At 72.7% G+C, this 57,671-nt stretch carries 48 protein-coding genes (2 of these 48 running past the window's edge); 18 read left to right on the top strand and 30 right to left on the bottom strand.

What is annotated here, in order from left to right; translation table 11 throughout:
* From FB455_RS08820 to icmA, 3 genes are all read right to left on the bottom strand, one after another.
* Positions 1-116: the 5' portion of an arginase family protein gene (locus FB455_RS08820; RefSeq protein ID WP_013288193.1), read on the bottom strand. The gene continues 1,054 nt to the left of window position 1, outside the view; 116 of the gene's 1,170 nt are visible here — the first part of the coding sequence; it begins with the start codon at positions 114-116; its stop codon lies beyond the left edge, outside the window.
* Between the two features lie 58 nt (positions 117-174).
* Positions 175-1,092 (bottom strand): tetratricopeptide repeat protein, encoded by a 918-nt coding sequence (locus FB455_RS08825; protein WP_145752849.1) that lies wholly within the window; start codon positions 1,090-1,092, stop codon positions 175-177.
* Between the two features lie 180 nt (positions 1,093-1,272).
* Positions 1,273-2,961, bottom strand: coding sequence for a coenzyme B12-dependent isobutyryl-CoA mutase large subunit (gene icmA / locus FB455_RS08830; RefSeq protein ID WP_013288195.1), 1,689 nt, complete (start codon positions 2,959-2,961; stop codon positions 1,273-1,275).
* A gap of 318 nt (positions 2,962-3,279) precedes the next feature.
* Between icmA and FB455_RS08835 the strand changes: the two genes are divergently transcribed.
* Positions 3,280-3,660, top strand: a complete 381-nt coding sequence (locus tag FB455_RS08835) for a hypothetical protein (protein ID WP_013288196.1) — start codon at positions 3,280-3,282, stop codon at positions 3,658-3,660.
* A 3-nt stretch (positions 3,661-3,663) separates the two neighbouring features.
* Here FB455_RS08835 and FB455_RS08840 read toward each other — a convergent pair whose 3' ends face one another.
* Positions 3,664-5,307, bottom strand: a complete 1,644-nt coding sequence (locus FB455_RS08840) for a PucR family transcriptional regulator (RefSeq protein WP_030271368.1) — start codon at positions 5,305-5,307, stop codon at positions 3,664-3,666.
* A 107-nt stretch (positions 5,308-5,414) separates the two neighbouring features.
* On the opposite strand from FB455_RS08840, the gene FB455_RS08845 reads away from it, so the two are divergent.
* From FB455_RS08845 to FB455_RS08865, 5 genes are all read left to right on the top strand, one after another.
* Positions 5,415-6,947: a CoA-acylating methylmalonate-semialdehyde dehydrogenase gene (locus FB455_RS08845; protein ID WP_123110077.1), complete on the top strand. Its 1,533-nt coding sequence runs from the start codon at positions 5,415-5,417 to the stop codon at positions 6,945-6,947.
* A 20-nt stretch (positions 6,948-6,967) separates the two neighbouring features.
* Positions 6,968-8,299: an aspartate aminotransferase family protein gene (locus FB455_RS08850; RefSeq protein WP_013288199.1), complete on the top strand. Its 1,332-nt coding sequence runs from the start codon at positions 6,968-6,970 to the stop codon at positions 8,297-8,299.
* 118 nt (positions 8,300-8,417) lie between these two features.
* Entirely contained in the window at positions 8,418-9,548 is a 1,131-nt protein-coding gene (locus FB455_RS08855) for a thiamine pyrophosphate-dependent enzyme (RefSeq protein WP_145752852.1), read from the top strand.
* 27 nt (positions 9,549-9,575) lie between these two features.
* Complete coding sequence (locus tag FB455_RS08860; protein ID WP_145752854.1) at positions 9,576-10,544, top strand: alpha-ketoacid dehydrogenase subunit beta; 969 nt, start codon at positions 9,576-9,578, stop codon at positions 10,542-10,544.
* A 14-nt stretch (positions 10,545-10,558) separates the two neighbouring features.
* Positions 10,559-11,836 carry a dihydrolipoamide acetyltransferase family protein gene (locus FB455_RS08865; protein WP_145752856.1) on the top strand — a complete coding sequence of 426 codons (1,278 nt, stop codon included), beginning with the start codon at positions 10,559-10,561 and terminating at the stop codon, positions 11,834-11,836.
* A 76-nt stretch (positions 11,837-11,912) separates the two neighbouring features.
* Here FB455_RS08865 and FB455_RS08870 read toward each other — a convergent pair whose 3' ends face one another.
* The 9 genes from FB455_RS08870 to pdxR are packed head-to-tail and all read right to left on the bottom strand — an operon-like array spanning position 11,913 to position 22,856.
* Entirely contained in the window at positions 11,913-14,213 is a 2,301-nt protein-coding gene (locus tag FB455_RS08870; RefSeq protein WP_145752858.1) for an arylsulfatase, read from the bottom strand.
* Positions 14,214-14,221: 8 nt separating this feature from the next.
* Positions 14,222-14,977, bottom strand: coding sequence for an SDR family NAD(P)-dependent oxidoreductase (locus tag FB455_RS08875; RefSeq protein ID WP_114918641.1), 756 nt, complete (start codon positions 14,975-14,977; stop codon positions 14,222-14,224).
* Positions 14,974-15,798, bottom strand: a complete 825-nt coding sequence (locus FB455_RS08880) for an ATP-binding cassette domain-containing protein (protein WP_013288205.1) — start codon at positions 15,796-15,798, stop codon at positions 14,974-14,976. The genes FB455_RS08875 and FB455_RS08880 overlap by 4 nt, the downstream gene beginning before the upstream one ends.
* A complete protein-coding gene (locus FB455_RS08885) occupies positions 15,795-16,781 on the bottom strand; it encodes an ABC transporter ATP-binding protein (RefSeq protein ID WP_235437303.1) in 987 nt (328 codons plus the stop codon). The genes FB455_RS08880 and FB455_RS08885 overlap by 4 nt, the downstream gene beginning before the upstream one ends.
* 5 nt (positions 16,782-16,786) lie before the next feature.
* Positions 16,787-17,671, bottom strand: coding sequence for an ABC transporter permease (locus FB455_RS08890; protein WP_013288207.1), 885 nt, complete (start codon positions 17,669-17,671; stop codon positions 16,787-16,789).
* The gene (locus FB455_RS08895) at positions 17,668-18,612 is read right to left on the bottom strand and encodes an ABC transporter permease (protein ID WP_013288208.1); all 945 of its coding nucleotides are present in this window, start codon (positions 18,610-18,612) and stop codon (positions 17,668-17,670) included. Before FB455_RS08895 ends, FB455_RS08890 begins: the two co-directional genes overlap by 4 nt.
* A gap of 22 nt (positions 18,613-18,634) precedes the next feature.
* On the bottom strand, positions 18,635-20,077 hold the full coding sequence (locus tag FB455_RS08900) for an aldehyde dehydrogenase family protein (protein ID WP_091330901.1): 1,443 nt from the start codon (positions 20,075-20,077) through the stop codon (positions 18,635-18,637).
* A complete protein-coding gene (locus tag FB455_RS08905) occupies positions 20,074-21,318 on the bottom strand; it encodes a M20 family metallopeptidase (RefSeq protein WP_145752860.1) in 1,245 nt (414 codons plus the stop codon). Before FB455_RS08905 ends, FB455_RS08900 begins: the two co-directional genes overlap by 4 nt.
* An 11-nt stretch (positions 21,319-21,329) precedes the next feature.
* On the bottom strand, positions 21,330-22,856 hold the full coding sequence (pdxR, locus tag FB455_RS08910) for a MocR-like pyridoxine biosynthesis transcription factor PdxR (RefSeq protein WP_013288211.1): 1,527 nt from the start codon (positions 22,854-22,856) through the stop codon (positions 21,330-21,332).
* Positions 22,857-23,041: 185 nt separating this feature from the next.
* Between pdxR and FB455_RS08915 the strand changes: the two genes are divergently transcribed.
* The 3 genes from FB455_RS08915 to FB455_RS08925 all read left to right on the top strand — a co-directional run bounded on the left by FB455_RS08915 (position 23,042) and on the right by FB455_RS08925 (position 26,742).
* Positions 23,042-24,130 carry a 3-isopropylmalate dehydrogenase gene (locus FB455_RS08915; RefSeq protein WP_071097937.1) on the top strand — a complete coding sequence of 363 codons (1,089 nt, stop codon included), beginning with the start codon at positions 23,042-23,044 and terminating at the stop codon, positions 24,128-24,130.
* Positions 24,131-24,137: 7 nt separating this feature from the next.
* Positions 24,138-25,100: a formylglycine-generating enzyme family protein gene (locus tag FB455_RS08920; RefSeq protein ID WP_145752864.1), complete on the top strand. Its 963-nt coding sequence runs from the start codon at positions 24,138-24,140 to the stop codon at positions 25,098-25,100.
* A 124-nt stretch (positions 25,101-25,224) separates the two neighbouring features.
* Positions 25,225-26,742, top strand: a complete 1,518-nt coding sequence (locus tag FB455_RS08925) for an ABC transporter substrate-binding protein (protein ID WP_145752866.1) — start codon at positions 25,225-25,227, stop codon at positions 26,740-26,742.
* 681 nt (positions 26,743-27,423) lie between these two features.
* On the opposite strand, the gene FB455_RS08930 is transcribed toward FB455_RS08925, so the two are convergent.
* From FB455_RS08930 to FB455_RS08945, 4 genes are all read right to left on the bottom strand, one after another.
* On the bottom strand, positions 27,424-28,902 hold the full coding sequence (locus FB455_RS08930; protein WP_145752868.1) for a P1 family peptidase: 1,479 nt from the start codon (positions 28,900-28,902) through the stop codon (positions 27,424-27,426).
* Between the two features lie 191 nt (positions 28,903-29,093).
* Positions 29,094-29,810, bottom strand: a complete 717-nt coding sequence (locus FB455_RS08935) for a FadR/GntR family transcriptional regulator (protein WP_316250342.1) — start codon at positions 29,808-29,810, stop codon at positions 29,094-29,096.
* A gap of 114 nt (positions 29,811-29,924) precedes the next feature.
* Positions 29,925-30,335, bottom strand: coding sequence for an Asp23/Gls24 family envelope stress response protein (locus tag FB455_RS08940; RefSeq protein ID WP_013288217.1), 411 nt, complete (start codon positions 30,333-30,335; stop codon positions 29,925-29,927).
* A 91-nt stretch (positions 30,336-30,426) separates the two neighbouring features.
* Positions 30,427-32,583: an ABC transporter permease gene (locus FB455_RS08945; protein ID WP_486481515.1), complete on the bottom strand. Its 2,157-nt coding sequence runs from the start codon at positions 32,581-32,583 to the stop codon at positions 30,427-30,429.
* Between the two features lie 145 nt (positions 32,584-32,728).
* On the opposite strand from FB455_RS08945, the gene FB455_RS08950 reads away from it, so the two are divergent.
* On the top strand, positions 32,729-33,376 hold the full coding sequence (locus tag FB455_RS08950; RefSeq protein ID WP_145752872.1) for a TetR/AcrR family transcriptional regulator: 648 nt from the start codon (positions 32,729-32,731) through the stop codon (positions 33,374-33,376).
* Positions 33,377-33,409: 33 nt separating this feature from the next.
* On the opposite strand, the gene meaB is transcribed toward FB455_RS08950, so the two are convergent.
* Together meaB and FB455_RS08960 are read right to left on the bottom strand one after the other, a co-directional pair.
* Positions 33,410-34,411, bottom strand: coding sequence for a methylmalonyl Co-A mutase-associated GTPase MeaB (gene meaB, locus FB455_RS08955; protein ID WP_145752874.1), 1,002 nt, complete (start codon positions 34,409-34,411; stop codon positions 33,410-33,412).
* A gap of 5 nt (positions 34,412-34,416) precedes the next feature.
* Positions 34,417-35,610: an acetyl-CoA C-acetyltransferase gene (locus FB455_RS08960; RefSeq protein ID WP_030271409.1), complete on the bottom strand. Its 1,194-nt coding sequence runs from the start codon at positions 35,608-35,610 to the stop codon at positions 34,417-34,419.
* Between the two features lie 62 nt (positions 35,611-35,672).
* Here FB455_RS08960 and mce point away from each other — a divergent pair, with 62 nt between their 5' ends.
* The 5 genes from mce to FB455_RS08985 all read left to right on the top strand — a co-directional run bounded on the left by mce (position 35,673) and on the right by FB455_RS08985 (position 43,091).
* Complete coding sequence (gene mce / locus FB455_RS08965) at positions 35,673-36,137, top strand: methylmalonyl-CoA epimerase (RefSeq protein ID WP_030271412.1); 465 nt, start codon at positions 35,673-35,675, stop codon at positions 36,135-36,137.
* 298 nt (positions 36,138-36,435) lie between these two features.
* A complete protein-coding gene (gene ccrA / locus FB455_RS08970) occupies positions 36,436-37,791 on the top strand; it encodes a crotonyl-CoA carboxylase/reductase (protein ID WP_013475377.1) in 1,356 nt (451 codons plus the stop codon).
* Between the two features lie 263 nt (positions 37,792-38,054).
* Positions 38,055-39,305, top strand: coding sequence for a DivIVA domain-containing protein (locus tag FB455_RS08975; protein ID WP_013288224.1), 1,251 nt, complete (start codon positions 38,055-38,057; stop codon positions 39,303-39,305).
* A gap of 172 nt (positions 39,306-39,477) precedes the next feature.
* Positions 39,478-41,574: a hypothetical protein gene (locus tag FB455_RS08980; RefSeq protein ID WP_013288225.1), complete on the top strand. Its 2,097-nt coding sequence runs from the start codon at positions 39,478-39,480 to the stop codon at positions 41,572-41,574.
* Between the two features lie 419 nt (positions 41,575-41,993).
* Entirely contained in the window at positions 41,994-43,091 is a 1,098-nt protein-coding gene (locus FB455_RS08985) for an AI-2E family transporter (protein WP_174361816.1), read from the top strand.
* A 4-nt stretch (positions 43,092-43,095) separates the two neighbouring features.
* On the opposite strand, the gene FB455_RS08990 is transcribed toward FB455_RS08985, so the two are convergent.
* From FB455_RS08990 to FB455_RS09020, 7 genes are all read right to left on the bottom strand, one after another.
* Positions 43,096-43,905 (bottom strand): alpha/beta hydrolase, encoded by an 810-nt coding sequence (locus FB455_RS08990; RefSeq protein ID WP_013288227.1) that lies wholly within the window; start codon positions 43,903-43,905, stop codon positions 43,096-43,098.
* A 67-nt stretch (positions 43,906-43,972) separates the two neighbouring features.
* Positions 43,973-44,305 carry a hypothetical protein gene (locus FB455_RS08995; RefSeq protein WP_013288228.1) on the bottom strand — a complete coding sequence of 111 codons (333 nt, stop codon included), beginning with the start codon at positions 44,303-44,305 and terminating at the stop codon, positions 43,973-43,975.
* 62 nt (positions 44,306-44,367) lie between these two features.
* Positions 44,368-45,420: a hypothetical protein gene (locus tag FB455_RS09000; RefSeq protein ID WP_013288229.1), complete on the bottom strand. Its 1,053-nt coding sequence runs from the start codon at positions 45,418-45,420 to the stop codon at positions 44,368-44,370.
* Positions 45,417-45,911, bottom strand: a complete 495-nt coding sequence (locus FB455_RS09005) for a SigE family RNA polymerase sigma factor (protein ID WP_013288230.1) — start codon at positions 45,909-45,911, stop codon at positions 45,417-45,419. Before FB455_RS09005 ends, FB455_RS09000 begins: the two co-directional genes overlap by 4 nt.
* A gap of 40 nt (positions 45,912-45,951) precedes the next feature.
* Positions 45,952-47,742: a 3-hydroxyacyl-CoA dehydrogenase family protein gene (locus FB455_RS09010; RefSeq protein WP_013288231.1), complete on the bottom strand. Its 1,791-nt coding sequence runs from the start codon at positions 47,740-47,742 to the stop codon at positions 45,952-45,954.
* 123 nt (positions 47,743-47,865) lie between these two features.
* The gene (locus FB455_RS09015; protein ID WP_013288232.1) at positions 47,866-48,930 is read right to left on the bottom strand and encodes an alpha/beta fold hydrolase; all 1,065 of its coding nucleotides are present in this window, start codon (positions 48,928-48,930) and stop codon (positions 47,866-47,868) included.
* A gap of 218 nt (positions 48,931-49,148) precedes the next feature.
* A complete protein-coding gene (locus FB455_RS09020) occupies positions 49,149-49,595 on the bottom strand; it encodes an FHA domain-containing protein (protein WP_013288233.1) in 447 nt (148 codons plus the stop codon).
* A 218-nt stretch (positions 49,596-49,813) separates the two neighbouring features.
* On the opposite strand from FB455_RS09020, the gene FB455_RS09025 reads away from it, so the two are divergent.
* Positions 49,814-51,316, top strand: coding sequence for an aldehyde dehydrogenase family protein (locus FB455_RS09025; RefSeq protein ID WP_013288234.1), 1,503 nt, complete (start codon positions 49,814-49,816; stop codon positions 51,314-51,316).
* Between the two features lie 9 nt (positions 51,317-51,325).
* Here FB455_RS09025 and nucS read toward each other — a convergent pair whose 3' ends face one another.
* Positions 51,326-51,985: an endonuclease NucS gene (gene nucS / locus FB455_RS09030; RefSeq protein WP_030271426.1), complete on the bottom strand. Its 660-nt coding sequence runs from the start codon at positions 51,983-51,985 to the stop codon at positions 51,326-51,328.
* A gap of 71 nt (positions 51,986-52,056) precedes the next feature.
* Between nucS and FB455_RS09035 the strand changes: the two genes are divergently transcribed.
* On the top strand, positions 52,057-52,674 hold the full coding sequence (locus tag FB455_RS09035) for a DUF4126 domain-containing protein (RefSeq protein ID WP_013288236.1): 618 nt from the start codon (positions 52,057-52,059) through the stop codon (positions 52,672-52,674).
* A 59-nt stretch (positions 52,675-52,733) separates the two neighbouring features.
* The gene (locus FB455_RS09040) at positions 52,734-53,030 is read left to right on the top strand and encodes a DUF1540 domain-containing protein (RefSeq protein WP_013288237.1); all 297 of its coding nucleotides are present in this window, start codon (positions 52,734-52,736) and stop codon (positions 53,028-53,030) included.
* A 105-nt stretch (positions 53,031-53,135) separates the two neighbouring features.
* On the opposite strand, the gene FB455_RS09045 is transcribed toward FB455_RS09040, so the two are convergent.
* The 3 genes from FB455_RS09045 to FB455_RS09055 form a co-directional block, all read right to left on the bottom strand.
* On the bottom strand, positions 53,136-55,139 hold the full coding sequence (locus FB455_RS09045) for a protein meaA (protein WP_041799108.1): 2,004 nt from the start codon (positions 55,137-55,139) through the stop codon (positions 53,136-53,138).
* 101 nt (positions 55,140-55,240) lie between these two features.
* A complete protein-coding gene (locus FB455_RS09050; protein WP_013288239.1) occupies positions 55,241-57,394 on the bottom strand; it encodes an FtsX-like permease family protein in 2,154 nt (717 codons plus the stop codon).
* Positions 57,391-57,671, bottom strand: the 3' portion of a protein-coding gene (locus FB455_RS09055) for an ABC transporter ATP-binding protein (protein WP_013288240.1). Its footprint extends 400 nt past the window's final position; 281 of the gene's 681 nt are visible here — the last part of the coding sequence; its start codon lies beyond the right edge, outside the window; its stop codon occupies positions 57,391-57,393. Before FB455_RS09055 ends, FB455_RS09050 begins: the two co-directional genes overlap by 4 nt.

Genomic DNA, 57,671 nt, shown 5'->3' on the forward strand with positions numbered 1-57,671 from the left:
AGGCCGTGGTCGCGCAGCGCACCAGGCGCCTTGCCGCAACCGGGGACGGAGCTCGCAGTGGGCGGGCGCAGTCCGAGGTTCGTCGGCGCGTCGAGGACGGCGATCCGGCGCATCATGGGCTCCCGTCCTCGGCGGTCGGGCGGGCCGGCGGTGCGCCGGCCCGCGCGGGTTGACTCAGAACAGCGCGCTGGCCAGGGCGCGTCGGGCGGAGGCCACGGCGGGGTCGTCCGGGCCGGCGATGGTGAACAGGCCGAGCAGGTGCTGGCGTACCCGGTCCCGGTCGTCCCCGGCGGTGCGCCGGACCAGGCCGACCAGCCGCTTGTACGCCTCGTCGGCGAGGCCGCTGAGCACCTCGATGTCGGCGGCCAGCAGCTGGGCGTCCACGTCGTCGGGGGCGGCCGCAGCGGCGTCCAGCGCGCCCTGCGGGTCGGCGCCCGCCACCCGGCGGGCCAGCCCGACCTGCGCCAGGCCCGCCTCCGCAGCCGCGTCCGCCGGCGACTCGGCCAGGATCTTCCGGTACGCCGCCTCGGCCGCGTCGAGGTCACCGCTCATCAGCGCGTCGTCGGCGGCGTCGAGGCGCGGGTCCTCCGGCTCGGCGACTGTGACGCCACCGGCCTTGAGGACCGCCTGGAGCCACTGTCGCAACTGCGACTCCGGCACCGGGCCGGGGAAGGCGTCGATCGGACGGCCGCCGACGATGGCGTACGTGGTGGGCAGCGTCTGGAGCTGGAACATCTGCGCGAGCCGCGGCTGCTGCTGCACGTCGACCCGGGCCAGCAGCCACGCTCCGCCGCCCTCGGCGGCCAGCCGCTCCAGCACCGGGGCGAACTGGTCGCTCTCCGGGTAGCCGGCGGCGCCGAAGAAGACCACCACCGGTGTGGTGAGCGAGCGTTCGAGCACCTCGGACTGGATGTTCGCCTCGGTCACGTCGATCACGGCGGCGGAGCCGGCGGGGCTGCCCGGCAGCCCGGCCGGCCCAGCGCCCTGGGACGGTGTGGCGGAGGAGGTGTCGGCCGGTGCGGGGGTGCGCAGCGCGCTGAGGTCGACCGCGCCGCGGGTGAAGATCGACGAGGTGATCCGTGGGTCGCTCATGGTTGTCTAGTCTCGCACGTACGCGACGGATCTCCGACCAGCCGCGACGGCGACAGTCACCACTCTCCCCCAGCTCAGCCCGCCCGCAAGGAAGGGCCCCCTGTTAACGCCTCCGGTAGAGGAAGGGCCCCTTCTTAACAGCAGCTGTTAACAAGGGGCCCTTCCTTGCAGAGCAGCGGGTCAGAAGCGGGCGGGCTCTCGGTAGACGCCCCACTCGGCGCGCAGCGCGTCGCAGATCTCGCCGAGGGTGGCCTCGGCGCGGACCGCGTCGAGCATGGCGGGGATCATGTTCTCGCCGGTCCTCGCCACCTCGACCATTCGCGCGACGGCGGCGGTGACCGCGGCGTCGTCGCGGGCCGACTTGCGCTCGGTCAGCACCCGGCGCTGCTCCAGCTCCACCTCGTGCGAGATGCGCAGGATCTCCAGGTCCTTGGCGACGGTGCCGGTGTGGCAGTTGACGCCGACGATCCGCTTGTCGCCCTTCTCCAGCGCCTGCTGGTAGACGAACGCCGACTCGGCGATGTGCCCGGTGAACCAGCCGTCCTCGATGCCGCGCAGGATGCCGGAGGTCATCGGGCCGATGGTGTGCGGACCCTCGCCGCCGAGCTGCTTGATCCGGGCGAAGATCTCCTCCGCCTCGGCCTCGATCCGGTCGGTGAGCGCCTCGACGTACCAGGAGCCGCCGAGCGGGTCGGCCACGTTCGTCACCCCGGTCTCCTCCATCAGCACCTGCTGGGTACGCAGGGCGATCTCGGCCGACTCGTCGGTGGGCAGGGCGAGCGTCTCGTCGAGGGCGTTGGTGTGCAGCGAGTTGGTGCCGCCGAGCACCGCGGCCAGGGCCTCCACGGCGGTGCGTACCACGTTGTTCACCGGCTGCTGAGCGGTCAGCGACACCCCGGCGGTCTGCGTGTGGAACCGCAGCCACTGGGCCTTCTCGCTGGTGGCGCCGTACACGTCGCGCAGCCAGCGGGCCCAGATCCGGCGCGCGGCGCGGAACTTGGCGATCTCCTCGAAGAAGTCCACGTGGGAGTCGAAGAAGAAGCTCAGGCCGGGGGCGAAGGTGTTCACGTCCAGGCCGCGCGACAGGCCCAGCTCGACGTACCCGAATCCGTCGGCCAGCGTGTACGCCAGCTCCTGCGCGGCGGTCGAGCCGGCCTCGCGGATGTGGTAGCCGGAGACGGACAGCGGCTTGTACCGCGGGATCTCCCGGGCGCAGTACTCCATCAGGTCGCCGATGAGGCGCAGGTGCGGCTCGGGGTCGAACAGCCACTCCTTCTGCGCGATGTACTCCTTGAAGATGTCCGTCTGGAGTGTTCCGTCCAGCGTGGACAGGTCGGCGCCCTGCCGTTCGGCGGCGACCAGGTACATGCAGAAGACCGGCACGGCCGGGCCGGAGATGGTCATCGAGGTGGTCACGCCCGCCAGGTCGATGCCGTCGAACAGCACCTCCATGTCGGCGGCCGAGTCCACAGCGACACCACAGTGGCCGACCTCGCCGAGGGACTGCGGGTCGTCGGAGTCGCGGCCCATCAGCGTCGGCATGTCGAAGGCCACGGAGAGACCGCCGCCGCCCGCGCCGAGGATCATCTTGTAGCGCTCGTTGGTCTGCCGGGCGTTGCCGAAGCCGGCGAACTGCCTGATGGTCCAGGTCCGCCCGCGGTAGCCGGTCGGATACAGGCCCCTGGTGTACGGGAACTCGCCCGGCCAGCCGATCCGCTCGAACCCGGGGTACGCGGTGTCCTCCGGCGGGCCGTACACCGGCTCGACCGGCATTCCGGACAGCGTGGTGAAGTCCGCGTCGCGCTTGCGGGCGGCGTCGTAGCGGGCCTGCCAGCGGGCCCGACCGGCGGCGATCTCGTCAGCGTCCATGCGCGGAGCTCCTTCTCAAGTCGTCGTCCCGAGTCCGAGTGTAGAGCGAGATCCTGAACGATCCTTAAGGGCTCGCGTACCGGCCGGTAACCCGGCGACCGGCCCCGCCGGGGCGACCCATCACCGTCGATCCGCAGGTCAGGGCGCTGTCTCACGTGGCGGACGACTGCCCGGCGCAGCCTCCCGGCAGCCGGGTTCCCGTGCCACACTCCCGCCGTGGGCAATCGAATCGCGACCCGGCTGATTACCTAGGCGGCGTACGCCTCCGCGTGCGTCGCCGGCCAAGCGATCCTGTCGGCTCGTCCTAGTGAGGCCCCCGTGAGCGTGTCCGCATCCACCCCCGCAACCGTCGACCATCCCCGGCCCGCCCCCGGCCGCCCGTACGACGAGCCCGCCGCCGAGCACGGCACGCCGAGCACGATGGTGATCCACCTCGGCGTGGGCCACTCCACGACCGGCCTGCTCAAGGTGCTGTCCGTGCTGCACTCCCGCCGGGTCGCCGTCTCACACGTCCAGTACGTGCAGTGCCCCGACCGCTCCGCTGTGATGATCGTCGAGTGCACCCCCGGCACGGCGCCGCTGGAGACGGTCCGCAAGAGCGTCGCGAACGCCGTACCTGTCGTCAGCGTCAGCGTGCACAGCGCGCCGGCCCGCGACGGCGTCCGGCGCCTGCGGTCGGGCCGCGGCACCCACAGGTGACCGTCAGCCGGGGGGCTCCGGGCCACCGGCGCGCATGACGTCCCGGGCGGTGAGCGCCACGTGCAGCGAAAGGCGCCGCTCGCTCGAGTCCAGGTCGACGCCGAGCACCCGCTCGATCAGCTCCAGCCGCTGGTAGAGCGCCGACCGCGACAGCGACATCGCGTCCGCCGCGCGCCGCTTGTTGCGCCCCTCCACCAGGTACGTCTCCAGCAGCGCGACGTGGTTCGTGCCGTGGCGCTGGTCGTAGGAGAGCAGCGGGCCCAGCTCGCGCTCGACGAACGTCTGGAGGCGCACGTCGTCGCGCAGCAGGTACAGCAGGCCCCGGAGGCGGACGTCGTGCAGCCGGTAGAACGGGCGCGGCTCGGCGGTGTGCACTGTCGCATCGGCCACCTGCGCCGCCTCGACCAGCGAGCGCCGGGCCAGGTCGAGCGTCCGGACCACCGATCCGGCGGCGACCACGACGTCCGCGCCGGCCCGGTGGCCCGCCCGGGTGAGTGCGGCGGACAGGCTCCCCAGCGCCGCCTCGTCGGAGCCGGTCTCGTCGAGCGCGACGAGGAGGGTGACGCCGGTGCCGCCGGCCGCCTCGTCCACGTCGCCGGCGAGCGCGGCGAGCCCGCACTCGCGTACCGCCGTCTCCACCGCGTCGAGCAGTGCCCGCCGGTTCGCGTTCCCGTCGGCGCCGGTGCCCGGGGCCGGCCGGCGCCGCCGGACCACGACGCCGAGCAGCAGTCGCTGCTCCAGTACGACACCGAGCCCGCGCGCCCGCAGCGCCACGTCCCGGGTGGGCGCGGAGTGGTTAACGATGCTCAGCAGCAGACTGCTGCGGGCCTGCCGCTCGACCGACGACGAGTCCCGGGCGACGAGCTGGTTCAGCGCGATGGTGGACGCGGCGCGTTCCAGCAGCACCCGGGTCCGGGCCGGTGGCTCCTGGTCGCACAGCAGCACGAGCCGCCCCCACCGGTTGCCCCGCGCCTCGACGCTCGTCACCAGCCAGCCCGAGCGCGGCTCGTAGCCGGTGCCGGACGGGACCTCGACCGCACGGGAGCGGGTCTCCCAGCGGTCGAGCAGCTCCTCGGCGGTCAGCGGGCCGGTCTCGTACGCCAGCACCTGGTGGGCGAGGTTCTCCAGCACCGCGGGACGCCGGGACAGGCGGGTGACCTCGCGGAGCACCTGCCGGGGCTCGGCGCCCTCCACCGACAGCTCGGTGAAGATTCGGTGGATCTCGTCCTTCGCGAGCAGGTCCGCCGTCTGCTCCTCGACGATCACCGAGTGGACGACCTCGGTCACCGCGACGAACCGCATCTCGCGCCGCAGCGCGATCAGAGGCAGGTTCCGGCTGCGGGCGTGCTCGACCAGGCCGGCCGGCAGCGTGCCGCCGAACCGGCGGCCCAGCTCGACCACCACACCCGCCACCCCGACGGCCGCCAGGCCGTCGATCCACCGGCGCAGCCCGTCGTCGTCCGGGGGCAGGCCGATGCCCGTGGTCAGGACCAGCTCGCCACCGCGGAGCAGGTCGGCGATCTCGGGGATCTCGGCGACGTGCACCCAGCGCACCGGCGCGTCCAGCCGGTCCCGGCCCGCCAGGACGCGCGGCCCGGCCTGCTGCAGAGCCGGCAGTTCGAGCACGTCACGGACGGTCATCGGCATCGGAGCGCCTCCCCCTCTCCTCCGGCGCACAGTATGTGCGCTTCCCGCGGACGGGAACGACACAGTGCCCATTGCCCGGACCTGGGGAAGCACAGATGATCCCGGGCATGACCCAGACAGCACCCGGCACCGCGCCCGCTCCCGTCCCGCTGGAGCGGGTGACCCACTGGATCGACGGCAAGCCGTTCGCCGGCGTCACCGAGCGTACGGCCCCAGTTTACGATCCGGCGCTGGGCGCGGTCCGGACGGAGGTGCCGCTGGCCTCGGTCGACGAGGTGGACCAGGCGGTCGCCTCCGCCGCCGCCGCGTTCGCCTCCTGGCGGACCTCGTCGCTGACCAAGCGCACCCAGGTGCTGTTCGCGTTCCGGGAGCTGGTCAACCAGCACAAGCAGGAGCTGGCCGAGCTGATCACGGCCGAGCACGGCAAGGTCGTCTCGGACGCCCTCGGCGAGGTCACCCGCGGCCTGGAGGTCGTCGAGTTCGCCTGCGGCATCCCGCACCTGCTCAAGGGCGGCTACTCCGAGGGCGTCTCCACGAACGTGGACGTCTACTCGATCCGGCAGCCGGTCGGCGTCTGCGCCGTCATCTCGCCGTTCAACTTCCCGGTGATGGTCCCGATGTGGTTCGTGCCCATCGCCATCGCGGCGGGCAACACCGTCGTGCTCAAGCCCAGCGAGAAGGACCCGTCCGCGTCGCTGCTCGTGGCCCGGCTGTGGGAGCAGGCCGGCCTGCCCGCGGGCGTCTTCAACGTCGTGCACGGCGACAAGGTCGCGGTCGACCGGCTGCTGGAGCACCCCGAGGTCAAGGCGGTGTCGTTCGTCGGCTCCACGCCGATCGCCCGGTACGTGTACGAGACCGGCACCCGCAACGGCAAGCGCGTCCAGGCCCTCGGCGGCGCGAAGAACCACATGGTGGTGCTGCCGGACGCCGACCTCGACCTGGCCGCCGACGCGGCGGTCAACGCCGGGTTCGGCTCGGCCGGCGAGCGGTGCATGGCCATCTCGGCCCTGGTGGTCGTCGAGCCCGTCGCCGACGATCTGGTGGCCCGGATCCGGGAGCGCATCGCCACCCTGAAGGTCGGTGACGGGCGGCGCTCCTGCGACATGGGTCCGCTGGTCACCAAGGAGCACCGCGACCGCGTCGCGTCGTACCTCGACGCGGGTGTCGAGGCCGGCGCCGAGCTGGTGGTGGACGGCCGCGACGTGCGGGCCGACGGCGACGAGTCCGGGTTCTGGCTCGGGCCGAGCCTGCTCGACCGGGTGTCGCCGGAGATGAGCGTGTACACCGACGAGATCTTCGGGCCGGTGCTCTCAGTGGTGCGCGTCGGCAGCTACGACGAGGCGCTCGCGCTGGTGAACGCCAACCGGTACGGCAACGGGACGGCCATCTTCACCAACGACGGCGGCGCGGCCCGCCGCTTCCAGAACGAGGTCGAGGTCGGCATGGTCGGCGTCAACGTGCCGATCCCGGTGCCGATGGCCTACTACTCCTTCGGCGGCTGGAAGGACAGCCTCTTCGGCGACTCGCACGCCCACGGCGCCGAGGGCGTGCACTTCTTCACCCGCGGCAAGGTCGTCACCTCCCGGTGGCTCGACCCCAGCCACGGCGGCATCAACCTCGGCTTCCCCGAGAACGTCTGAGCAGCGGAGAGAGAACGCCGATGAGCAGCAGCGCACAACGCACCTACGAACTCGACCGCGCGCACGTCTTCCACTCCTGGTCCGCCCAGTCGCTGCTCGACCCGATGGTGGTCGAGCGCGCCGAGGGCTCGTACTTCTGGGACGGCGACGGGAACCGCTACCTGGACTTCTCGTCGCAGCTCGTCAACACCAACATCGGCCACCAGCACCCGGTGGTGGTCGCGGCGATCCAGGAGCAGGCGGCCCGCCTGTGCACGATCGCGCCGTCGTACGCCAACGACGCCCGCGGCGAGGCGGCCCGGCTGATCACGGAGCTGACCCCGGCCGGCCTTTCCAAGGTGTTCTTCACCAACGGCGGCGCGGACGCGATCGAGCACGCCGTCCGGATGGCCCGGCTGCACACCGGCCGGCCGAAGGTGCTGTCGCAGTACCGCAGCTACCACGGCGGCACCCAGACCGCGGTGAACCTCACCGGCGACCCGCGCCGCTGGCCCAGCGACAACGGCACCGCCGGGGTGGTGCACTTCTTCGGCCCGTTCCTGTACCGGTCGGAGTTCGGCGCCACGACCGAGGAGGAGGAGTGCGCGCTCGCGCTGCGCCACCTCGAACGCGTCGTGGAGATGGAGGGCCCGTCCACCATCGCGGCGATCGTGCTGGAGACGGTGCCGGGCACCGCCGGCATCATGCCGCCACCGCCGGGCTTCCTCGCGGGCGTACGGGAGCTGTGCGACAGGCACGGCATCCTCTACATCGCCGACGAGGTGATGGCGGGCTTCGGGCGTACCGGCGCCTGGTTCGCGCTGGACCACTACGGCGTGACGCCCGACCTGATCACCTTCGCCAAGGGCGTCAACTCCGGTTACGTCCCGCTCGGCGGTGTGGTGATCGCCGAGCACGTCGCGGAGACGTTCGCCACCCGTGCCTACCCCGGCGGCCTGACCTACTCCGGTCACCCGCTGGCCACCGCCGCCGCCGTCGCGACCATCAACGTGATGCGGAACGAGCAGATCGTCGAGAACGCCGCCACGATCGGCGCCGACGTGCTGGGCCCGGGGCTGCGCGAACTCGCCGAACGGCACCCGAGCGTCGGTGACGTCCGCGGACTCGGCGTGTTCTGGGCGCTGGAACTGGTACGCGACCGCGGGACGAAGGAGCCGCTGGCGCCGTACGGGTCGTCGTCGCCGGAGATGAACGAGGTGCTGGCCGCGTGCAAGCGCGGCGGCCTGGTCGCGTTCGCGAACTTCAACCGGATCCACGTGGTGCCCCCGTGCACCGTGTCGGAGACGGAGGCCAAGGCGGGCCTGGCGATCCTCGACGAGGCGCTGACACTCGCCGACCGCCACACGGTCTGAGGCACTGCCCACCACCGCCCGCCGGGTCCACCCCGGCGGGCGGTCCCGTATCCGAGAGATCCGCGAGACGGCCGGCGACCCCGGTGACGCGGAGACCGACGCACCCAGAAGGTGACGAATGACTACCGTAGATCTCGCCGACCCACCGGTCACCAACCCCTTCACCGGCACCACCGACCTTCCGCGTACGTCCGAGGGCTGGACCCAGCTCGTCACCCCGGACGGGCGCCTGCACCCGGACGTCGACGCCGACCGCGACGCCCTCGGCCGCCTCACCCGTGAGCTGTACCGGGGGATGCGGCTCGCACGCCGCCTCGACGACGAGGCGTTCGCGTTGCAGCGGCAGGGCGAGCTGGGCCTGTGGCTGCAGTGCCGCGGCCAGGAGGCCGCCCAGGTCGGCTCGGTCGCGGCGGTACGCTCCGACGACTACGTCTTCCCGAGCTACCGGGAGCACGCCGCGGCCCTGTGGCGCGGCATCGGCCCGGCCGACCTGCTGCGGCAGTGGCGCGGCGTCGCGCACAGCGGCTGGGATCCGGAGCCGTACTCGTTCCACATCTACACGCTGGTCCTGGCCGCCCAGCTGCTGCACGCCACCGGATACGCCCTCGGTGTGCAGCGCGACGGCAGCGACACGGTGGTCGTGACGTACTTCGGTGACGGCGCCGCGAGCGAGGGCGACGCGAGCGAAGCCATGAACATCGCCGCCGTCAACGCCGCCCCGATGGTGTTCTTCTGCCAGAACAACCAGTGGGCCATCTCGACCCCGACCGCGTCGCAGACCCGTACCCCGATCCACCGGCGCGGCGCCGGATTCGGCCTGCGCAGCGAGTGGGTCGACGGCAACGACGTGCTGGCGGTGTACGCGGTGACGTCCGCGGTGACCGAACACGCCCGGTCCGGCCACGGCCCCGCGATCGTCGAGGCCACCACCTACCGGATGGGCGGGCACAGCACGTCGGACGACCCGACCCGGTACCGCACCGACGACGAGCTGGCGGCGTGGCGGGCGCGGGATCCGCTGGCCCGGGTGGAGGCGCTCATGCACGCCGAGGGCTGGAGCGACGAGGCGTTCCTCGGCGGGATCCAGGCCGAGGCGGACGAACTGGCCGACCGTACCCGCCGGGAGTGCCTGGCGCTGGAGGCGCCGGACCTCGCCGACGCCTTCGCCACAGTGCTGGCCGACGTGCCCCCGCTTCTGCGGGAGGAGCGCGACGCGTTCGTCGCCTACCGCGCCTCCTTCCTCGACTGACGCCCGCCCCGATCGGAGAACTCGTTCATGCTCACTCTCTGTCAGGCACTGAACTCCGGCCTGCGCCGTGCCATGGAGGACGACGACAAGGTCCTCCTGATGGGCGAGGACGTCGGCCGGCTCGGCGGCGTCTTCCGGGTCACCGACGGTCTCCAGAAGGACTTCGGCGAGGCCCGGGTGGTGGACACCACCCTCGCCGAGTCCGGGATCGTCGGCACCGCCATCGGGCTGGCGCTGCGCGGGTACCGCCCGGTCTGCGAGATCCAGTTCGACGGCTTCGTCTACCCCGCGTTCAACCAGATCGTCTCCCAGCTCGCCAAGATGCGGGCCCGCACCGGCGGCCGTACCGCCCTTCCGGTGGTGGTGCGCATTCCGGTCGGTGGCGGCATCGGCGCGGTGGAGCACCACAGCGAGTCGAACGAGGCGTACTTCGCGCACACCGCCGGACTGCGGGTCGTCTACTGCGCCAGCCCGGACGACGCGCACTGGATGATCCGGCAGGCCGTCGCGGGTGACGACCCGGTCATCTTCTACGAGCCGAAGCGCCGCTACTGGGTCAAGGGCGAGGTGACAACCGCCGGGCCGCCGCTGCCGCTGGACCGCGCCCGGACCGTGCGGCCGGGCACCGACGTGACGCTGCTGACGTACGGCGGCACAGTCGCCACCTGCGTCGCCGCCGCCGAGGCCGCGGCACCGGAGGGGCGCGACATCGAGGTGATCGACCTGCGGTCCATCTCCCCGCTGGACGTGGCCACCGTCGAGGAGTCGGTCCGCCGTACCGGCCGGGCGGTGGTGGTCCACGAGGCCCCCACGTTCGCCGGGTTCGGCGCCGAGGTCGTCGCGCAGGTGACGAGCCGGTGCTTCTACTCGCTGGAGGCGCCGGTCGAGCGGGTCGGCGGCTTCAACCTGCCGTACCCGCCGGCCAAGGTCGAGGAGGAGTACCTGCCCGACCTGGACCGGATCCTCGACGCCGTCGACCGCGTCCTGGCCGCCTGAAGGGAGAGGTACCCGTGAGCGTTCAGCAGTTCCGTCTGCCCGACGTCGGCGAGGGCCTCACCGAGGCCGAGATCGTCACCTGGCGGGTCGCACCGGGCGATCCGGTCGGCCTCAACGACGTCATCGTGGACATCGAGACCGCCAAGGCCGTGGTCGAGCTGCCCAGCCCGTACGCCGGAGTGGTGGATCGCCTCCTGGCCGGGGAGGGGCAGACCGTCGAGGTCGGCGCGCCGATCATCGCGATCCGGACCGGGGGTGACTCGGACGCCCCGGACGCCGCGCCGGCCGCCGCGCCGCCGGCCGCCGACGAGCCCGCCGAGGAACGCACCGCGGTGCTCGTCGGCTACGGGGTGTCCGCCCAGGCGCGGACGCGGCGGCCCCGTCGCGCCACACCGTCCGTCCGCCCGGCCGAGCCGGCCCGCCCGGCGCACACGTCCCGGCCGCCGGTGCTCACCAAGCCGCCGCTGCGCAAGCTCGCGAAGGACCTCGGTGTGAAGCTGACCGAGGTACGCGGCAGCGGCCCCGGCGGCCGGATCACGCGCCAGGATCTGCTCGACCACACCACCGGCCCGGCACCGGCGACCGACGCCCGGCGGGACGAGCGCCTGCCCGTGCGCGGGGTCCGCAAGGCGACAGCCGCCGCCATGGTCGCCAGCGCGTTCACCGCGCCGCACGTCACCGAGTTCCTCACCGTCGACATGACAGGCACCGTCGAGTTCGTGGACCGGCTGAAGCAGGACCCGGCCTTCCAGGGGGTGAAGGTCAGCCCGCTGCTCGTGGCGTCGCTGGCGGTGCTGGACGCCGTCCGCCGGCATCCGGACGTGAACGCCAGCTGGGACGAGGAGAACCAGGAGATCGTCCGGTTCGCCGACGTCAACCTGGGCATCGCCGCCGCGACGCCGCGCGGCCTGCTCGTGCCGAACATCAAGGCCGCGCAGAACCTTCCGGTACGGGACCTCGCGGTCGCCCTCAACGAGCTGGCGAGCACCGCGCGGGAGGGCCGCACCCGTCCCGCCGACCTGGCCGGCGGGACGATCACCATCACCAACATCGGCGTGTTCGGCGTGGACGCCGGCACTCCGATCCTCAACCCCGGCGAGGCGGCGATCCTCTGCCTCGGCGCGCTGCGCCGGATGCCGTGGGTGGTCGACGAGCAGGTCGTTCCCCGGTGGACGGTGCAGTTGTCGCTGTCGTTCGACCACCGGCTGGTGGACGGGGAGCTGGGCAGCCGGGTGCTCGCCCACGTCGGCCGGTTCCTGGAGGACCCGCTGTGGGGTCTGGCCCTGCGCTGAGGCCCCGGTAGACGGACGGCGCGTGGACGGACAACGAGGTCCGTCCACACGCCGTCGCCGTACGCGCGGGCGCGCGTCAGTCCACGACCTCGAACCCGACGCCGGCCGACGGACGCGGCGCGACGTCACCCGCCGGGGCGATGGGCTCCCCCACCTCCTCGGACGCGGCGAGCCGGAACCGCACGTACTCCAGTTCGCCGGAGAACTCGTGCCGGGCCGGGTAGCTCGACGACACCGGCGAGTGGATGCTGCGCCCGATGTCCATGCCGGCGAACCCGTGGAAGAACGGCAGCAACCGCGGGAACAGCGCCTCGCCCGCCGCCTCGCCGTCCACGAACAGGCGGCCGGTGCCCTGGCAGTCGGCGGTCTTGGTCAGCTCGAAGGTCAGCTCCACCGGGCCCAGCGGCAGCTCGCCCTCGGACCGCAGCACGTAGTGGGTGCCGAGGTGGTTGTACTCGTACACCAGGTGGTTGTCCTGGATGTGCAGCACGTAGCCGCCGCTGACGTTGCCGAGCACCACGATCACGCCGCCCTGCGCGGCGTCGGTGCGGTGCACCCGCGCGGTGATGGCGTGCGAGCGGTTCATCGTCGGCGGCACCGCCGCGCCGGAGATCGTCGGTACGCCCGCCAGGTAGGTGAAGTCCAGCCGGTCCCGTACCGATCCGGGTCGCGGCACCCGGGCCCGGATCGCGAATCCCCTGTCGTCCAGCGGCAGCACGTCGTAGCGGGCCGCCTCGATCCAGAACTCCTCGATGAGGCGCCGCAGCACCTCCGGGTACTCGGCGGCCAGGTCGCGGCTCTCGGTCGGGTCCTCGTCGATCCGGTACAGCTCCCAGCGGTCCTCGTCCCAGGAGGTGCCGCGCTCGTGGAACGCGACAGCCTTCCAGCCCTCGTGGTAGATGCCACGGTGGCCGAACATCTCGAAGTACTGGCGGTCCCGCGACGGCGGCGCCGCCGGGTCGCGCAGCCCGTCGCGGAAGCTACGGCCGTGCAGCGGCATCTGCGGGACGCCCCGGCGCACCGCGGGCGGCCGCACCCCGACCAGGTCCAGCACCGTCGCGGTGACGTCGATGCTGTGCTGGAACTGCGTCCGCACCTGCCCGCCGGGTACGTCACCGGCCGGCCAGCTCAGCACGAACGGCACCCGCACCCCGCCCTCGTGGGTGTGCTGCTTGTAGCGGCGGAACGGGGTGTTGCTGACCTGCGCCCAGCCCAGCGGGTAGTTGCTCTGCGCCCGCGGGCCGCCGATCTCGTCGATCCGGTCCAGGCTGTCCTGGGGGTTCTCCGGCGCCCGGTTCTGGAAGGCGGTGGGGTTGAGCGTGCCGAGCGGCGTGCCCTCGGGGCTCGCGCCGTTGTCCGACATGACCACGAAGATCGTGTCGTCCAGCCGGCCGATCCGCTCCAGGAAGTCGACCAGGCGCCCGAGCTGGGCGTCGGTGTGGTCGACCATCGCCGCGTACGCCTCCTGCATGCGGGCGAACAGGCGCCGCTGCTCCGGCGGCACGTCGTCCCACGGCACGACGCCCGGGTTGTGCGGCGGCAGCGGCGCGTCCGGCGGGATGATGCCCAGCCCGATCTGCCGCCGGTGCCGGTCCGCGCGGATGACGTCCCAGCCGGCGTCGTAGCGGCCGCGGTACTTCGCCAGGTACTCCGGCGGGGCCTGGTGCGGGGCGTGCGCCGCGGCGTACGCCAGATAGAGGAAGAACGGCTTCTCCGGGGTGAACGAGGTCTGGTCCCGGACGAACCCGATGGCCCGGTCGGTCAGGTCCTCGGTGAGGTGGTAGCCCTCCTCCGGGGTGGCCGGCGGGTCCACCTGGTGATTGTCGTACACCAGCTCCGGATAGAAGTTGTCGGTCTCGGCCTCCAGGAAGCCGTAGTACCGCTCGAAACCGCGTCCCAGCGGCCACTGGTCGTACGGCCCGGACGGCGTGGTCTGCTCCAGCGGCGCGACGTGCCACTTGCCGACCGCCATGGTGTTGAACCCGGCGTCGGCGAGCATCTCCGCGACGGTGGCGGCGGCGTGGGTGATCCGCCCCCGGCCGCTGGGGAAGCCGCTGTCGAAGTTGGACAGCATGCGCATGCCGACGCTGTGGTGGTTGCGGCCGGTGAGCACGCTGGCCCGGGTCGGCGAGCACAGCGGCGAGGTGTGGAAGTTGGTGTACCGCAGCCCGGAGGCGGCCAGCCGGTCGATCGTCGGGGTGTCGATCTCGGCGCCGAAGCAGCCGAAGTCGGCGAACCCGACGTCGTCCAGCAGCACGTACACCACGTTCGGGGTACCCGCGGCGGCCGACGGCGGCGTGCTCCAGTGCTCCGTCGACTCGCCGTAGGTGCGTCCGATGGTCCCCTCGTACGGAGGGTCCGCCAGAGGTCCGGTCACGGTACGCCTCAGCCGGCCGTCGTGCCGCCGTCGAGGACGAGCGTGTGGCCCGTGACCATGCGCGCCTCGTCGCTGGCGAGGAACACCACCGCGTCGGCGGAGTCGCGCGGCGTCGCCATGCGGCCCAGCGGGATCGACGCCCGGAAGTTCTCCCGCGCGCTGTCCGGCACGTCACCCATCCCGCCGAGGAACGCCGAGAGCATCGGCGTCTCGGTCGCCGCCGGGGCGATCGCGTTGACCCGGACGCCGTGCGGCGCGAGTTCCAGCGCCAGCGCCTTCATCAGGCCGATGACGCCGTGCTTGGCGGCGGTGTACGGCGCGTACCGGGGGCGGGCGATGACGGCCTGGAGCGACGCGGTGAACACGATCGCGCCGCCACCGGCCTCGATCAGCGCGGGCGCGGCGGCCTGCGCGGTCCAGAACGCCCCCTTGAGGTTGACGTCGACCACGCGGTCCAGCGTCGCCTGGTCCACCTCGTCCAGCGGGCCGGTGAACGGCGTACCGGCGTTTGCGTGCATGAGGTCGAGCCGGCCGAACCGCTCGACGGCGGTCTCGACGGCGGCGCGGCAGTCCTCGGCCCGGGTGACGTCGCAGGCCACGCCCACGACGGCGGACCCGAACCCGGCGGCCGCCTCGGCGGCGCGGTCGCCGTCGAGGTCGGCGATGACGACGCGGGCGCCCTCCTCGACGAGCCGGCCGACTGTGGCCAGTCCGATGCCGCTGGCGCCTCCGGTGACGACGGCGACGCGGTCAACCAACCTCATGTGCTGCTCCTGTTGAATCGGTCCAGGAGGTCGCCGCTCAGGGTGGGCACCGCGGACAGCAGCCTCTGGGTGTAGGGGTGCCGGGGGTCGGAGTAGATCGATTCGGTGTCACCCGTCTCGACGATCCGGCCCTGGTTCATCACCGCGATCCGGTCGCAGAGGTACCGGACGACGGACAGGTCGTGGGAGACCAGGATCAGGGTCAGCTTGAACTGTTCGGCCAGGTCGGTGAGCAGGTTGAGGATCTGCGCGCGCACCGAGACGTCGAGCGCGCTGACCGGCTCGTCCCCCACGATGACCTTCGGCCCGGCCGCGAGGGCGCGGGCGATGGCGATGCGCTGCCGCTGGCCGCCGGAGAACTGGTGCGGGTAGCGGGTCACCGCCTCCTCGGGCAGACCCACGGAGTGCATCAGCTCGGCGACGCGGGCCCGGTGGTCGCCGGGCAGGCGCAGCGCGCGCATCGGCTCCGCGATGATGTCCGCGACCCGCATGCGCGGGTTCAGCGACGACATCGGGTCCTGGAGCACCATCTGCACGTCGCGGCGCAGGAACCCGAGCCGCCGCTCCGGTACGCCGCTGATCCGCTGCCCCTGGTAGAACGCGGTGCCGGAGGTCGGCTGGTCGAGGGCCATGAGGATGCGCGACAGCGTGGACTTGCCGGAGCCGCTCTCCCCCACGATGCCGAACGCCTCGCCCTCGTGGACCTGCACGCTCACGCCGTCGAGCGCGCGGATCGGCCGGCCCGGCGTACGCAGCGACCGCCGCGGGGCGCGGTACTCGCGCACCACGTCGACGGCTTCCAGCAACGGGGTGGTGGTCATGCGCTGGCCTTCCCGCTTCCTAGGGGCTGGTCGCTCTCGATCGGGTGGTGACAGGCCGCCCGCTGGGTGCTGCCGGGCGGCGCCGTCAGCAGCGGCACCGTGCCGCAGACGTCGTCGGCGCGCGGGCAGCGGTTGCGGTACACGCAGCCGGTGGGGAACGACCCGAGCGACGGGACGCGGCCCGGGATGGTGGACAGCCGGCCGCTCCCGTCGGTGCTCTCCAGCACCGTGGACGCCCGCAGGCCCGCCGTGTACGGGTGCCGGGGCGAGTCGAACACCGTCGCCACGTCGCCGTGCTCGACGATCGAGCCGCCGTACATGACGAGCAGTTCCTCGCAGATGCTCGCGACCACCGGCAGGTCGTGCGTGATGAGCAGCAGCGACGCGCCCTCCTCGCGCACCAGCGTGTCCATCAACCGCAGCATCTCCGCCTGCACCGTGACGTCCAGCGCCGTGGTGGGCTCGTCCGCGATCAGCACGGCGGGGTCGCACGCCAACGCGATGGCCAGGACGACGCGCTGGCGCTGGCCGCCGGAGAGCTGGTGCGGGTACTTGCGCGCGGTGCGGTCGGGCTCGGGCAGCTGGACCCGTTCGAGCAGTTCGACGGCCCGGGCGGAGGCCGCCGCGCGGCTCATCCCCTTGTGCAGCCGCAGCGACTCGGCGACCTGGTTGCCGACCCGCATCAGCGGGTTGAGCGCCGTCATCGGCTCCTGGAACACCATGGCGATGTCGTTGCCGCGGACCGCGCACATCTGCTTGTCGGACAGGTCGAGCAGGTTACGGCCGTTCAGCAGCACCCGGCCGGACGCTGTCACGCCGTGGGGCAGCAGGCCCATCAGCGCGAGCGCGGTCAGGGACTTGCCGCAGCCGGACTCGCCGATGAGTCCCATCCGGCGGCCCGGCCCGATCTCGAACGAGACGCCCTTGACGGCCTGGATGTCGTGGACCTCGACGACGAGGTCCTCCACCACGAGCCCGCTCACGCCGCTCACCGTCCTCTCAGCCGCGGGTCGAGGGCGTCGCGCAACCCGTCGCCCATGAGGTTGAAGCCGAGCACCGACAGGGCGATCGCCAGACCGGGCCAGACGGCGAGCATCGGCTGCACGACGAAGTAGTTCTGGGCCTCCTGGAGCATCCGGCCCCAGGTGGGGGTCGGCGGCGGGGTGCCGTACCCGAGGTAGGACAGCGCCGCCTCGGCGAGCACCGCGTGCGCGAACGACACCGACGCCTGCACGATGAGCAGGGCCGCGATGTTGGGCAGCACGTACCGGACCATGAGCACCACGCCCCGGCGGCCGTAGCTGCGCGCGGCGAGCACGAAATCGCTCTGCAGCACCTGCATCGCGCCGGCCCGGGTGAGGCGGCCGAACACCGGGACGTTCGCGACGCCGATCGCGATCATGCCGGTGAGCGTGGAGGCGCCGAAGCCGGCGGCCAGGATGATCGCCAGCAGGATGGCCGGGAAGGCGAACACGATGTCCAGCGCCCGCATCACCGGCTCGCTGAGCCAGCGGTGCCCGGTGGCGGCGAGCAGACCCAGCGGTACGCCGACGGCGGCGGCGATCGCGACGGCGACCACACCGACGAACAGTGTGGTCCGCGCGCCGACGAGGAGCTGGCTGACGATGTCCCGGCCGAAGTGGTCGGTGCCGAGCCAGTGGTCTCCGCCCGGGGACAGCAGCGTCTGCGACGGGTCGACCCGGGTGGGGTCGTACGGCGTCCAGAGGAACGACACCAGCGCGGTGAGGACGACCAGGCCCACCAGGCCGGCGCCGATCACCAGCGTGAGGTTCCAGCGGCGGCGCGGCTTGACGGGGCCGGCCGCGACGACGTCGGCGGTGGCGTCCGGTGGGGCGTCGGCGACTGATGTCATGCCTTGCTCCTCAGCCTGGGGTCGACCGCGTGGTACACCACGTCGACGACGAAGTTGATCAGAAGCACCGCGGCGGTCAGCACCATCACGGTGCCCTGCACCTTCAGCAGGTCGCGGTTGCCCACGTCCTGGAGCAGCATCCGGCCGAGACCGGGCAGGCCGAAGACGTTCTCGATCACGACGGTGCCGATGAGCAGCGTCGCGAGTTGCAGACCGAGGACCGTGATGACCGGGATGGCCGCGTTGCGCAGCGCGTGCCGGGTCAGCGCCTGCGAGCGGCTCAGCCCCTTGGCCCGCGCGGTCTGGATGAAGTCCTCCTGCATGACCTCGACCACAGCGGACCGGACGTAGCGCATCAGGATCGCGCCCTGGGCCACGCCGAGGACCAGCGCCGGCATCAGCAGGGCCTGCACGGCGCCGCCGACGTCGTCCCATCCGGTGAACCCGCCGGCGGGCAGCCACTGCAACTTCACCGCGAACACGGTGATGAGCAGGATGCCCAGCCAGAACGACGGCACGGCGATGCCGACCTGGCTCAGCGCCGACAGCGCCGTTCCGATCGCGGTACGGCTCTTCACCGCGGCGAGGATGCCCAGCGGTACGGCGATGAGCAGCGCCAGCGTCATCCCGGCCAGGATGAGCGGCACCGTCACGCCGAGCTTGTCGGCGATCTCCGAGCCGACCGACACCCCGCTGAGCGGCGAGATGCCGAAGTCACCGCGGATCAGGCCACCGGCCCATTCGAGGTACCGCTCGGTGAACGGCCGGTTCGTCCCGAACTGCTCCCGCAGCGCCTCCAGCGCCTCCGGGGTGGCGTTGACGCCGAGCATCGCCTGCGCCTGGTCGCCCGGCAGCAGCGCCAGCATCGTGAAGACGAGGATCGACGCGGCGAACAGCGATACCGCGAGGATGGCCAGCCGCCGGACGAAGTAGATCACCATGCGTGTGTGCTCCCACTCCGAGTCATGGCCTGATCATCACCATCTTGGTCACGGTCAGCTCCTCCATGGCGAAGCGCGGTCCCTCCCGGCCGATGCCGGAGTCCTTGACGCCGCCGTACGGCATGTTGTCGGCGCGGAAGCCGGGCACCTCGTTGACGAGCACGCCGCCGACGTCGAGACGACGTACGACGTCCAGGGCGACAGCCAGGTCGCGGGTGAAGACGGCGGCCTGGAGCCCGTAGCGGGACCGGTTGACCAGCTCGACCGCGGCGTCCATGTCGGGCACCGACCGGACGCAGACCACCGGACCGAAGATCTCCTCCGCCCAGCACTCGGCGTCCTCGGGGACGTCGACGAGCACAGTCGGTTGCAGCACCCGGCCCTGCGCCGTACCGCCGGCCAGGCAGCGCGCCCCGGCGGCGACCGCGCGGTCCACCCACGAGTGGACCCGCTCGGTGGACGCCTCGTCCACCAGGGCGGACACGCGGGTGTCGGCGGACCGGGGGTCGCCGGTGGTGACCGAGGCCAGCAGCGGCCGGAGGCGGTCCAGCAGCGCCTCCCGGACCGGCTCCTCGACGATCACCCGCTGCACGCTGATGCACGCCTGGCCGGATGCGTAGAACCCGCCGCGTACGACGGCTTCGGCGGCCCGGTCGAGGTCGGCGTCGCGGCCGACGACGAGCGCCGCGTTGGACCCGAGTTCGAGCAGCACCTTGCGCGGGGCCGCGGCGCGGGCGATCTGGTGGCCGACGTGCGCCGACCCGGTGAAGGACACGGCGGCGACGCCGGGGTGCGTGGTCAGGAGCTTGCCGACCTCGACGCCGCCGGTGACGAGCTGGACCCCGGCGGCCGGGCAGCCGGCCCGGCGGAACAGGTCGACCAGCACCAGCGTGGCCAGCGGCGTGTTCGGCGCCGGCTTGACGATCACCGGGCAGCCCGCCGCGACCGACGGCGCGACCTTGTGGGCGGCCAGGAGCAGCGGGTAGTTGAACCCGGTGATGCCGACGACGACACCGACCGGGCGGCGTACCCAGAAACCGAGCATGCCCTCGCCGGCCGGCTGCATGTCCAGCGCCACCGTCTCGCCGGTCAGGTGCCCGACCTCCTCGGCGGCCGTCTCCAGCGTGACCAGCGTGCGGGCGACCTCGACCCGGCAGTCCACGAGCGGCTTGCCGGTCTCCAGGACCAGCAGCTCGGCCAGTGAGCCGGCGCGGGCGCGGACCTCGGCGGCGACTGCCGTCAGGATCGCGCGCCGCCGGTGGCCGGGCAGGCCGGCCATCTCCGCGGCGACCTCCTGCGCGGCTTCGACAGCCGCTTCCGCGTCACCGGGGTCGCCCCACGGCGCCTGGGTGACGGTGCTGCCGTCGTACGGGAAGCGCACCGGCGCGGTCTGCGCGGTGCTGGTCCAGCCCGCGCCGATCGGCAGGCCGGTGGGCAGCCCGGTCAGCAGCTCCTGCGCGGTCACGACGCCGCACCCGCCCGGGCGCCGGTGGCCCCGGTGAGGAAGGCCAGGGCCGCCTCGGCGTAGACCTTCGTCTTACGGACGACGTCGTCGACCTCGACGTACTCGTCGGGCTGGTGGGCGATCCACTTCGGGCCGGGTCCGTACACCACGTTCGGGATGCCGCTGTCGCGCCACAGGATGGTGCCGTCGGTCGCGCCGGGCACGCCGCCGAAGACGGGCTCGGCGCCGGTGACGGCGCGGTGCGCCTCGGCCACGGCGAGCGAGACGGGGTGGTCCTCCGGGGTGACCGCGCACGGCCGGTCGTCGACGACCTCGACGGCGAAGGTGACGCCGTGCCGGGCGCCGATGGCGTCGGCGTCGGAGCGGACGCGCGCGGCGAGCGCGGCGTGGTCGACACCGGGTACGGTCCGGCAGTCCACGCCGAGGACGGCGCGGCCGGGGATGACGTTGAGCTGGTCGGCGGAGCCGGCGTCCAGGACCGTGGGGGTCAGGTACGTCAGGCCGAGGTGCTCGTGCTCACCCGGGTCGGCCTGCAGCTCCTTCTGGTACCGGCCGAGCGCGGCGACCAGCTCGGCCACCGCCGGTACGGGGTTGCGGCCGTGCTGCGGCATCGCGCCGTGCGCCATCTTGCCGGTGCAGGTGACAAGCAGCCGGACGGCGCCCTTGGCGACCGCGCAGATCTCCTCCGCCTCCGGCTCACAGATGATCGCGGCGTCCACCTCACGGGCGAGCGCGGTGGTGGTGAAGTGCTTCGCCCCGAGCATCTGGCCCTCCTCGTCCACCAGGGCCGCCACCACGATCCGGCCCGGGAACGGCCCGGCCAGCTCGACGGCCCGGGTCGCGTGGATCATCGCGGCGACACCGGCCTTCATGTCGGCGGAGCCGCGACCGTACAGCCGCCCGTCGACGATGTCGCCGCCGAACGGGTCGACGGTCCACTCCTCGGGAGCGCCCTCGGTGACGACGTCGGTGTGCCCCTCGAACATCAGCGTCGGGCCGGGCAGGCCGCCGTCCACCACCGCGACGACGTTGGGGCGCCCGGGGACGACCTCGGTGACCTCCGGCCGCCAGCCGAATCCCCGCATGACCTGCGCGACGAGTTCCGCCACTGGCTGCTCGCTACGCCCTCGGCCCGCGTCCCAGGTCGAGGGGATGCGGACCAGGTCCTGGGTGAGCGACACGACGGCTTGTTCGTCCACGAGATGGCCGGCGCGGAGGGAGGCGTGGGTGTCCGACGTCATGGCGTCGGAGGTTACGAACTCCGCCCTCGGAGGGGAACGTCCAGTTTCCGGGTCGGTGGGGGTACCAGCCGTGGCCGGACCTGGTCTTCTACGGCCGCGGCGACCCGCCGTACCCCCTCCTCGATGCGGTCCAGCGGCATCACCTGGTACCCCAGGCGCAGGTGGTGACGCGGGGCGGGCCGGGTGGCCCAGTACGGCGCGCCCGGGTCCAGCAGGACGCCCTGGCGGCGCAACTCCCGGGCCAGTTCTCCGGCGTCCAGCCCCGGCGGGCCGGTGATCCAGCGGGCCAGCCCGCCGCGCGGCACCGGCTGCGGTCCCCAGCGCACGTGCCGCTCGACCGCCCGCACCATCTCCTCGTACAGCCCCTGGTAGTGGGCGCGGACGCGGCGCACGTGGCGGGCCAGGTCCCGGCTGGCGATCATCTGCGCGAGGGCGCGCTGCATCGGGCCGGGCGGGTGACGCAGCACGTAGCGGGAGCGGGCCCGCATGGCGTCCACGAGCGCCGGGGACGCCACCACGTAGCCGAGCCGCAGCCCGGGTGCCAGCAGCTTGCTGAAGCTGCCGAGGTAGACCACGCGGTCCTCGTCGTCGAGCGCCCGCACCGCCACCGCGGGCATCCCCCGGAACGTCATCTCCGGGTCGTAGTCGTCCTCGATCACGACCGCGTCCGCCGCGCCGGCCCGGCGCAGCAGCTCCTCACGCCGGGACGCCGACATGGTCGCGCCGGTCGGGTACTGGTGGCTCGGCGTGACGTACACGAGCTGGGCGCCGTGCAGGTCCGCCGGCAGGTCCTCGACGACCAGGCCGTCCTCGTCGACCCGGCCGGGCACCACGTCGGCGCCGGCCATCTGCATGATCGTCCGGGCGTCGGGGTAGCCGGGGTCCTCGACGAGCACCACGCTGCCCGGCCGGACGAGGACGCTCGCCAGCAGGTGCAGCGCGTGCGTCGAACCCAGCGTGATCATCACCTGGTCCGGGTGGGCGGAGATGCCGCGCGCGGGCAGCACGTGCTCGCAGAGCTGACGCACCAGTTCCGGGTCGTCGGCCTGGCCGGCGTCCCCGATGACCCGGGACAGCCCGTCCTGCCGCAGCGCCTCACGCTGCGCCCGCTCCCACGCGCCGATCGGGAACATGGACGGGTCGGGCTGGCCGACCACGAACGGGAACGGCGCCCGCGCCCAGGCCGGATCCCGGTGCACCGGAGTGGGCGGCGGTTCCGGCAGCCGCGCCTCCCAGTCGATCGGCTGCATCGGCGAGCGGGCGGTCCGCCGCGCGGCCCGCATCCGCACCACCGCGTCGGAGGAGACGTAGAGACCGCGCCGCGGGACGGTCACGATCAGACCCTGCTCCATGAGCCGGTCGTACGCGGTCAGCACGGTGTTCCGGGAGACGCCGAGCGCCTCGGCCAGGCGGCGCGTGCTGGGCAGCGGGCCGTCGTCGTACTGCCCCGCGAGGATGGCGTCCTCAAGCCCGGTGATGATCTGCTCGTAGAGCGGAACCGTGCTCTGCGGGTTGACCGGCAGCAGGAAATCCGCCACCTCGACCTCCCACTCCCGCGGGGGTCTCGCCTCGTCCCGTCGTCGTACGCCCTGCACACGCCCTGTGCGTCCCGCTGGTACTAGCCTAGCCGGAGACCTGGACCTGTTGCGGAGGGCCCGTTCCCGCCACGCTTGGCCGGGCGATGGCAGGTGACGGTCTCCTGCACGCGGACAGGGGTGGACTCATGAGCGCCCAGCGAATCGCGCTGGTGCCCGGCGACGGCATCGGACCGGAGGTCACCGCGCAGGCGGTCAAGGCGTGCGACGCCGCCGCCCGACGGTTCGGGATCGACCTGGTCTGGGAGGACTACGAACTCGGCGCGGACTACTGGCGGATAACCGGCCAGGTCGTGCCGCCGGACGTGGAACAGGAACTGGCCAAGGCGGACGCCATTCTCTTCGGGGCCGTCGGTGACCCGTCGGTGCCGCCCGGCGTGCTGGAACGCGGCCTGGTCATCCACCTGCGGACCGCGTTCGACCAGTACGTGAATTTGCGGCCGGTCAAGCTGCTGCCCGGCGTGCCCACGCCCATCGGCGGGCTCCGCCCGGAGCAGTGCGACCTGGTGATCCTGCGGGAGAACACCGAGGGCGCCTACGTCGGCGCCGGCGGCTTCATCCACCGGGGCGGGCCGGACGAGATCGCCACCCAGGAGTCGGTGAACACCCGCAAGGGCGTCGAACGCCTCATCCGGCACGGCTTCCGGCTGGCCCTGAGCCGCCGCAAGCACGTCACCCTGGTGCACAAGGCGAACATCCTCACGTACGCCGGCGACCTGTGGCAGCGGACCTTCGAGGAGGTCGCCGCGGAGTATCCGGACATCGAGGTGGACTACGTGCACGTCGACGCGATGTGCCTCTACCTGGTGACGCAGCCGGAGCGGTTCGACGTCGTGGTCACCGACAACCTGTTCGGCGACATCATCACCGACCTGGGCGCGGCCGTGCAGGGCGGTCTCGGCCTGGCCGCGAGCGGCAACCTCAACCCGACCGGGTCGGCGCCGAGCATGTTCGAGCCGGTGCACGGTTCCGCGCCGGACATCGCCGGCCGCGGCTGGGCCAACCCCGCCGGGTCGATCCTCAGCGCCGCGCTGATGCTGGAGCACCTGGGCCACCCCGAGGCGGCCCGCTGCCTGGAGGACGGGGTGAAGGCGGTGCTGCCGCGGCTGGGCGCCATGCGCGGGCCGGAGATGGGCATGTCGACCGAGGACTTCGGCGACGCGGTCGCCGCCGTCATCGGCGAGGGCGCGTACCAGGCGGACGCCCTGCCGGCGTGACACGGATGTGAGCACCGAACCGGTCGATCCGGGCGACGGCGGGGGCACTCCCCCGCCGTCGCCGTGTTGCGCGCCGCGACGCCCGCCCGCCGCCGCCGGCACCGGCGCCGCGGCGGGCGCGAGCGCCGTCCGCTCACCACACGGGGGTACGGACGACGTGATCGCGCTGCCCGGCGGCACCTTCCTCATGGGCACCGACGACCCGGAGGGCTTCCCGGAGGACCTGGAGGGACCGGTCCGGCCGGTGGCTGTGGCCCCGTTCGCGATCGCCGCGACACCGGTGACGAACCGGCAGTTCGCCCGCTTCGTCGACGCCACCGGCTACCGCACGGACGCGGAACGGTACGGCTGGTCGTTCGTCTTCCACCTGCTGCTGGCACCGTCCGCGCACCGGTACGTGCTGGACGCGTCGGTGCCGCAGGCGCCGTGGTGGCTGGCGGTCGAGGGAGCGCACTGGGCCGCCCCGGACGGGCCCGGTTCGGACGTACGCGGGCGCGAGCGGCACCCCGTCGTGCACGTCTCCCACCGGGACGCCGAGGCGTACTGCCTGTGGTCCGGCACCCGGTTGGCCACCGAGGCCGAGTGGGAGTACGCGGCGCGCGGCGGCCTGTCCCAGGCGCGCTACGCCTGGGGCGACGAGCTGACCCCGGACGGGCGGCACCTGTGCAACATCTGGCAGGGTGCCTTCCCTGCTGTCAACACCGCTGAAGACGGGTTCGCAGGCACCTCTCCGGTGACCGCGTTTCCGCCGAACGGCTACGGCCTGTACGACGTCGCGGGCAACGTTTGGGAACTCACGGCCGAACCCTGGCGCGACCGCCGCGGCCGTATCTCACCAGGTGAGAGCGTCATCAGGGGTGGTTCGTACCTGTGCCACGACTCTTATTGCAACCGTTACCGCGTGGCAGCACGGAGTCGGACCACCGTTGACTCCTCAAGTGGCAACACCGGGTTCCGCGTGGCGCGGTAGTCCGGCGCTGATTGGTACCTGCCGACCCCGCTGAACTGGCCCTTTTGCATCGGGTAGCACGCTCATAGTGTCCCGCCTCACAGGCTACGAGCGCCCTTGGCGTTCTTCGCGATGGGACACACGAATGAATCGGCTGAAGATAACGCTGCCCGCCGTGCTGCTCGCCACGGCGCTGGCTCTGACCGCGTGCAGTAGCGATGGTGACTCGGAGACCACCACCGGCGGTGGTTCCGGCAACGGTACGGTCACCCTCGGCGCCTACCTGGAGCCGGTGAGCCTCGACCTGACCGCCGAGGCCGGCGCCGCGATCCCGCAGGTCCTGCTCTACAACGTGTACGAGGGCCTGGTGCGCCAGAACGCCGGCACCGGCGAGGTGGAGCCGCTGCTGGCCAGCGAGTGGAAGGTGTCCGACGACGGCACCAAGTACTCGTTCAAGCTGCGCGACGGGGTGACCTTCCACGACGGCCAGAAGCTCACCGCGCAGGACGTGGTGTGGAGCTTCAAGCGGGTCACCGCCGAGGGCTCGACGAACCCGTTCAAGTCGCAGATGACAGTCGTGAAGACCGTCGAGGCGCCTGATGCCTCCACCGTGGACGTGACGCTGTCCCGGCCCAGCCAGAGCTGGCTGTTCGACGTCGCCGGCCGCGTCGGCGTGGTGCTCAAGGAGAACGCCACCGACCTGGGGACGAAGCCGAACGGCACCGGCCCGTTCAAGTTCGACAAGTGGAACCGCGGCGACAGCATCACGCTGGTGCGCAACGACGGCTACTGGGGTGAGAAGGCCAAGGTCGGCACCGCCGTCTTCCGGTACATCACCGACGCCAACGCGCTGAACAACGCGATGCTCTCCGGTCAGCTCGACATCGTGGCCAACATCCAGGCGCCGCAGCTGCTCGAGGTGTTCAAGGGCAACAAGCAGTTCGAGGCGGTCGAGGGCAAGACGACCGGTGAGGTCGTCCTGGCGATGAACAACGCCAAGGGCCCGCTGGCCGACGCCCGGGTGCGCCAGGCCATCCGCCACGCGATCGACCACGACGCGCTCATCAAGACCGTCTGGTCCGGGTACGGCACGAAGATCGGCAGCATGGTGCCGCCGAGCGACCCGTGGTACGAGGACCGCACCGGAGACTTCCCGCACGACCCCGCCAAGGCCAAGCAGCTGCTCGCCGAGGCCGGCCACGCCAACGGGCTCACCCTGACCATGGACGTCCCGCCGCCCGGCTACGCCCGCGCCTCCGCGCAGTTCGTCGCCTCGCAGCTCGCCGAGGTCGGCATCAAGGTGACCCAGAACAACGTCGAGATGCCGCAGTGGCTCGACAAGGTGCTCGGCAAGGCCAACTACGACCTGTCCATCATCGCCCACGTCGAGCCGCGTGACCTGGTCCGCTACGGCCAGCCGGAGTACTACTACCGCTACAAGAACCCGGCCGTCACGCAGCTCATGAACGAGGCCGACACGGCTCTGGACGCGGCGACCCGGGACAAGAAGTTCGCCGAGGCCGCGAAGGTCATCTCGCAGGAGGCCGCCAGCGACTGGCTGTTCCTGCTGCCGAACCTCGCGGTGATCCGCGACGGCGTCGAGGGTTACCCGAAGGACGCGGTGACCCAGTCCTTCGACGTCACCAAGGTGTCCAAGAAGTAGCCCAGCACCACGCACAGAAGGACCTGGTGGGCTTCCGCCCACCAGGTCCTTCTGTCATTCCCCCGCTCCCCCTCCCCCCTCCCCGCGATCTTGCACTTGCTGCCCCTGGTGCGGAAGATTTGACCCCGTTCGTCGGGACACCAAGTGCAAGATCGACGGTCCAGGGGGGGCCGGGGTTGCCCGGGAGCCGTGGTCGGTGCGCAGTGGACTGACGCAGTCGAGGTGTGTCGCCTCCGTGAAACCCTGCGTGCCCGAGGGCTCGGGGCGTTGACACAACGCACTGCCGAGTGAGGGCTGAACCGCGGGTGGACGCGTTCCGCCCCGTCGACGACCACGCCCAGCCCTACGGTGTGGCCTCCGTGCTCTGCGCCAGCGCGACGCAACGAGCTGCCGAGGGCAGCTCATTCCCGCTCCCTCGGCACACCGAAGGGCTGACGTGCTGCCAAGTGGCTCGGCCTTGAACGCCCTCCTCCGTCGATCTTGGAGTTGTGGCGCCTGGGATGCCCTGTATGCGAGCTGTGCGAGGTGCCACAACTCCAAGATCGACGGTCATGCCGGGCGCGGACGATCCATCGGCCGGCGACCTGGGAACGACGCGAGGCGGGCCCCGTCCGGGTGGACGGAACCCGCCTCGATCGTCACGCGCCTACTGTGCCGGCGCGAGGTGAGACAGCGGCTGTGTCAGCTGAGCCCGCCGGACGGCGCCCGGCGGCGTCCCCGCAGGTGCATGCCCAGCAGGCCGACACCGAGGACGGCGGCGGCCAGCAGGCCCGTGGTCACGCCCGTCGAGAGCGTGGGGCCACCGGTGTTGCCGGAGGCGAGAACCATGCCGTTCTGCGACTCCTGACCGGCGTCGTTCGTGGTGTTGCCCGCCGGAGCGGCGTTCGGCTTGCCCTTGCCCTTGCCCTTGTCCTTGCCCTTGTCGGCACCGGCCGGCGCGGGGACCGGGGTCTGCGCCAGCGCCTGGGTCGCCTGGGCGAAGGTCTCCGGCGTCACGTCCGGGGCGTTGCCCTGCGTACGCCACTGCTTGAGCTGCTTCATGCCCTTGCAGGCCGAGGGGTAGCGGTCGCAGTAGCTGGTGGTGTTGCCGATGCTCTCGGACGAGAGGACCGCCTTGGCGATGGCACGGGCGAGCGTGCTGGCGCCGGCGTTGAAGATGGCGTTGAGCTGGCGGCTGTCGGCCGGGTCGTTGATCTGGAGCGCCTCGCCCTTGCCGGTGGACACCGCGAACACGGTGTCGCCGTCGCCGAGCGTGTGGATCGGGCTGATCGCGCGGGCCATGCCGTCGTGCGCGTTGCCGGACATGCGCTGCGCGGCGGCCTTCTCCAGCGGGGCGTTGGTGGCCACCACGGCGATCGTGGTGTTGGCCGGCTGCTCGGCGGCGGCGGCCGGCGGGGTCGGCGGGTTGCACTCCTTCTTCTTGGGAGCCTTGTACCCGGCGAACTCGTTGCCGATGCCGTACTTGACGCCGTACAGGGTGCAGTCGGCCGGGTCGACCGGGGAGCCGGCCGGGTTCACGATCACCATCGCGCCGACGTAGATGCCGTCGCCGAGGTGGACGCTCGCGGTGCCGACGCCGCCGCGCATGCCGCCGCCACGGGCGCCGGTGCCGCCGCCGACGCCGCCCTGGCGGACGGGACCGTCCGAGGTGGCCTGTGCCGCGAGGTAACCCCACTCGGCGGAGGTGCGGGCCTTCGGGTCGCCGCCGCGGCCGAGGTCGAAGATGTCCGCGGCCGGCACGATCGGGGCCACGCCGCCGGCGCCGACGCGTACGCCCTCGCCCCGGTCCTCCAGCCAGCGGATGATGCCGTTGGTGGCCGACAGCCCGTACATGCTGCTGCCGCCGAGCTGGATCGCGTTGACGCCCGGGTTGGAGTTGAGCGGGCTGAGCAGGTCGGTCTCCTTGGTGGCGGGGGCGCCACCACGCTGGTCCACACTCGCCACGGACATCTGCGGCATGTAGACGACCGAGGTGCCGGTCAGGTACGGAGCGGTGTCGGACTGGACCTGGCCGACCTGGATGCCGGGAACGTCGGTGATGGCGTTGTGGGCACCCGGTGCGCCGGCGGCGGGGTTGGCCGACGCGGGCGACGCGACGAGCACGAGTCCCGGACAGACCAGGGCTGCCGCGGCGAGCGCGGCGAATCTGGACGACTTCATGCAGCTTCTCCCATGCGAAGCGGTGCGACCTCCGCCCCGATCCGGGGCGGTCGATGCATTGGGCAACTGGTGGTCCCCCGTGGTACACGACGAGATGTGGGGGAGGCTACTGGTCAGACCAGTTGAAGGGAAGAGCCTGCTCAGCTGATGGCCGGCTCGGATAATCCGAGGTCAGGCCACATCAGGCGGATTCAGAGCAATACGTCCACCATCGAGCGCCGCGCCTCCGGCACGTACTCGGCGTAGTAGTGGTGCAGCTCCTGGCGGGTCAGCCGGGCCACCTCGTCGGCCTCTCCCGCGCGCATCGCGTCGATGACCCGGCGGTGGTGCGCGAGCGTGCGCTCCATCAGCGCCTCACGATCCGGGGCCTCCGCGAGCTTCGTGGAGATCAGATCGAGCACCATGCTGCGGACCGCGTCGAGGCAGAGCACCAGCAGCTCGTTCCCGGACAGGCGGGCGACGTGCTCGTGGAAGCGGACGTCCGCCGTGCTGAACGCCTCGTAGCCGTCGGCCACCGCGTCCCGCATGCCCGCCAGCGCCTGCTCGAGTTCGTCCAACTCGGACGGTGACGCCTGCCGGGCCGCGACCGATCCCGCCGCCGATTCGATGATCATGCGGAACTGGAGCAGCTCCGCCACGCCGAGCCGCCGGCTGTCCACGACCCGGGCGAACAGCTTGCGCATCGCCGAGGCGGTCGAGGCGATCACCTGGGGCCCGAGCGGGTCACCGGGGCGCGAGCGGACCAGGCCGCTGCTCTCCAGCACGCGCAGCGCCTCACGCACGGTCGACCGGCTGACGTCGAACTGGGTCGTCAGCTCGCGCTCGCTGGGCAGCCGGTCCCCCGGCCGCAGATCGCCGGCGGCGATCCGCTCCTCGACCTGCCGGACGATCCCCTCGTACGCCCTCACGGTTCGCACTGGAGCGAACGAGACAGCCTTCGGCATGGCGAACCTCCCGACGCACGGCGGCCTCGCGCCGCTGGGAACAACGGTACGGGTCGTCTGCCCGCCGGAGGGGCAGGGTCAGGCGGCAGGAGGCGGCGAGCCCATCGCCACGTCGTCGACCTTGATGTTGATCTCGTCGACCCGCAGCCCGTACGCCTCGACGGCGGACGCGACAGCGGCCCGCACCTCGTCGGTGACCTGCGGAACCGGGTGACCGGCCGCGATCACGAGGACCAGGTTGATCACCGCCGCGCCGTTCGTGACGTGGGCCGAGCAGCCCCGGCGGGCGTCGCCGACCTGATCGAGCCCGACCCGGTCGAGCACCGCGTTGAAGAACCGGGCCACGTCACCGCCCAGCTCGGCCACCCCGGGCACCCCGCGGGTGGCGGCCACCGCGATCTTCTCCACCACCTCGTCGGAGACGTGCGTGGTCCCGCCCGCCACCGCGTCCGGCGTGATCGACAGTTCCTGGGTCGCCTCGTCAGCCATGCTCTCCCACCCGTCGCACCGCCCCGCGCCGACGGCGTGGGGCGGTGCGAGCGTACTAGGCGCGGGCGTTCCGCAGTGGACGGAGCCCGGTTCAGCGCGCCCCGGCCGGCGCCGGCTCGCCGACGATCCCGTCCAGCCCGCCGGAGGTGTCCGGCGCCGGGTGCGGCCCGGTTCCGCCGGCCGTCCGCTCCCGGCGCCGGAGCCACCAGTCGACGCCGAGGTTGAGCAGCAGGCCGACCGCTGCCCAGATCGCCACGACGGCGAGGTTCCGCCCGACGCCGACGCCGTCGAAGTAGGTGAGCGACCGGGCCGTGTCCACGGCGGCGGGCAGCGGCAGGACGCCCTGGAGCGTCCGGAAGAACTCCGGCACCATGTAGATCGACAGGCCGCCGCCGGAGGCCGGTACGCCGGCCATCATCAGCACCACCATCATCAGCACCACCATCATCGGGACGATCGCGGCGAGGCCGAAGGTGCGGGTGAAGACCCCGGTCACCGACGACACGGCGAAGATGGTGAGGGCCCCGAAACCGATCATCTCCAGGGCGCTCCCGTCGACCGCGCCGATGATCACGTCGAACAGCAGCCACAGCCAGGTGGCCATGCCGATCGCCCAGCCGCCGAGGATCGGCAGGAACTGGCGCAGCCGCCGCAGGTGCGGTGCCCCGCCCCGGAGCACGGCGAGCATCAGGAACCCGGACATGATCCAGGACATGCCGACGTACAGGCTGTTGCTGCCCATCGTGTCGGTCCCGCTGAGCGGCGCCACGTCGGTGACCGCCAGCGGCGTCTGCTGCCCGGCGGCGACCTGGCGGAACATGGTCTGCACCATCATGTGCTGGCTGGAACCGGCGGCCGACGACGAGTACAGGGTCGCCTCGCCGCCCGGTGTCGCGGGCAGCACGTACGCGGCGACCAGGTCCTGGGCGAGGATGCGCTCCCTCGCCTCGTCCACCGACGTGGCCACGGAGATGTCGGCGACCCCGCCGAGACCGGCCCGCAGGCCGGCGGCGACCTGCTCCGCCTGCTCGGGGACGGCGGCGACCACGGCTACCGGGATGTCGTGCGGCTCGGGCTTGTGCATGGAGAAGCTCATCAGGCCCACCACGGCGACCAGGATGCTCAGCGGGAACGCCGCCACCGTCACGTACCGGAACCGCTTGGACCGCGGCGGGCCGCCGGCGAGTGCGGGCAGCGGCGTGTCCGGGCCGTCGACCTGCGGCGCCTGCGGGATCGGCGCCCCGCCGCGCTCCTTGATCAGGCAGAGCAGCACGGCGGCGACGATCCAGGCGGCGAGCGTCAGCAGGTGGACGCCGATGCCCCGGCCGTCGAAGTAGAGCGCCGACCGCAGCGCCTCACCCGCCGCCGGCAGGGGCAGCACCCCGTGCAGGAACTGGAAGAAGCCGGGCATCGTGTCGACCGGCAGCGCCAGGTTCGACGCGGGCATGCCGAGCACGACGAAGAACAGCATCCCGAGCAGAACCGCCAGCGGCCCCATCACCTTGGTGAAGAGCAGCTGGGCGAGACCGACGGCACCGGTCGTGAGCATGCCGACGCCGAGGAACGTGAGGTAGTGGCCGTCGACCGCGCCCACACCGGGTCCGAGGATCAGCCAGATGATCGTGCTGGTCAGCGCCGACCAGCCGGCCGCCAGCGGAACGAACCGCCGCAGGCGCAGCAGGTGCGGGGTGGCCATCAGGAGCATGCTCAGCGGTACGTAGCCGGCGAGCATCATGCCCATCGCGGCGAACAGCACCGAGATGCCGGCCCGGTCGTCGTCGGGCAGCGGCGCGACGTCCTCGGTCGTGGACGCCCACTGCTGCTGCACCGCGATCGGGGCGAGGAGCTGTTGCGCGGTGCCGGCGCGGGAGGCGCCGGCCGCCGACGCGGTGATGATCGTCGCCTGGTCCGAACCCGCCACCGGGAGCTGCAACGCGCCGCTGATCTCCCGGTCCCGCAGGAGTTCCACGGCGGCGTCCCGGGACGCGACCAGCCGGGCCTCGACCGGCTCACCGGCTGCGGCGTTCAACGCGTCGACGACGCCCTGGGCCTCGGCGCCGCTGCCGATCACCGCCACCGGCATCTGGCGGGGGTGCGGCGAGTGCATCGTTCCCACGTAGGTCGCGAACATCATCGTGACCATGAGGAACGGCATGACGAAGAGGGCGACCGAGCGGATGATCCGCTCCTTGCGGTCGGCGGCGGTCGGCTCGGCGGGCGCCGGGTCGGTGGAGGGCGGCACAGGCATGCTCCGGGTGGGTTCACGGCTGCGTCGGCAGCCAAACGTAAGTCAAGTGACTTACGAAGTGTAGGTGACGCGTCCCCCGGAAGACGAAACGACTAGGTTTGGCCTGCGCCACAGCTGGGCGCCGGTCCAGGGGAAGAGAGGGTTCATGGCACGGTCGGAGGCGGCCCGTACCGCGCTGCTCGACGCCGCCGAACGCCTGTTCGCCGAGACGGGGATCGCGCAGGTCTCCGACCGCAGGATCGCCGAGGTTGCGGGCAACACGAACCACTCCGCGGTGCGGTACTACTTCGGCGGCCGGGAGGGCCTGCTCCGGGCCCTGGTCGCCCGGCACATGGACGCCCTGGCCGAACCCCGCCGGGCCATGCCCGAGCAACCCGACTCGGTGCTCGGCGACGTCCGCAGCCTCGTACAGCCGTCCATGGCGGTGCTCGCCGGCCTGCCCCGGCCGAGCTGGCGGGCACGTTTCCTCGCCCAGGCCCTGCACGACCCGACGCTGCGGGTGCTGATGCGCGAGGCGTTCGAGTCGGCCTTCGTCGACCTGCCGGTCCGCGCCCCACTGGCGTCCCGCCTGGCGCACCTCGATCCGGGGGTGGTGGCCGGCCGGGCAGCCCTGATCGCCCGCATCGTCATGACCGCCACCGCCGAGGTCGAGGCCCGCGCCGAACAGGACGGGCAGGACCCGCGCTGGCTGGACGTCGGGGACTTCCTCGCCGACGCCATCGCCGGCATGCTGGCGGCCCCGGTCAGCCGGGCCGCCGGAACCGCCAACCCGCTCACCGAAGCGGAACTCTGAGAGGCCGGCCGGGGCGACCCGGCCGGCCGCGCCTCAGGAGCCGAGCTGGGAGAGCAGTTCCTCCGCCGCGGCGTACGGATCGATGGCGCCCTCGGCCATCTTGGCCGCGAGCGTCGGGAGCTGCGTACCGTCGCGCAGTGAGCCGATCCGGGCGCGCAGCACGCCCAGCGCGATGGCCTCGATCTCGGCGGCGGCCCGCGCCTCCCGGCGGCGGCGCAGCTCGCCGTGGCGCTCCAGCCAGTCGCGGTGCTTGTCGATCGCGGCGGCGATGTCGTCGATGCCCTCGGCGCGGGCGGCGATCGAGCGCACCACCTGCGGCCGCCACTCCCCCGGCCCGCGCTCGCCGAGCGCGATCATGCCCTGGATGTCGCGGACGGTGGCGTCCGCGCCGTCCCGGTCGGCCTTGTTCACCACGAAGACGTCGGCGATCTCCAGGATGCCGGCCTTGACCGCCTGGATCGCGTCGCCCATGCCCGGCGCGAGCAGCACGAGCGTGGTGTCGGCCAGCGAGGCCACCTCCACCTCGGCCTGCCCGACGCCGACGGTCTCGACGAGCACCACGTCGCAGCCGGCGCCCTCCAGCACCCGCACCGCCTGCGGCGTCGCCGCGGAGAGACCGCCCAGGTGGCCCCGGCTGGACATCGAGCGGATGTAGACGCCCGGGTCGGTCGCGTGGTCCTGCATCCGGACCCGGTCACCGAGGATCGCGCCGCCGGTGAACGGGCTGGACGGGTCGATGGCCAGCACGCCGACCCGGTGACCGCGCGCCCGCAGCGCCCGGACCAGCTCGTTCGTGGTCGTCGACTTGCCCACGCCGGGCGAGCCGGTCAGGCCGACCACCTGGGCGTGCCCGGCGTACGGCGCGAGCGCCGCCGCCACCTGCGGCAACACCTCGTCGCCGGACTCGACCAGGGTGATCAGCCGGGCCACCGCGCGGGGGTCGCCCGCGCGGGCCCGTTCCACCAGCATGGGTACGTCCCGGCTGCGGCGCACCGGGCCGGTGGCCGCCGCCGGGGCGTTACTCGCGTCGTTCAAGACAATCAGCTCTCGGCGCCGTTCGGTACGTGGATGATCAGCGCGTCGCCCTGCCCGCCACCGCCGCAGAGCGCGGCCGCGCCGGTGCCGCCGCCGCGCCGCTTCAGCTCCATCGCGAGCGTGAGGACGAGGCGGGCGCCGGACATGCCGATCGGGTGGCCGAGCGCGATCGCGCCGCCGTTGACGTTGACCTTGTCGGGGCTGATGCCGAGGTCACGGGTGGACTGAATGCCCACCGCCGCGAACGCCTCGTTGATCTCGATGAGGTCGAGGTCCTCGATGCTCAGGCCACCCTTCTTCAGGGCGTGGTTGATCGCGTTCGAGGGCTGCGAGTGCAGGGAGTTGTCCGGACCGGCCACGTTGCCGTGGGCGCCGATCTCGGCCAGCCAGGTCAGGCCCAGCTCCTTGGCCTTGGCCTTGCTCATCACGACCACGGCGGCGGCGCCGTCGGAGATCGGCGAGGAGCTGCCGGCGGTGATGGTGCCGTCCTTGGCGAAGGCGGGACGCAGCTTGCCGAGCGACTCGGCGGTGGTGTCCGGGCGGATGCCCTCGTCCTCGCTGATCACCAGCGGGTCGCCCTTGCGCTGCGGGATGACCACCGGGGTGATCTCGTCGCCGAAGTGGCCGTTCTTCTGCGCGGCGGCGGCGCGCTGGTGGCTGGCCGCGGAGAACGCGTCCTGCTCCTCGCGGGTGATGCCGTGCTTCGCGCCGTGGCGCTCGGTGGACTCGCCCATCGAGCAGCAGTCCCAGGCGTCGGTGAGGCCGTCGAGGGCCATGTGGTCCTTGACGGTCACGTCGCCGTACTTGTAGCCGGAGCGCTGTCCGAGCAGCAGGTGCGGGGCGTTGGTCATGGACTCCATGCCGCCGGCCACCACGACGTCGAACTCACCGGCCCGGATGAGCTGGTCGGCGAGCGCGATCGCGTCCAGCCCGGAGAGGCAGACCTTGTTGATGGTCAGCGCCGGGGTGGACATCGGGATGCCGGCCTCGACGGCCGCCTGCCGGGCCGGGATCTGCCCGGCGCCGGCCTGGAGCACCTGGCCCATGATCACGTACTGGACCTGCTCGGGCGCGACGCCGGCGCGCTCCAGGGCCGCCTTGATCGCGATGCCACCGAGCCTGGTCGCGGGGAGGTCCTTGAGGTTGCCCAGCAGGCGCCCCATGGGGGTCCGCGCGCCGCTGACGATCACCGAAGCCATTGCCTGCCTCCGAGGGGGTGCCGACCTGTACGCCTTAACGATTGTTCGGTCAGACTAGCGTCATGGCTGAGAACTCCCCCGTCGAGCCCGCTGCCGAGTTTGTCACAGACATCGGCCTGCGCCGCATCGACCACGTCGGGATCGCCGTTGCCGACCTGGACGCCGCGATCGACTTCTACCAGCGCACGTTCGGGATGCGCTGCGTGCACACCGAGACCAACGCCGAGCAGGGCGTACGCGAGGCGATGCTCGCGGTCGGCCCGGACGCCTCCGGCGGCATGGTGCAGCTGCTCGCCCCGCTCTCGCCGGACACCACGATCGGCAAGTTCCTGGACAAGCGTGGTCCCGGCATCCAGCAGGTGGCGTACACGGTGGCGGACATCGACGTGGCCTGCGCGGCGCTGCGCGAGCGCGGCGTCCGGCTGCTCTACGACGCACCCCGGCGCGGCACGTCGGACTCCCGGGTCAACTTCGTGCACCCCAAGGACGCCGGCGGTGTGCTGATCGAGCTGGTCCAGCCCGCCTGAGGCGTAAGGAAGGGCCCCGTCTTAACAGACGTCTGTTAAGAAGGGGCCCTTCCTAACACGTGGGAACGCGCGGCAGTGCGCGCTTGCACGTTCCCACGGACACCTCCACGCATCGGTGGATGCAGTTTTTCACAGAGGGCTTCCCGCTTTAGCTACCGTTCAGTAACGTCCGCCCGAACAGCAGCGGCGACCGGTGCCGGAAGTGTCGATTGCCGACATGGCGGTCCCGTCGCACCGGCGCCGACGATGGCAGCACCCCTGCCCGCGTCGTGCGGGTGCGGACTAACGGGAGGTCACCGTGCAGGACATCCTCGAAGCGATCATGGCGGCGGAGGGTTCGTCGCAGCCGGAGCGGGAGCTCGCCGGCCTCGCCGGACTGCCCGTGCCGGAGAGCTACCGGGGCGTGGTGGTGCGTGCCGAGGACACCCGCATGTTCGAGGGCATGGCCACCCGCGACAAGGACCCGCGCAAGGCGCTGCACGTGCAGGAGGTGCCCACCCCCGAGCTGGGCCCGGGTGAGGCGCTCGTCGCGGTGATGGCCAGCGCGATCAACTACAACACGGTGTGGACGAGCATCTTCGAGCCGCTGCCCACGTTCAAGTTCCTCCAGCGCTACGGCCGGCTCTCCGAGCTGACCCGCCGCCACGACCTGCCGTACCACGTGGTCGGCTCGGACGCCGCGGGCGTGGTGCTGCGTACCGGGCCGGGCGTGACCAAGTGGAAGGCCGGCGACGAGGTGGTGGCGCACTGCCTGTCGGTCGAGCTGGAGGACTCCGCCGGCCACGACGACACGATGCTCGACCCGCAGCAGCGGATCTGGGGCTTCGAGACCAACTTCGGCGGCCTGGCCGAGCTGGCGATCGTCAAGGCCAACCAGCTGATGCCGAAGCCGCGCCACCTGAGCTGGGAGGAGGCGGCCAGCCCGGGGCTGGTCAACTCCACCGCGTACCGGCAGCTCGTCTCGCACCACGGCGCGAACATGAAGCAGGGCGACGTGGTGCTGATCTGGGGCGCCTCCGGCGGCCTCGGCGGGTACGCCACCCAGATGGCGCTCAACGGCGGCGCGATCCCGGTCTGCGTGGTCTCCTCCCCGGAGAAGGCCGAGCTGTGCCGCAAGATGGGCGCCGAGCTGGTCATCGACCGGACCGCCGAGGGCTTCAAGTTCTGGTCCGACGAGCAGACCCAGGACCAGGACGAGTGGCGGCGCTTCGGCGAGCGCATCCGCGAGCTGACCGGCGGCGAGGACCCGGACATCGTCTTCGAGCACCCGGGCCGGGAGACGTTCGGTGCCAGCGTCTACGTCGCCAAGAAGGGCGGCACGATCGTCACCTGCGCCTCCACCAGCGGCTTCAACCACCAGTACGACAACCGCTACCTGTGGATGCACCTCAAGCGGATCGTCGGCAGCCACTTCGCCAACTACCACGAGGCGTGGCAGGCCAACCGGCTGGTCGCGCTCGGCAAGGTGCACCCGACCGTGTCGAAGACGTACGCGCTGGAGCAGACCGGCCAGGCCGCGTACGAGGTGCACCGCAACGCGCACCAGGGCAAGGTCGGCGTGCGGTGCCTCGCCCCCACCGACGGGCTCGGCGTCCGCGACATCGAGATGCGTTCGCGCCACGAAAGCGCCATCAACCGGTTCCGCGGTCACTGACCGTACGGTCGCCCCGGATTGCCTTTCCGGCCGACCCGGTCACCATTCGACTGACGTACGCAACAAAGGGCCGCGGGTTCCGACCCGCGGCCCTTTCGCGCCACCTTCCCCGGTGACGTCCCACTCGACCGACCCGCGCGGGAGCTGCCAAGATCGCCGATTGGTCCGGTCCGCACGGCCGACGGAGTTGACCATGTAAACCGGACGCGAAAGCTGCCGACCACTCTTGCGAACCACCCTGGGGGGTCTGCGAGTATGTCCCAATGCCCCAGCAGCAGTCCTCCCCTCTTGCGTTCTTCGATAACGCGAACTCACAGCCCGATTTCACCGTTGGCCTGCGTGGTTACAACACCAACCAGGTCGACGACTTCATCGGCCGCCTCAGCGCCGCCCTGAGCCAGTCCGAGCAGGCCCGTGCCGAGGCCGAGCAGCGGATGAACGACGCGCAGCGCCGGCTGCGGCAGGCCGAGCAGCGCCAGAGCGCGCTGGAGCAGAAGCTCACCGAGACCAACAAGCAGCTCGAGGAGAACAGCCGGCCGACGCTCTCCGGCCTGGGCACTCGCGTCGAGCAGATCCTGCGGCTGGCCGAGGAGCAGGCCAACGACCACCGCAACGAGGCCAAGCGCGAGTCGGAGGGCATCCTCTCCGCCGCCCGCCTCGAGGCGCGTGAGATCACCGACAAGGCCCGCGCCGAGGCCGCCGCCATGAAGGCGACCGCCGAGCGCGAGGCCGGCAGCGTCCGCACCGCCGCCGAGCGCGAGGCCGCCGAGGTCCGGGTGCAGGCCCGCCGTGAGGCCGACACGCTGCGCGCCGACGCCGACCGCGAGACCAAGCAGCTGCGTACGGTCACCGCGCACGAGGTGGCCGAGCTGAAGTCGACTGTCGAGCGCGAGGTCGCCACGCTGCGCGCCACCGCCGAGCGGGAGATCACCCAGCAGCGGGCCAAGGCCGCCCGGGAGGCCGAGGAGAAGCGCGCCGAGGCGACCAAGCTGCTCACCGACGCACGCGACAAGCGCGACAAGGACCTCCAGGCCCTGGAGCTCCAGCTCGCCGAGCGGCGGGAGAAGGCCGAGCGCGAGGAGTCGGAGCGGCACGCCGCCCAGGTCGCGCAGACCCAGAAGCTGGTGAACGAGGCCGAGCAGCGGGCCCGTGCCGCGCAGGAGCGCGCCAAGGAGATCGAGCAGCGGGCCGAGGCCCGGCGGGTCGAGTCCGAGCGCACCGCCAACGAGACCGTCGACAAGGCCAAGGCGCTGGCCGACAAGACGCTCAACGAGGCCCGTGCCGAGGCGCAGCGGGTGCTCAACGAGGCCCGCACCGAGGCCGAGCTGACCACGCAGGCGGCCCGTCGCGAGGTCGAGGACCTGACCCGCCAGAAGGACGCGGTCACCTCGCAGCTCGGCCAGATGCTGTCCGGCCTGGCCGGCATCGTGCCGGGCGTGCCGGCCGGCGGCAAGGCCGAGACGCCGAAGGCGGACGCCGCCGGGCAGAAGGTGACGGCCGAGTCGGCCGGCTGATCGGCACACCCGCTGTCGGGGGCATGAGCCACGGCGCGGGGTGACACCGGGTGACCGGTGTCGCCCCGCGCCGTCATGCTTGTGCGGCCCGTTTCGCCAGGAGGGTGAAGTAGCTCCCAGAAGGGGCGTCCGTATCGCCCCAGCAGAGCCGGATGCGTGTGAGGATGGGGGCATGTCGCACGGCGAGGAACTGTTCGCGCTCGGCGGGGACGTGACGACGGAGCCCAGCTTCGAGTCCGCCCTGCGGGGATACGAGAAACGACAGGTCGACCGCTACGTCGCTCGCGCGGAGCACGAGATCGCGGCGTTGACCACCGAGCGGGAACAGGCGTACACCCAGATCCACAAGCTGGCCGGTCAGGTCGAGGTGCTCCAGCGCGACCTGGCCCAGGTGCGCAAGCAGGCGGCGGTCGTGGACCGGGCGTCGTTCCGGCACCTGGGTCCGCGCGTCGAGCAGATCCTCACGATGGCCGAGGAGCAGGCCGACGAGATCCTGGCCGCCGCGAACGAGGAGATCGAGGCCCGTCGCGCCGCCGCCGAGCACATCGTCGAGGAGGCCCGGGAGCAGGCCGCCCAGGCGCTCAAGGACTTCGAGATCGCGCTGGCGGCCCGCCGGACCGAGGAGGAGCGGCACACCGCCGCCCGCAAGGCCGAGGCCGAAGCCACGCTGAAGGCCGCCAAGGACGAGTCGGCGAAGCTGCGCAAGGACGCGCAGGACGAGTCGACGAGGCTGCGGACGGCGGCCCAGGACGAGGCCGAGAAGCTGCGCCGGACCGCCCAGGACGCGCTGGCGAAGGCCCAGCAGGAGGCCACCCAGCTCCGCGACACCGCCAAGGAGATCCACTCCCGGGCACAGCAGGAGGCCGCGCGGCTGCGCGAGGCGGCCAAGGAGGCGCTGGCCAAGGCCCAGCAGGAGGCGAGCCAGCTCCGCGAGGCGGCCAAGGAGGTGCACGCCAAGGGCCAGCAGGAGGCCAAGCGGCTCACCGACGCCGCCGCCGAGGCCGGCCGGGCCACGCACGCCAAGGCGCTGGCCGAGGCCAAGAAGATCGTGGACGACGCGGAGGAGGCCGCCAAGGCCACCCGCGGCCGGGCCCGCAGCGAGGCCAACCGGCTCACCACCGAGGCCGCCGACGCCGGCAAGCGCAACCGCGCCGAGGTCGAGGCGTACGTGCAGCGCATGCGCACCGAGACCGAGGCGTACGTGCAGCAGGCCCGCGCGCAGACCCAGCAGGAGCTGGGCGCGTGGCGGGCCGGGGTGGAGAAGGAGGTCACGGAGCGGCGGGACGGCGCGGAGAAGGAGCTGGCCCAGCGCCGGGCCGCCGCCGAGCAGGAGTTCGCCAAGCGCCGCGACGAGCTGGACAAGCAGCACGCCAAGCGGCAGGAGGAGTTGGAGCAGGCGTACACCACGCGGCGCGACGAGATCGAGCGCACCGCCGCCGACGTCCGGCAGGCCGCCGAGGCCGACGCGCTGAGCATGCGGCAGCAGGCCGAGCTGGAGGCCGCCGAGCTGCTGCGCCGCGCCGAGGCGGACGCCGGCGCGCAGCGCCGCAAGGCCGACGAGCACGTCGCGGCCTCGCGACGCCAGTTCGAGGAGTACGCGGCCACGACCCAGCAGCACCTCGCCACCACGCAGCAGCACCTGGCCGCCACCCAGCAGGAGGTGGCCGCCGGCCGGCAGCAGCTCGCCGGCGTGATGCTGGAGATCGCCAAGGCTCAGCAGGAGCTGGCCGACCTGCGTACCGAGACGTGGAAGTCGCGGCAGGAGTCCGACGACCTGCAACGCCGCCTCACCGACCTGCGGCGCGACGCCGACTCGGCCGGGATCGCGGCCACCCCGGTCGACCCGGACGATCTCGCCGCCGCCTCCACCGGCCGGTCCACCGGCGACGGCACGCCGGCGGGCGAGGGCACGCCGGTCACCAGCGGCGCGGAGAGCCCCGGCGACACCCCGGCCGGCGGCGGTGCGCCGGTGGCCGCGAAGGGCACCGCCACCGCGGTCCCCAACGGCGCCGGGCCGGCCAAGGGTGACGGCGAGCCCGCCGACGCGGGCAAGGCGAAGCCGGTCGGCGAACCGGTGACCACGATGGACTCCCCCGGCGGAGCAGGCGTCGACGGCGAGCCCACAGTGGCTGCCGTGCCGGGTGAGGGCGGCCGGGGCGCCACCCCCACGAAGATCACCAGCACCGGTGAGAACGGCAAGCGCCCGACAAAGCCGACCACCGACGAGCGCAGCGCCAAGCCCAGCACGGTGACGGTCGACAAGGACTGATCCACCCCGAACTGGCGGGCCCAGCGCCACGTCGGCGAAGTGGCGGCATCCCACCCACCCGGACCACACCACCTCCCCGAACTGGCGGGCGACCCGCGCCAGGGCGGCCTGCCGGGACGGCCCGGCGGGGCGGCCCGCCGGGACGGCCCGGCGGGTGGCGGTGGTGGGATGGTCGGGGCGGACGGCGGCGACTACCCTGCGGGCAGAGGGCCGCGCGTCGGCCGGGGACGGCACCGGCGGGCGAGCCGGGCAGCGGGGAGGCACGGGTGTCACAGGAGGGTTCCGCCGCCCGGGACGACGAGGCCGCGGACGTGAACACCTCCGGCTCCCCCACCGGCGACGCGAGGCCCGCAAGCGGCACCACGGGCACCGCGAGTGAGACCACGCGCACCGCGGAGCACACGCGGACCGGCACCGGCATGAGCGGCGAGCGGCCCGTCGACGTCGAGCCGGGTGAGTTCGAGCCGAGCGGGCGCTTCGGCGTACCGGGGCGGCCACTGCGGCGCAGCGCCTTCCTGGTCGGGTTTACCGGCGCGCTCGGCGTGCTGCTGGCGTACGCGTTGTTCCTGGGCATCCGCAACGCCGCCGGCATCCTGGTGCTCGTGGTGATCGCGCTGTTCCTCGCGGTCGGCCTGCACCCGGCGGTGGTCCGGCTGCGCAAGTGGGGCCTGCCGCGCGGGCTGGCGGTGGCGGTGGTGACGCTCACCGTGGTGCTGCTGATCGTCGCCGGCCTGCTGGCGCTGGTGCCGCCGGTGGTGACCCAGTCCGGCCAGTTCCTCCAGCAGCTACCCGGCTACGTCGAGGAGCTGCGCCGCAATCCCACTGTCAACGACCTGGTGATCCGGTACGACGTGATGGAGCGGGTCCAGGCGGCGGCGAACGCGGACACGATCGGGCGGGCGCTCGGCGGCGTGCTCGGCGGGGCACAACTGATCTTCGGGACGATCTTCCGCCTGCTCACGGTGCTGGTGCTGACGATCTACTTCCTGGCGTACTTCGACAAGCTGCGCGAACTCGGGTACGCGATGGTGCCGCGCTCGCGCCGGCAGCGGGTCCGGCTGATCGGCGACGAGATCCTCACCCGGGTCGGCGCGTACATGGTCGGCGCGCTCGCCATCGCAGTGCTGGCCGGGGTGACGACGTTCGTGTTCGCGCTGGCGGTCGGCCTGCCGTACCCGTTCGCCCTCGCCGTGGTGGTCGCGGTGACCGACCTGATCCCGCAGATCGGCGCGACACTCGGCGCGGTGGTGGTGACGCTCGTCGGGCTCGCCACGGACCTGCCGGTGGGCATCGCCTGCCTGGTGTTCTTCGTGCTCTACCAGCAGGTGGAGAACTACCTGATCTACCCGAAGATCATGCGCCGGGCGGTGTCGGTCAACGAGGTGGCGGCGTTGCTCGCCGCGCTGCTCGGGGTGGCGCTGCTGGGCGTGGTGGGCGCGCTCATCGCGATCCCCACCGTGGCCGCGTTGCAGCTGATCCTGCGCGAGGTGGTGCTACCCCGCCAGGACGCCCGCTGAGCGGTTACTCGGCGCGCCGCTGGGCCGGGCCGGGAACCGGGGTGTCCGCGAACGCGGCGACGGTGCGGTCGGCGTACGCGCTGACGTCGCCGGTCTCCATCGGGCCGTCCCAGGTGGTCGGCAGCGGCAGCGGTACGCCGGGGGCGACCCGCCGGACGATCTCGTCCAGCACCTTCTCCGCGTCGCCGACCCAGAGGTGCTTGGCGCCGTCCACGCCCACCACCTCGGCCTGCGGCACGGCGGTGAACCGCTCCCGGGCCTCCTCCGGGCGCAGGTAGTCGTCGAACTCGGGGACCAGCGCGGTGAGCGGCTTACCCGTCTCGGCCCAGACCCCCAGGTCCTCCGGCGCGGAGTAGCGCAGCGGCGGGGAGAGCAGGATCGCGCCGGCCACCGCCGGGTCGCAGCCGTACTTCAGCGCCAGGTCGGTGCCGAACGACCACCCGACCAGCCAGATGTTCGGCAGCTCGTGGAACTCGGCGTACTCGATCGCGGCGGCCACGTCGAACTTCTCGCCGACCGCGCCGTCGAACGTTCCCTCGCTGGTGCCGCGGACGCTGCTGGTCCCCCGGGTGTTGAACCGGAGCACTGCGAGGCCGGCCAGCGCGGGCAGCCGCCAGGCCGCCTTGCGGAACACGTGGCTGTCCATCATCCCGCCGTGGGTGGGCAGCGGGTGCAGGCAGACGAGCGTGGCGGCCGGTTCGCGGTCCAGCGGCCGGGCCAGCTCGCCGACGAGCGTCAGCCCGTCGGCGGTGTGCAGCTCGATGTCCTCCCGGCGACCGGGCAGGATCGACGACGCGCGAATCGGAGTGCTCACGCCTGCCAGTCTCCCGCGTCGGCGGCCCCGCCGCCCAGCGGGACGGGAACCGGGTGATCCAGATCGCTCAGCCGTAGCGCGGGGCGCCCCGGCCGCGCTGGAGGTTCGGCCCGCGCCGGTCCCGGGCCCGCCAGCAGCCGGAGTGCCAGTGCCGGCGGTCGGTCAGGTCACCCCGGTCGTCGGCCGGCCAGGCCACCAGATGTGCCACGCCGGGACGGATCTCCTGGTCACAGCCGGGACAGCGGTACGTCTTGACTGATGCCCCGCCGCTGATCGCGCGTACCTGCCAGTCGCCGTCGCGCCACTGCTGCACGGTCGGCACGCCGTGGCGGGCACGTTCGGCGTCCAGGCCGGGGTTCTCCTCCCGGCGAGGGCGGTTGCGACGAGGGCTCACGGTCACCAAGCGTACGGTCCGCCGGCCGGACCGGCCCGGGTCGGGCGGTCCGGCCGACGGGCGGCCGCTCAGTCCCAGGTCTCCGGACGGGTCGGGTCCGGCGCCACCTGCACGCCACCCAGCACGAGCGCCGCGTCGAGTTTGTCGAACCCCTGCTCCGGCCAGCCGTAATCGGCGAGCAGGCGCGACTTCGGCACGCCCAGCAGCTCGACCCGGCCCTGTTCCGGGTAGAGGTGGGCGGGCCGCCCGGCGATCGTCATGTTGCCGTCCACCGTGCGGGGCGAGATCTCGGCCGCGTACTGGTAGGAGACGCTCATCGTCCGGGTGGAGGTGCCGACGATGCCGAACCGGGCGGTCACCAGCCGCGGGAAGCCGGTCACGTCGACCCGGCAGCCGGCAACCCGGGCGCCGTCCGGCACGGTCGTGAGGCGGACGGGCGCACCGCAGCGGCGCGCCTCGGTCAGCCGCAACGCCTCCACCGCGACGGTCAGCGCCGTGTCCTGCGGCGCCCACACGCTGGCCCGCGCGTACAGGCCGGGGGCCGGCTTCCACTGCCGGACCTGGATCGGCAGCCCGTCGACGGTCGTGCTGCTGGTCCGGCCGTCGAACGCCGCTTCCTCGGCGAACATACTGATCTTGAAGGGCACCCCCTCGGCGCCGGACTCCCGTAGCGTCCGCGACGAGCGCGCCAGCTCGACGGTGACCTTTCGCCCGCCGCCGACGTCCAGCTGGGCGCTCTCCAGGCCCTGCGCCACCTCCCAGCGCAGGTAGCGGACCTTGGTGGTGTCGACGCCGAAGTGCAGCACTCCGGCATCGGTGCCGACGACCTCCGGCGCGGCCGCCGCTCCCGGCGCGGCCGGCATCAGCGGTGGCGCCGCCTCGGCCGGGATGGCCGGGGCAGCCGGGCCGGTGAACGGCCGGTCCAGGCCCGGCAGGGCCGGGACGACGGCGAGGCCGCCGAGCAGCGCGACCAGGGCGAGACCGCCACCGAGCACGGCCCGGCGACGGCGTAGCCGACGACGGCCACCCGTCACGGCCCCGGCGGTCAGCCGGTCGATGTCCACGTCTCCTTCGGCCTGCTCCCGCAGCACCGAGGCGATCCGCTGGTCGAGGTCGGTCACGGCCGGCTCCCCTTGGTCATCGGGACGCCGCAGCGCTCCCGGAGGTGGGCGAGCGCCCGCATCGCGTGGGTGCGGACGGTGACCGGGGAGCAGTCGAGGATCTGGGCGATCGTGGCGTCGTCGAGATCCTCGTAGTAGCGCAGCACCAGCACGGCGCGCTGGCGGTCCGGGAGGGCGCGGATCAGCCCCCACATCTCGTCCCGGTCCGCCGCCTCGCCACCGAGGTCGCCGCGCTGGGGCCGGTCGGCGAACGTGTCCACCGCCAGCTCGCGGTTGGACCGCCGCCGCCACCAGGACGTGTTCGCGTTGACGAGCATCCGGCGCACGTACACGTCGGGCCGGTCGGCCCGGGCGATCCTCCGCCAGTGCACGTACGCGCGGGCCAGCACGTCCTGCGTCAGGTCCTCGGCCCGGTGTGTGTCGCCGGTGAGCAGCCGGGCCAGGCGCAACAGCGCCGGGCCGCGGCTGCCGACGTACTCCTCGAATGTCACACCAGGAAGACGCCGTCACCGCCGCCGGGCGTTGACCGGATCAGCGCCGGGTGTGGTCGCGGAAGCCCCGGCCGGACTTGCGGCCCAGGTAGCCGGCCGTGACCAGGTGCTCCAGCAGCGGGGCCGGGGCGAAGCCGGGCTCGCGCAGCTCCAGGTACAGCTCCCGCTGGATGGCCAGCGAGACGTCCAGGCCGACCACGTCGAGCAGCTCGAACGGACCCATCGGGTAGCCGCAGCCCAGCTTCATCGCGTAGTCGATGTCGTCGGCGGTCGAGTAGCTGGCCTCCAGCATCTTCACCGCGTCGTTCAGGTACGGGAACAGCAGCGCGTTGACGATGAAGCCGGACCGGTCGCCGCAGACCACGCCGGTCTTGCCGAGCTTCGCGCAGACCGCGCGGGCGGTGGCCGACGTCTCGGCGGAGGTGCGGATGGTCTGCACGATCTCCACCAGCGGCATGATCGGCGCCGGGTTGAAGAAGTGCAGGCCGACCACGTCGGCCGGGCGCTGGGTCGCCATCGCCACGTCGATCACCGGCAGCGACGAGGTGGTGGTGGCGAGCACGACGCCCGGCTTGCAGATCTCGTCGAGGCTGGCGAACAGCGCCTTCTTGACGCTCAGCTCCTCGATCACGGCCTCCACCACCAGGTCGACGTCGGCCAGGTGCTCCAGCGTCGCGGACCAGGTGATCCGGCCCAGCGCGTCGTCCCGGTCGGTCTCGCTGAGCTTGCCCCGCACCACGCCCTTGTTCAGCGAGGTCTTGACCGCCTCGCAGACCTTCGCGGACTTCTCCGCGCCCCGGGTCACCGAGATGACCTCGTACCCGGCCTTGGCGAACACCTCGATGATGCCGGTGGCCATGGTGCCGGAGCCGACCACGCCGACCTTCGCGATGGCGCAGGCGCCGTCGGCGAGCGCGGCGTCCGCGGCGAGCGGCGTGTACTCGTCGGGTACGACCTTCGGCGAGCCCGGCCGCTCGTAGGTGTAGAAGCCGCGGCCGGACTTGCGGCCCAGCAGCCCGGCGGTGACCATCTGCTTGAGCAGCGGGGCGGGGGCGTGCCGCCGGTCCCGGCCGCCGCGCCGGTACATGGTGTCGAGGATCTCGTACGCGGTGTCCAGGCCGATCAGGTCCATCAGCGCCAGCGGGCCCATCGGCAGGCCGCAGCCGAGCTTCATGGCGGCGTCGATGTCCTCGCGGGTGGCGTAGCGGGCCTCGAACATGCCGACCGCGTGGTTCAGGTAGCCGAACAGCAGCGCGTTGGCGATGAAGCCGGCCCGGTCGCTGATCGTCACGTCGACCTTGCCGAGCCGCTCGCAGAGCGCCTCCACGTCGGCGACCACGTCGGCGGAGGTGACCACCGTGCGGACCACCTCGACCAGCTTCATCACCGGGGCCGGGTTGAAGAAGTGGATACCGATGACCTGGTTGGGCCGGGTGGTGGCGACGGAGATCTCGGTGACGCTCAGCGAGGACGTGTTGGTGGCCAGGATCGCCTCGGGCTTGCAGACCCGGTCCAGCTCGGCGAAGATCCGCTGCTTGAGGTCCAGGTGCTCGGGCACCGCCTCGATCACCAGGTCCACGTCGTGCAGAGCGTCCAGCCCGACCCGGAAGTCGACCCGCGCGAGCAGGGCGTCCCGCTCGGCCTCGGCGAGCTTGCCCTTGGCGACCGCCCGGTCGGTGGAGCCGGTGAGCGTGGCCCGGCCGCGTTCCAGCGCCGCGTCGGAGATCTCGACGGCTGTGACGTCGACGCCGTTGCGGGCGAACACCTCCACGATGCCGGCACCCATGGTGCCCAGACCCACCACGCCCACCCTGGTGAACTCCCGCGCCACGACCGGCCTCCCCTGGCTCGACTCCGCCGTCCGCGACATGAACGGCCGCTAAGGTTATGCGCCGGAGTCTGCCACGTGACGCTGTGTTGTCGAGACGCCGTGGGATATTTCACGCACCGCGCCTCACCCGGTGGCGTTCTCCCCGGCCAGCGCCAGCAGTTCGGCGACGAACTCCGCCGGCCGCTCCAGGTGCGGGCTGTGCCCGCAGCCGGGCAGCACCACCTCGCGGTACGTCCCGCCGGCCGCCGCGTACCGGTCCAGCACCGCGCGGGTCTGCCCCACCATCGGCTGCGGCGGGCACTCCGCCTCACCCGGCCAGCCGGGCACCACACCGAGCCGGCCGAGGTACGCCAGGTCGAACAGCGAGGTGTCCGAGACGATCACGTCGGCGTCCCCGCGTACCCAGGTCACCGGCGGCTTGACCGGCACGGCGACCAGTTCGTCGGCGAGCCGGAAGTGGGCCGGGGCCAGCGCGTTGAGGACGCCGCGCGGCCCGGCGGCGGTCCCCGGCCAGTGCGCCGAGGCGACGGCCGTGCCCGGGTAGTTGTCGTCGCCGGTGGCGGTGGTCAGCATGCTCTCCAGCAGCAGGTCCTCGTCGTCGCCGAGTGACGCCGGGTCGGCCACGTACGCGGCGCGCAGCACCGCCCGCGGGCTGGTCGGGCCGTCCGCGCTCCGGTCACCGGCGGCGAGCCGGGCCACGAAGTCGGGGTTCGCGCCGCCGGCGCCGGTGCCGGCGAAGTCGGGCGTGGTGGGGGTGCCGTCGAGGTCCCGGGTGCCGCCGAAGCCGTACGGGGACACCGGCGCCTCCAGCAGCAGCGCGGCCACCCGCTCGGGGTGGCCGACGAGCAGCCGCATCGCCACGCCGCCGCCCAGCGAGTGCCCGGCCACCACCGGCCGGGCGCCGGGCGCGAACAGCCCCGGGGCGTCCAGCAGCGCGGCCACGTCGTCGGCGAAGTCGTCGAGCCCTCGGGTGGCGTCGACCGGCGCGGTGTCGGTCTCGCCGTAGCCGCGCAGGTCGGGGGCGACCACCCGCAGCGTCTCCGGCAGCCGGGCGAGCAGCGGTTCCCAGAAGGCGGAGGAGGAGACGTTGCCGTGCACCAGCAGCACCGGTACGCCGTCCGGTGGACCGGCCACGCGGACCGCCTGGGTGATGCCGTTGGCCTGGACGGTGAGCCGTGCGCTGCGCATCCGCGCATGCTGGCACGGGCACCGGCCCCCGGTCCATGTGCCCCACCGACACACCGGCCCGCCGAGAGGTGGGCGCCGGACCACCCCGCCCCCTCACCGCGTCGATCATGAGGTTGACGGCGACATATCGGACGCAGAACACCGCCAACTTCATGATCGACCGGGCCTGGGAGCCCAACCCATCAGCGGCCCCGAGGGCCCGGCGGATGCCCGGAGGTCTAGCTGACGTCGGCCGGCTGCGCCTCGCGCGCCTCGATCGGCTGGCGCGGCCCGGGGACGGGCAGCGGCAGGGTGGGACGCTGGTCGCGGCGCAGCGCGCCGAAGCTCATCCCGACCGGGTCGGTCCGGGCCACGCCCGGGTCGTAGAGGCGCAGGTCGGTGCGGCCCAGCCGGACCACGTCGCCGTCGGCGATCGCCACGCTGCCGGTGACCCGGGTGTCGTTGAGCCAGGTGCCGTTGGTCGAGCCGAGGTCGGTGAGCATCACCCCCTCCGGGGTGGCCCGGACGGTGGCGTGCCGCCGGCTCAGGTGCGGGTCGGCGAGCACGATGTCGGCGGTCGGCGCACGGCCGATCACCTGCGCGTCCTGGCCGACCCGGAACGTGAGCCCCCGCATCGCCCCGCCCGACACCGTCAGCAACGGCATCAGCTCAGGATGCTCCTCCATGGACAGTCGACCTCCACCCCACATCGCCCCGCGGCGTCAGCCTGCCACCTCACCGTAGTGGCTTGCACCACCGCGCGGTCACCCCCGCGACCCCGGCCGGTCATCTCCCGTTCGCCGTTTCGGACGGCACTTCCGTCGATGCGACGGCTGATCGTCGGCGCAGCGTACGGCGCGTTCGACACCTACCGGCGAGTAATCCTCGGGTCTAGACTTCGGCCATGACCGCTGTACACGTGCCGGGCGCCCCGCTCATCTCCGAGGGTCTATTGGTCTCGACCAGCCCGGCCACCGGCGCCGAGGCAGGCAGATTCCCGCTGGCCGACGAGGCGGACGTGCGTGCCGCTGTCGACCGCGCCCGGGCGGCCGGCGACTGGTGGGCCGGGCTCGGCTTCGCCGGCCGGCGGGACCGCCTCCAGCGCTGGCGCGGCGTGCTCGCCCGGCGGATCGACGAGCTGGCCGACCTGATGCACACCGAGGGCGGCAAGCCGGTCGGTGACGCCGTGGTGGAGATCCTCACCGCGCTGGAGCACATCGACTGGGCGGCCCGCAACGCTCAGCGGGTGCTCGGGCCGCGCCGGGTCCGCTCCCGCCTGATCCTCGCCGAGTTCACCGGTCACCTCGAATACCAGCCGTACGGCGTGGTCGGCGTCATCGGCCCGTGGAACTACCCGGTCTTCACGCCGATCGGCTCCGCCGCGTACGCGCTCGCGGCCGGCAACGCCGTGGTGTTCAAGCCGAGCGAGTACACCCCGGCGGTCGGTCAGTGGCTGGTCGACCGGTTCGTCGAGGTGGTGCCGGAGCAGCCGGTGTTCCAGGCGGTGCACGGCTTCGGCGCGGTCGGTGCCGCGCTGTGCCGCTCCGGGGTCGGCAAGGTCGCGTTCACCGGCTCGACCGCCACCGCGAAGCGGGTGATGGCCGCCTGCGCCGAGTCGCTCACGCCGGTGCTGCTGGAGGCCGGCGGCAAGGACGCGATGATCGTGGACACGGACGCCGACCTGGACGCCGCGGCGGAGGCGTGCGTGTGGGGCGGGCTCACCAACGCCGGCCAGACGTGCATCGGCATCGAGCGGGTCTACGCGGTCGACCAGGTCTTCGACACCTTCGTGGAGAAGGTGGTGGCGAAGGCCGGGCGGCTCACTGTGGGCGCCGACGGGTCCGACCTCGGCCCGATCACCATGCCGTCGCAGATCGACATCATCCGCCGGCACATCGACGACGCGCTCAGCCGGGGCGGCCGGGCCGTGCTCGGCGGCCCGGAGGCGGTCCAGCCGCCGTACGTGCACCCGACGGTGCTCGTCGACGTGCCGGAGGACTCGGCCGCCGTGCAGGAGGAGACGTTCGGCCCGACGCTCGTGGTCAACCGCGTCCGCGACGTGGACGAGGCGGTCGAGCGGGCCAACGCGCTGCCGTACGGGCTCGGGGGTTCGGTCTTCGGCCGGGCGCGGGCGGTGGCGGTGGCGCGGCGGCTGCGTTCCGGGATGGCCTCGGTCAACTCGGCACTGACGTTCGCCGGGATGTCGACGCTGCCGTTCGGCGGCACCGGCGAGTCCGGCTTCGGCCGCATCCACGGCGAGGAGGGGCTGCGCGAGTTCGGCCGGCCCAAGTCGGTCACCCGCCGCCGGGCCCGGTCGCTGCTGCCGGCGATGACGTTCGAGCGCACCCCGGCCGACGTCGCCCGCCTGGTCAAGATCGCCAAGCTGATGTACGGCCGGGGCCGCTGAGGCGGCGCCTCAGAACAGCGTCAGCTCGTCGCGCTCGATGCCGCGCAGCTTGTCGTAGTCGACCACCACGCACCGGATCCCCCGGTCGGTGGCGAGCACCCGCGCCTGCGGCTTGATCTCCTGCGCGGCGAACACGCCGGCCACCGGCGCGAGCAGCGGATCGCGGTTCATCAGCTCCAGGTAGCGGGTGAGCTGCTCCACGCCGTCGATCTCGCCGCGCCGCTTCACCTCCACCGCCACCGCGCCGCCGACCGCGTCCCGGCAGAGCAGGTCGACCGGCCCGATCGCGGTCATGTACTCGCGCCGGACCAGCGTGTACCCCTCCCCCAGCGTCGCCGGGTTCGCGGCGAGCAGCTCCTGGAGGTGCGCCTCGACGCCGTCCTTGCGCAGGCCCGGGTCCACGCCCAGCTCGTACGAGGTGTCCTGGAAGATCTCCTCCAGGGTGATGCGCAGCTCCTCGCCGGCCTTGTTCACCACCCGCCAGACGCCGGGCGCCTCCTCCAGCCGGCAGGGCGGGCTCATCCAGTTCAACGGCTTGTAGGCCCGGTCGTCCGCATGGATCGACACCGACCCGTCCGCCTTCACCATGAGCAACCGGGTAGCCGGGGGCAGGTGGGCCGAGAGCCGTCCGACATAGTCCACCGAGCACTTCGCAATCACCAACCGCACCCGCCGAGGGTAGCCGAGGCCCCGGCGGACGCCGACGAGCGCCACTGGCGTACCGGTGCCATATTGAGATCGTGCTCGAAGTCCTCACCGGTTCCGGCCTGGCCGCCTCGGCGGGCCTGAACGCCTACATCCCGCTGCTGCTGATGGGGCTGCTGTCCCGCTACACCGATCTGGTCGAGCTGCCGAGCGGCTGGCAGTGGCTCGGCAACGGCTGGGTGGTGCTGATCCTCGCCGTGCTGCTCGCGGTCGAGGTGGTGGCCGACAAGGTGCCAGTGGTCGACCACGTCAACGACGTGGTGCAGACGGTGGTCCGGCCGACCGCGGGCGGGCTCGCGTTCGGCGCGGGCGCCGGCTCGGAGACGGTCACCGTGAGCGACCCGGACACGTTCTTCTCCACCCATCAGTGGGTGCCGGTGGTGGTCGGCGTGCTGATCGCGCTCGGCGTACACCTGCTCAAGGCCGCCGCGCGGCCGGTCATCAACGCGACCACGGCCGGGGTGGGCGCGCCGGTGGCCAGCACCGCCGAGGACGCGACGAGCGTGGTCATGTCGGTGGTGGCGCTGCTGCTGCCGGTGCTGGTGCTGGTGTTCCTGGTCGCCCTGGTGTTCTTCGTACCGTGGCTGTTCCGCCGCCGCCGGGAGCGGCGCCGCGAGCGCGCCGCGGCCCGCGCGGCCGGCTTCCGCGTCTGACCCGCACCGACTCCCGAAACCCCTAAAATCGGGTCAAGAAACCCAAGGAGGTACGGGAGATGACCGCGTCGTTGGAGATGCCCCGGGTCCAGGAGTGCGCCGTCCGGTCCTGCGCCTACAACCACACGAACGACTGCCACGCGTTCGCCATCACGATCGGCAGCAGCGACCACGCGCACTGCCACACGTTCGTGGAGATGCCGGTGCGCGGCGGCCTCGACCAGTTGGTCGCGCAGGTGGGCGCGTGCTCGCGCGCCGACTGCCGGCACAACGCCGACCTGGAGTGTCACGCCCCGGCCATCACCGTCGGCCCCGACATGGACATGGCCGACTGCATGACCTACGAGAGCCGCTGACCCACCCGCGCGGACGCGGCGCCTGCTTGCGGGCGCCGCTTTCGCGCGCGGTTGTTAAGAAGGGGCCCCTTGCCTACCGGAGGCGTTAATAAGGGGCCCTTCCTTTCACGACAGGGTGTTCGCCTCGCGGATCACTGTGACCAGCTCGTCGATGATGCCGGTGAGCGCGAAGTCCTTCGGCGTGAACACCCGGGCCACCCCGGCGGCCCGCAGCGCCTCGGCGTCGGCGGCCGGGATGATCCCGCCCACCACCACCGGCAGGTCGCCCCGCCCGGCCGCGCGCAGCCCGTCCAGCACCGCCGGCACGGCGGCCAGGTGCGAGCCGGAGAGCACGGAGAGGCCGACCAGGTCGACGTCCTCCTCCACCGCGGCCGCCACGATCTGCCCGGCGGTCAGGCGGATGCCCTGGTAGACCACCTCGAAGCCGGCGTCGCGGGCGCGTACCGCGATCTGCTCCGCGCCGTTGGAGTGCCCGTCCAGCCCCGGCTTGCCGACCAGCAGCCGCAGCCGCCCGCTGCCCAGCTCCCGGGCGGTCGCGACGACCCGCTCCCGCACCCCGGCGAGGGTCGCGTCACCGGCTGTGCCGACCGCCCCGGCCAGGCCGGTCGGCGCGCGGTACTCGCCGTACACCCGGCGCAGCGCGCCCGCCCACTCGCCGGTGGTGACACCGGCCCTGACACATCCGAGCGTCGCCGGCATCAGGTTCGCCGTGGTGGCGGCATCGGCGCGCAGCCGGTCCAGCGCCGCCTCGACCGCCGCCGCGTCCCGGTCGGCCCGCCACCGGCGTACGCCGTCGGTGGCCGCCTCCTCGACGGCCGGGTCCACCTGCTCGATCGCCTCCGCGCCGGCCGCTGTGAGCGGCGACGGCTCGGTCTCGGTGAACCGGTTGACGCCGACCACCACGTCCGAGCCGGACTCCATCCGGCGGCGCCGGTCGGCGAGCGAGGCCACCAGCGCGCTCTTGAGGTAGCCGGACTCGACGGCCGTGACCACGCCGCCCATCTCCAGCACCTTCTCCAGCTCGACCCGGGCACCGGAGACGATCTCGTCGACCAGCGCGGTCATCACGTGCGAGCCGGCGAACAGGTCCGGATACTCCAGCAGGTCCGACTCGTACGCCAGCACCTGCTGCATGCGCAGCGACCACTGCTGGTCCCACGGGCGGGGCAGGCCCAGCGCCTCGTTCCAGGCGGGCAGCTGCACCGCGCGGGCACGGGCGTCGCGGGACAGCGTGACGCCGAGCATCTCCAGCACGATCCGCTGGATGTTGTTCTCCGGCTGCGCCTCGGTCAGGCCCAGCGAGTTGACCTGGACGCCGTAGCGGAACCGGCGCTGCTTCGGGTTCTCCACGCCGTAGCGGTCGCGGGTGATCTCGTCCCAGAGCGCGCCGAACGCGCGCATCTTGGCGATCTCCTCGACGAAGCGCACCCCGGCGTTGACGAAGAACGAGATCCGCTGGACGACGTCGCCCATCCGCTCGGGCGGCACCTGACCGGAGTCGCGCACGGTGTCCAGCACGGCGACGGCGGTGGCCAGCGCGAAGCCGACCTCCTGCACCGGCGTCGCGCCGGCCTCCTGGAGGTGGTACGAGCAGATGTTCACCGGGTTCCACCGGGGCATCTCGCGCAGCGTGTACGCGATCACGTCGGCGGTCAGCCGCAGCGAGGCCGCCGGCGGGAAGATGTACGTCCCCCGGGACAGGTACTCCTTGATGATGTCGTTCTGCGTGGTGCCGGCGCAGCGGCTCAGCTCCGCGCCCTGCTCGGCGGCGACGGTGCCGTAGAGGCCGAGCAGCCACATCGCCGGGGCGTTGATGGTCATCGAGGTGTTCATCTCGGCCAGCGGGATGCCCTCGAACAGCGCCCGCATGTCACCCAGGTGCGCCACCGGCACGCCGACCCGGCCCACCTCGCCGGCGGCCAGCTCGTGGTCCGGGTCGTACCCGGTCTGGGTGGGCAGGTCGAAGGCGACCGACAGGCCGGTCTGCCCCTTCGCCAGGTTGCGGCGGAAGAGCGCGTTGGTGGCCGCGGCGGAGGAGTGCCCGGCGTACGTGCGCATCACCCACGGGCGGTCCCGCTCGGGCAGCCGTCCCGGCATCGCGTCGTCCATGGCCGGAGTTTAAGTTACCGTTCAGTAAAAGGGAGTGTGGAAAACCACACAACCCGATGCCCGCACCGGTGGGCCGGCGGGCGGTCGGCCCACCGTACGGGTCATTCGCTGCGGGCGGTCTCCGGGCCGGTGATCCGTTCCAGCAGCGGCAGGGTGGCGGCGACGACCGCGAGGCAGCCCAGGACGCCGAGGGCCGTCACCGCGGCGAACCCTATCCCCGGCAGGCGCAGGTCGTACTGCATCTGCGCGCGCAGGAACAACTGTGCGGCGACCAGTCCCATCCCGACCGCGACCACGGCGACGGTCAGCAGCGGCACCACGCTCTCCACTGCTACCACCCGGCGCAGCAGCCGTACCGGGGCGCCGCTGAGCCGGAGCAGGCTGAACGGCCGCTTCCGTTCACTGAGGCCGGCCGCCACTGCGACGGCCAGGCTGCATCCGGCGAGCACGAGACCGGCCACCACGACGATGTCGGCCAGCCGCTGCCAGCCCCGCATGGTGTCGGCGAAGTCGGCCTCGAAGTCGCCTGGCACGTTCGGCGCCACGAAGAAGGCGGGGAACGCCGCTTCGAGGACCGTCCGGGCCCGCTCCACAGCGACCGGGTCCGCCGCCTCGACCGCCACCGAGCCCGCCGGGAGCCCCGCGAGGGCCGCCGGGTCCACCGGGGACGACGGCCAGATCCGGTCGGCCGAGGCGGCCCCCCGCCAGGGGATCAGGTCCGGCGGCACCTCGGCGACGCTCGCCCCCGGAGCGCACCGTCCGTAGGCGGGCGGGATGTCCGCGCAGGCGATCACGCCGAAGTCGCGGCCGTTCTCGCGTACCGGGTTCTCCCGCACGAGCACCGGGTTGCGGACGCCGGGAATCGCCGCCAGGTCGGCCGGCAGCGTGCCGGGTACCGGCGGGTCGTCCGTCAGCACCATCGACAGCCGGCCGGCCTCCAGGGAACCCCGGGGTGCGGGACCGCGCTCGTACGTGATCGTCCCCATCACCCCGACCGCCACCGTCGTGACGAACAGCGCGAGCATCACCCCGCCCACCGCGCGGAACCCGGCGGCCGGATTGTCGGCGAGCCGGCGCGCGGCGATGAGCGCGGCGGGCCGGCCGGCGCGAGCGGCCATCGCCCGGGCGCCGACCATGGTCAGCCACGGCCCGCCCGCGATCAGCCCGACCATGACCAGCAACAGCGCGGGCAGGAACAGCGCGGTCTGACCGTCCGAGGTGGGCGGCCGGTACACCAGGGCGAAGCCCAGCCCGGCCAGGCCGAGCGCGAGCGGGATCAGCCGGTACGCACGGGGCGGCCGGGGCGTGACCCGGCGGGTGACGCCGAGCGGGGAGATCCGGACCCGGCGCAGCGCGATCCAGGCCGCGGCCGCCGCGCCCGCCGGCACGCCCACCGCCACCACGAGGGCCTCCGGCGCCCCGACGGCCATGTCCTCCGGGAAGAACGGCATGCCGGTGAACGGGATGCCGGCGAGCTGCCCGCGGAGCGCGAAGAACACCGCGAAGCCGACCGCCGCCCCGGCCGCCGCCGCGAGCGCGGCCTCGACGGCCGCGATGGCCGAGATCTGCCGGGGCGTGGCACCGACCAGCCGCATGGCGGCGAACCGCTGCTCCCGGCGGGCGGCGCCGAGCCGGGTCGCCGTGCCGATGAAGACGAGTACGGGGAACAGCAGGCCGCCCGCCACCACGCCGAGGATGAGGTCGACCGTGGCCCCGGGCAGCGGAGCGCTGTTGCCGTCGAGCCGGGTGACCTTCCGGACCTGGTCGAGCCCGCCCACCTGCTCCGGCGTGCCGCCGACCAGGACGAGCAGGGTGTCCGGCGAGGTGAGCGCCGCCGGCCCGACGGCGCCGAGGTCCCGGCCCGGATAGCGGTCGGCGAGCTGGTCGGCGGGGACGGTCGCCAGCAGCTTCCGCAGCGCCGGGGAGGCGTAGAACTCCCCAGGCCCCGGGGCTCGGGGAACACCGACCGGCGTGGGCGCGTCCGGGCCGGTCGCGGCGACGTCGACGCGGATGATCTGGTCGCCCCGGAAGTAGTCGGTCCGGGTGGACCACAGCAGCGGGTCGGCGGCCCCGTCGGCCGTCTCCTGCGGGTACATCGACGCGTACCGGGTGAGCTGGGCGTCGGCGGCGTGCACACCGGCGAGCGTGGTGAGCAGCAGCCCGGTGCCCACAGCGACGGCGGCGGCGATGGCGACCAGCCGGACCAGCGCCTCCCGCCCACCGGCGACGGCGAGCCGGAGCGCGAGCCCGATCACGAGACGACCCCGGCGGGGGCGTTGACCCGGCCGTCGCGCACCATGACCTCGCGGTCGGCGTACGCGGCGATGCGCGCCTCGTGCGTCACCAGGACGACAGTGGTGCCACGCTCGCGGGCGGCGTCCACGAGCAGCGTCATCACCTCCTCGCCGGTGAGCGAGTCGAGCGCGCCGGTGGGCTCGTCGGCGAACAGCAGACGGGGCTCGGCGACCAGACCGCGGGCCAGCGCGACCCGCTGGGCCTGCCCGCCGGACAGTTCGCCGGACCGGCGGTGCT

It is taken from the genome of Micromonospora sp. CNZ296, from assembly GCF_007827635.1.

What these genes read in the sequence shown, in the direction of transcription:
- FB455_RS08925 (WP_145752866.1), top strand. Translation starts at nt 25,225, where the DNA reads ATGAATCGGCTGAAGATAACGCTGCCCGCCGTGCTGCTCGCCACGGCG.
- FB455_RS08950 (WP_145752872.1), top strand. Translation starts at nt 32,729, where the DNA reads ATGGCACGGTCGGAGGCGGCCCGTACCGCGCTGCTCGACGCCGCCGAA.
- FB455_RS08985 (WP_174361816.1), top strand. Translation starts at nt 41,994, where the DNA reads ATGAGCGGCGAGCGGCCCGTCGACGTCGAGCCGGGTGAGTTCGAGCCG.
- FB455_RS08980 (WP_013288225.1), top strand. Translation starts at nt 39,478, where the DNA reads ATGTCGCACGGCGAGGAACTGTTCGCGCTCGGCGGGGACGTGACGACG.
- FB455_RS08850 (WP_013288199.1), top strand. Translation starts at nt 6,968, where the DNA reads ATGAGCAGCAGCGCACAACGCACCTACGAACTCGACCGCGCGCACGTC.
- FB455_RS09040 (WP_013288237.1), top strand. Translation starts at nt 52,734, where the DNA reads ATGACCGCGTCGTTGGAGATGCCCCGGGTCCAGGAGTGCGCCGTCCGG.
- FB455_RS09025 (WP_013288234.1), top strand. Translation starts at nt 49,814, where the DNA reads ATGACCGCTGTACACGTGCCGGGCGCCCCGCTCATCTCCGAGGGTCTA.
- FB455_RS08905 (WP_145752860.1), bottom strand. Translation starts at nt 21,318, where the DNA reads ATGACGTCGGACACCCACGCCTCCCTCCGCGCCGGCCATCTCGTGGAC.
- FB455_RS09015 (WP_013288232.1), bottom strand. Translation starts at nt 48,930, where the DNA reads ATGCGCAGCGCACGGCTCACCGTCCAGGCCAACGGCATCACCCAGGCG.
- FB455_RS08845 (WP_123110077.1), top strand. Translation starts at nt 5,415, where the DNA reads ATGACCCAGACAGCACCCGGCACCGCGCCCGCTCCCGTCCCGCTGGAG.
- FB455_RS08860 (WP_145752854.1), top strand. Translation starts at nt 9,576, where the DNA reads ATGCTCACTCTCTGTCAGGCACTGAACTCCGGCCTGCGCCGTGCCATG.
- FB455_RS08840 (WP_030271368.1), bottom strand. Translation starts at nt 5,307, where the DNA reads ATGCCGATGACCGTCCGTGACGTGCTCGAACTGCCGGCTCTGCAGCAG.
- FB455_RS08880 (WP_013288205.1), bottom strand. Translation starts at nt 15,798, where the DNA reads ATGACCACCACCCCGTTGCTGGAAGCCGTCGACGTGGTGCGCGAGTAC.
- mce (WP_030271412.1), top strand. Translation starts at nt 35,673, where the DNA reads ATGGCTGAGAACTCCCCCGTCGAGCCCGCTGCCGAGTTTGTCACAGAC.
- FB455_RS08890 (WP_013288207.1), bottom strand. Translation starts at nt 17,671, where the DNA reads ATGACATCAGTCGCCGACGCCCCACCGGACGCCACCGCCGACGTCGTC.
- FB455_RS08975 (WP_013288224.1), top strand. Translation starts at nt 38,055, where the DNA reads ATGCCCCAGCAGCAGTCCTCCCCTCTTGCGTTCTTCGATAACGCGAAC.
- FB455_RS08895 (WP_013288208.1), bottom strand. Translation starts at nt 18,612, where the DNA reads ATGGTGATCTACTTCGTCCGGCGGCTGGCCATCCTCGCGGTATCGCTG.
- FB455_RS08855 (WP_145752852.1), top strand. Translation starts at nt 8,418, where the DNA reads ATGACTACCGTAGATCTCGCCGACCCACCGGTCACCAACCCCTTCACC.
- FB455_RS08825 (WP_145752849.1), bottom strand. Translation starts at nt 1,092, where the DNA reads ATGAGCGACCCACGGATCACCTCGTCGATCTTCACCCGCGGCGCGGTC.
- icmA (WP_013288195.1), bottom strand. Translation starts at nt 2,961, where the DNA reads ATGGACGCTGACGAGATCGCCGCCGGTCGGGCCCGCTGGCAGGCCCGC.
- FB455_RS08945 (WP_486481515.1), bottom strand. Translation starts at nt 32,583, where the DNA reads ATGCCTGTGCCGCCCTCCACCGACCCGGCGCCCGCCGAGCCGACCGCC.
- FB455_RS08960 (WP_030271409.1), bottom strand. Translation starts at nt 35,610, where the DNA reads ATGGCTTCGGTGATCGTCAGCGGCGCGCGGACCCCCATGGGGCGCCTG.
- FB455_RS08930 (WP_145752868.1), bottom strand. Translation starts at nt 28,902, where the DNA reads ATGAAGTCGTCCAGATTCGCCGCGCTCGCCGCGGCAGCCCTGGTCTGT.
- FB455_RS09020 (WP_013288233.1), bottom strand. Translation starts at nt 49,595, where the DNA reads ATGGAGGAGCATCCTGAGCTGATGCCGTTGCTGACGGTGTCGGGCGGG.
- FB455_RS09045 (WP_041799108.1), bottom strand. Translation starts at nt 55,139, where the DNA reads ATGGACGACGCGATGCCGGGACGGCTGCCCGAGCGGGACCGCCCGTGG.
- FB455_RS08915 (WP_071097937.1), top strand. Translation starts at nt 23,042, where the DNA reads ATGAGCGCCCAGCGAATCGCGCTGGTGCCCGGCGACGGCATCGGACCG.
- FB455_RS08940 (WP_013288217.1), bottom strand. Translation starts at nt 30,335, where the DNA reads ATGGCTGACGAGGCGACCCAGGAACTGTCGATCACGCCGGACGCGGTG.
- FB455_RS08875 (WP_114918641.1), bottom strand. Translation starts at nt 14,977, where the DNA reads ATGAGGTTGGTTGACCGCGTCGCCGTCGTCACCGGAGGCGCCAGCGGC.